Source organism: Aliivibrio friggae (genome assembly GCF_057368515.1).
Map to the genome: position 1 here is coordinate 1,268,770 of NZ_CM170649.1, position 57,671 is coordinate 1,326,440.

Sequence of the window (57,671 nt, forward strand, 5' to 3'; positions counted from 1 at the left end):
CAAACTGGCCGTCTGTTTTATCTAAATGCTTATCCATTACTTCTTATGCCTCATTTGTTCAATTAACATAATAATTATAAAAAATGGCAGCCATTTCTGACTGCCATTTATTTACAAACTTAACTCACTATTCAGCAATCTCTGCTTCTTCTAGTGTTTGTTGAGTTCGGCTTGCTGCTGTATCTTGTCCAAAACCCTTTAGACCCACCACATGAACGTGTTCACGATCTTTAAAGATCTTACGAACCAGTTTATACGTCGTACCTTTCTCTGGGCTGATGTTCTCTGGTGCCGCGATTAATAATTGCATATCCAAACGGTCACACAATTCAAATAACGTCGCGATAGATTTACCATCCAGACGTGCCGCTTCATCCAAGAACAGTAGACGACAAGGCATGATGTCTTTGCTACGAAGGCGACGAGACTCATCCTCCCAACTTTGAATAACCATTAGTAGGATCGCTTGACCCGTACCAATTGCCTCACCTGTTGATAATGCGCCCGACTCTGCTTGTAACCAGCCATCAGATCCACGGTTTACTTCAATGTTTAGCTCTAAGTAGTTACGGTAATCCAGTAACTCTTCACCTAATGTTTGTGGTGAACGTTGACCTACATCGATATGTGGGTTGATACGTTGGAACAGTTTCGCAATTGCTTCTGAGAACGTAAAGCGAGGATTACCAAACAAGTCTTGGTGCTGTGCTTGATGCTCAGACAGACCAGCTAATAATGTCGCGTGCGTTTCTCGGATACCTACGTTTAGACGAACACCCGTAACTTGACCAAAACCAATTTGAGATAGACCTTGGTTTAGCATACGAATACGGTTTTGCTCGCGTTGAATGGTTTTACGAATAATGTTCGCAACACTTTCAGAGCTTAATGCTAAGCGGTTTTCACGAGATGTTAACTCTTCAGTCAGACGACCAAGCTCGGTTTCCATCTCTTCAATTGCTTCAACTGGATCATCAGTATGAATAATATCCTGACGAATACGTTCACGAAGATGTTGATAAACCGCAATGTAGAATAGAACTTTACGCTCAGGCTTGCTTGTGTCTTCAGAGGCACGTAATGAATCACGTAGATCTTCGTTATCAGCGACAGCTAAACGAAGCGCACCTAATGATTTATCCGACATTGAACGCAGTTCTTCAGCACTTAAATACGCCAATTCACGCTTATGTAGACGACGTTCAACATCATTTTCACGAGCTAAACGTAGAACTGAACACCAACCTGCTTTTGCGTTAACCACAAAAGTACGTAGCTCTTTGTACAGTTTTTCAACTTTACGAGATTGCTTAACTAAACCTTTAATCTCAAGCTCGTTTGATGTGATGCCTTTTTCTAGCTCACTCTTACGGCCACGAGAACTGTGTAGACGCTCGTTCAATTCACCTTTACGAACTTCAGCTCGTTCTAGTGCGCTTTGGTCAGCATGAACACCAAACTCTTGCAGTTCACGCTTAAACTCTTGAACCGTTTCTTGTTTTGCTTGATGTGAACTCTTAAGCGACGCCATAACTTGGTTGTATTGGTTTGCTTGAGCTTGTGATTGCTTTTGTTGCTCTTTCGCTTTAGTACGCGCTTGTTCTGCTTGTACTAATTTCGCTTTAAGTTGTTCGTTTAGTTCACTGCTCTTATTAAGTAAGGCAACTGCATCTTCATAACCGAAGTGATGGCGACGCTCTACTAAATCAGAAATAGCAAACAGCTGAGCTTTAATGCTTTGTAGCTGTGTATCAATTTGTTCATGTTCAGCTTTTAGTGCATCAAACTGCTCAGGATCCACTTCTAGAGCACGTTGCAAGCTTTCTAACTCAGTAATGGCTTTACCATTTTGACGTAGGAAACTTTCTGCTTCTGATACTTGCTCAACTTGAACACTGATCTCTTCAAAACGCTCTGTGATGGTTTCATCTTCAAGCACATTGATATGCGGTGCAATTTTAGCTAATTGAGACAGGGCCTCTTTTGACGCTAAAATTTGAGATTTATGTTGCTGCTCAGTCGCGACCAATTCATTTAATTGACGATTCGCTTGTGATAATTGCTCACGTGCTTTCTTCAATTCAACTTCTGGATCGGCATCGAACGCGACTGCTAGGTGTGTTGATACGAAACCATTAAAGCTTTGGTATAGGCGTTGAAGTTTTTGTGAATCAAATGCCGCTTTTGCATGCTCTTCGACCGCAATTTCACGTTCTTCACGTAATGTATCTAAACGTTGCTCACGAGCAGCACGACCAAACAATGGTAACTCAGGGAAACGAGAGTAACGCATTTGGCGATCATTTAGATGAACACAAACAGCATTCTCCATTTCATCGGCATCAAATACGCTATCATCAAACGCGTCAATATCACCTTCAATGATGTAAAGATCATCAGGGCAATCATCAAGATCAACCAATTTATCTTTAATACCAGACAAGTCAGAAACAACGATAGCATGACGAGCTGGACCGTAAAGCGAGCTGAAATACGGTGCATCACTTAACGTAATATCATCGTAAATTTCAGAAAGCAGTACGCCACCTAATGTATCCGCAAGACCTTTAAGGCGAGCATCACCACTACCACCAGGAGCAGCTAAACGTTCAATCTCACCATCTAACTCTTCTTTACGAGCAGCAAGACGATCTTTATTAGTTGAAAGTACACGTTCGTTTTCTAGCGTTTCTTGCATCTTGCTGATAACCATATGGCTATCTTCTAACTCAATACCACATTGGTCATTAAGTTTGTTTAATGCATCGTTTGCTGCAATCCATTTTGGTGCGATCGATTCTAAACGCTGAGTTTCAGAACGAAGTTGCTGTTCTTGACGTTTTAGCTCTGAGCGCTTATCAATGATATTTTCTTGTTGTTCTTGAACGGTTTCAAGCATCTCTTCATGACGAGCTTGTTCTTCTTCAAGTACAATTTCAGAATCCACAGTTATATTAAAACGTTTTGCATATTCAGCCGCTAATTCTTGAGCTTGACGCTGTAAACGCACGGCACGTTCTAAATCTTTGTATTGCGCTTTAAGCTGCTCTGCACGCTCTGCAATATTGCTGAACTGACGAGCTTGTTCAATTAAGGCCTTCGCTTTATCTGACGCTTCGCTGCGCTCAACATGACCTGCAATTGAGGTAACTAATGCCAAGCCACGTTCAAATTGTTGAACCGCTGCAGAAGAAAGATCCAACTTATGTTTAATCGCAAGAAGTGCGGTTGTTTGACGCTCTTCTTTTGCTTTTAATTCAGATTGAAGATCTACCGCATTGTTTTGCGTTAGTTCATCATTTGCTGTTAGCTGTTGTGCTTTTTCAAGAGCTTTAACCGCTTGTTGATATTGAAGCGCACGAGTTTGCTGCATATCCAACGCTTGTTGGTAGTCAGCAAGTTGTGTTTTAAGGCTATCAACTTCTTCTTCAGTTAATTGTGCTTGCTCTTCTGACATCGCAAGTTGTTCAGCGGCTTCTTCCACCACCATAACTTGCTCTTCTAGACGCTCTGTTAGCTCTTCTAGATCTTCAGAGTAGCGTTCAATCTTCTCTTGTTGACGAACGGCTGTCTGCACTAATTGAAGATGATCTGAGGCTGCTTGATAATCTTGCTCAAGACCTGATTCAGAATCAGTCAGCAGCTCTAGTTCACTCTGCATATTGTTCAGTACAGAAGATAAACCGACTAAGCTATTTTGTGCATTCATTAACTCAACGCGGTGCGTTAATGTTTGCTCAAGTTTTTTACGGCGATCATTCGCATGACGCATGTAATCTGAAGCAACATAGTTAGTTGACTCAGTAATTAAATGTTTGAATAAGTCACGATCAGACTGAGTGGTTTTGATCGCTTCTAATGTCATACGGTTTTCACGCAGTGCCGCTTCCATATCTTGGAAGGCTTTCTTAACACCACCATTTTGTGGCAATAAGTAATCACGTAAAGAACGCGTAATTGCACTTGAAATACCACCGTATAAAGATGCTTCAATTAAACGATAGAATTTAGAACGGTCACTTGTATTACGAAGTTTCTTAGGCAGAACACCGTAATCAAACATTTGCGCATGATAATCAGTAACTGAGTTAAACGCTTTGAACTGAACACCTTCGTATTCTGCCGTAATGTCTTTTACTTCATTAATTTGACGAACACGAGCTTGATTATCAGACACCGCCTCGATCATTAAATCGGTTGGTTTCACATGACTTGGAAGACCAACAATAATGAAAGGTTTAATATCTACTTTCTTATCACGGCCAGCAACTTGCTGTAATTTAACCGCAAACAGAACACGTTGATTACGTGAATTTACAACGTCTAGTGCAGCATAACATGCACCCGGCTTTAATTTACCGTGTAGACCTTTATCACGAGACGCTTGTGAGCTACCCGCTTCAGTTGTGTTACGGAAATGCAGTAATGATTGGTCTGGAATTAGTGTTGTGATAAACGCGGCCATCGTGGTCGATTTACCCGCACCGTTACCACCAGAAAGTGTCGTTACTAGATTATCAATATCAAAGGTACGAGCAAAAAAGCCGTTCCAGTTAACCATGGTGAGTGATTGATATTTACCACGTTCAATCATGCTCATGCATCACCTTCCAATTCTAATTCATGCTGCTCTTCAGCTGGCGTATCATCTAACTTTGCAGTTTCATCAAGATCAAAACTTGATTGGCTCGATTCTTCTTGATGAACCACAACCGCTTCACCATCACGGATCAAGCGTAATTGCGCTTCTTTCATATCATCATTAGAGCGAACATCAGCACCAAAACGGAATACCGCTTCACTGATACGGAATTTACCCTGCTCACCTACTTGAATGATCATACCTAGACGCTTTAAACGACGCAGTGAAGTACGAACTTTATCAAACAGCTTTTCTTTATCTAAGTCAGAACCTGATGCACGGTTAGTCACTAACTTCATTAGCTTTTGTTCATCAGCTAACACTAATAGCTCATCAAACAGCTCTTGGTTTGTAAAGATACCTTCGTGAGCCAAACGCTCTGGGCTTAGGTATAAGAAACACAAGACTTTACCAACTAACATGTCTATCTCAGCCAATACACTGCGTGCAATGAAAGAGGTAGAGCGCGGACGTAAGTAAAAGAAACCTTCTGGCGCTTTTACTAATTCAGCATGATAACGCTGATAAAACATACCAAGCTCATGTTCAAACTCACACAATAAACCGTGGTTATCTAAATCTTCGCTGGCAATATGACGGCCAGAACGCAATAAACTGTCTAATGCTGGGAATAATGGATTAGCAATTGCTTTTGCTAACTTCTCAGGTATAAATTCTTCAATATTTGTCAATGACATTTGCTTGTACCTTCGCACCGAATTCGTTAATAGATTGCCAATCAGGTTGAACGGCTTGGAAATCGGCTTCTGAATAACCGAGACGCACGGCTTGATCTACCACGATACGGGCAAGATCAAAGTGCTGAGAATGAGGATAAGTCGTTAGGTAGTTTTTAAGCATTGTACCTAATTCAATCGCTTCACCCGTCGCTTTATGACGTTGAAGCATTTCACTCACTTGTTCTGCTAAGATATCTGTGATTACACTTAACTCTTCATATTCCATTTCATCTGGAACAATACCGGTGACTTCGTCATCTCGTAGAATTAAGGCTTCATCACGCATATCTCGTAATCGTTCTGTATCGGCATACGTTAACAGCCAAGGCGCATCAAAATAGCCTTTAACTGAATCACGCAGACGTTGACTGAACGCACGGTTTTTATCCATATCAATCGCGGTACGGATAAACTTATGTACGTGTCTGTCGTAGCCAATCCACAAATCAATCGCTTGTTGTCCCCAACTTACAATGCGGTCAAGTTTCATTTGCAATGAATACAACAAGGCATCAATAAACTCTAATTCTTCATTACCATAAACAATTTCTTGAATATTGAGTAATTCTGTTTGAAGTTGATCGCCTGCTGCTTGCAATGAATCTTGCAGTTCACGTAAGTTGCCAGAGGTTTCATCAAGCAGCTTTTCACAGCTAGAAATCGCTTCACGCCAATTTTGGTTTAGCAGCTCTGCAATTTCTTCTTTAACTGATTGTTGTTGCTCATCCATTACACGTTGGTTTAGATCGATACGATCAAAGATCTCACCAACTGAGTATTTCAGAACTCCGAATACGTTTTTACGCCAGTGCTTAGCTTCACCACCTTTTTCAGCGGCTTGCGATGCTTTCTGGATCTCTTCTGCAACCATCGTCAACTGAATAGAAAGCTTCAATTTAGAGAATTGACGGTGGCGCACGTAATAATCGGTAATGCCTATCGCTAGTGGTGTTAAACGATAGATGTTCATTCCATCGGTACTTTCACCACTAAAACGGCTAATTAAACGTTGTTTTACTAATTCATTGATTGCATTGTTCGCACGAAAAGCAATGGTGTCATTGGATTGACCAAATAAACCACTGATGATACCAAACGCGTCGTGAAGCTCACCTTCACCCAGCTCATCATCAAATCTTTCATTACTGAGAACAGCAATGGCCAACAAAAATGCCAGACGTTCAGTCGGCAAGTTCAATGAGAAATCGTGCTGTTTTACCCAGCCAACCAGTTCATCAACCGTTTGGTCTGTAACAGCATTAGAAAACTCACTCATTGTGTATCCTTTGTGTACATCATTATTATTTTCTCTTCGCCCATACGTGAATATAACGACCAAGAGAGAGATAAGGTTCTTGACGGCATAACTGCTCTTCTAGTTTTAGCACGTCTTCGATTTGGTAGTCCCCCATGTATTCCATATTACCAATGTAATCATGAAATGAGCGAATACCCGATTTCCCTTCAATTTCATAACCAGCGTCTTCAATCCACTGATAGACATCATGAGGCATTAAGCCTTTTTGCGGTTGTAACTTAAACCGTTTTCTATGTGGCATGCCATCTAAAACATGAGGAATGTTGCCACATATCACATTTTTCAATACTAAACCGTGGTGATTATAAAACATAATCGAAGCATAGCCACCTGGCTTCACTTGCTGCAATAGAATATCTAAGGCTGTTTTTGGATCATCTAACCATTCCATTACTGCATGGAAGAGTAGAATATCAACCTTACCAACTTTATGCTGTTCAATTTCTTGTACAGCTGAATGAATAAATTGATATTGAGCCAATAAACCATTGTCTTGAACCGATTCTTTCGCTAACTTCAACATTTCTGAAGAAATATCACATAACGTCACCAAATGTCCTAATTTGGCCATTTGTTGAGATACCTGACCAATTCCTCCACCGGCATCTAAAATAGAAAGTGGCGCAGAATTTGCTTTAATATCAGCTAAGATAGTTGTTATATCTTGCCATACAATCGTTTGACGGATCTCGCCTTTGTCAGAACCATAAATGTTCTTTGCAAATTTGTGGGCGATGTCGTCGAAATTACGGTCTTTATTCACAGTGGTTAAGTTATGATATTATCTATTGGAAACAAGCATTGTCGCATAAGAGCTCAAGGAAGTAACAGCATGACGCTGTTTTTTGCTCTCAAGTGGTGATTTTTCATTCTATATCATCGGTAATAGTCAAAAAATATGTTTGAGTTAAAGAAGTTTGTATCATCAATGCTCATGCCCCTACCTGGATTACTCCTTATAGGGTTCATCGGTCTATTTATTTTATGGTTTTCTAAAAGGAAAGGATTTGCCTCTTTTTTACTGACACTATCTCTTATTGGGATTTTCTTACTGTCTTTTCAGCCAGTAACTACGCCGTTACTTAAATCTACAGAGCGAATATATCCTTCGTATATCAGCCCTGAAGTACCTGTAGAATATATTCTCGTTCTTGGTAATGGGCATGTTGTTGATGATGAAATATCACCAATTTCTGAATTATCACGCGCCGCCGTTATGCGCTTAACGGAAGGGATCCGTATTTATCGAATGTACCCTGGTGCAAAATTGATTTTGTCAGGCTACAAGGGTGGAACAACCGTTAGCCATGCTCGTATGATGGCACGCGTTGCACTGTCTCTTGGTGTTAATAAATCAGATATTCTATTATTAGAAAGTGCGCAAGATACACATGAAGAAGCAATACAAACATTAAATTCTGTCGGAAATAAAACCTTAGTACTCGTCACATCTGCAAGCCATATGCCTCGAGCTATGGCAGAATTTAAACAGTTAGGTATGAATCCAACACCAGCGCCAACCAATTATTTAGCGCACTCTGAAATTAAGCAGCCATGGGAAAAATACGCCCCTAAAGCTAAATATTTAGAGCAATCTGAACGCTTTTGGTATGAGCAAATGGGCCGCTGGTTTATGCAGTTGAAAGACTTTCTTATTTCAAACGAACGACAAGCACAAGAGACCCCAAAGCTTGAAATTGAAGATGTAATGGAAAAAGTTGATGAGTTAAAGCAATCTCTTCCTTTACCCAACAAAGACAAATAAGCTCTAATAAAAAAGCCCGAATCTACTAAAAAGTGGGTTCGGGCTTTTCAATGTATATAGAGTTAGTTTATTTAAGAATAGCTCTAACTTTTTCTAAATCTTCAGGCGTATCAACCCCTGCTGCAGGTGCTTCTTTAGCTACTGCTACATGGATCTTTTCACCATACCAAAGCACTCGTAATTGTTCTAAACACTCAATTTTTTCAAGTACACTTGGTTGCCAATTAATATACGTATTAATGAAACCTGCACGATACGCATAGATACCAATATGACGAAGTAATGGGTTCGCAGTTAGTGATTCACCTTGTGCAAACGCATCACGATCCCACGGGATCGAAGCTCGACTAAAGTACAGTGCGTACCCTTCAGCATCGGTAACCACTTTTACGGCATTTGGGTTAAAGACATCCTCTTCTTCATCAATCGCTACTGCTAACGTTGCCATTGGTGCAACTGAATCTGCTAAGTTTTGTGCAACTTGCTGAATGATACTAGGTGGGATCAAAGGCTCATCACCTTGAACGTTCACAACAATTTCATCCGCAGTAATACCACATTTTTCAATAACTTCAGCAAGGCGCTCAGTGCCTGATTCATGATTTGAAGAGGTCATGCATACATCACCACCAAACGCTTTCACTACGGCTTCAATACGACTATCATCGGTTGCGATAATAACGCGATCAGCACCCGCTTTTGACGCTTGCTCATAAACCCATTGGATCATTGGTTTACCACAAATATCAGCCAGCGGTTTACCTGGTAAACGAGTTGATTGATAACGCGCAGGGATTATGACTGTGAACGACATGATTCCACCTCTTCCATGGTCATACGACGAGCTTCAGGTTCAATCATTACTGGAATACCTTCTTTGATAGGATATGCCAGACGATCAATTTTACAGATCAGCTCTTGCTTATCTTTATCGTAGTTCAATTTTCCATTACACACAGGACAAGCAACGATTTCAAGAAGACGATAATCCATATTGTTCTTTTACCTCTATAATTTTATTTAATATTTGTTGTGCTTTTTCTGCTGGAAATTCTGCATCAACAGGTAAATACCACCATGACGACTGAGCAAAAGATTGACACTTAACGGCATCTTTCTCTGTCATTATTAGTTGTTCGCCATACTGCATTAAGTTTTGAATTTCTGTTGGTTCAAAGGCTTTATGATCGCCAAAACCTTGAGTGTGTACGACATCAGCCTTAAGCAAACTCAATGTGTCAAAGAAACGAGGTGGATGACCAATACCAGCAAATGCCACCAAGTTTGATAATGAAGTAACCGGACATTTTTCCCCAGTGACTAAATTAATCGCATGGCTTGGAGTCAGTTTCATGGATATTTCATTTTGTTGAGGTTGTTCACCATTACAAATCAAAAAATCAACTGTTGATAATCGCTCGATACCTTCTCTTAATGGGCCTAAAGGGATGTACTGTTCATTACCAAAACGGCGTTTACCATCAATAATGATAAATTCGACATCGCGCTGTAAGGCGTAATGTTGTAAACCGTCATCGGTAATAATGATATCCACACCCTGTGCTTCAAGCATTTTAACAGCTTCACTTCGCACAGGAGCAACCGCAACATCGGCTTTAGTACGCTGCTTAATCAATACCGGCTCATCACCTGAAATGTCGGGAGTTGTCGTTTCAGTTAACAAATAAGGGTAATGTGGGGCTTTACCACCATAACCACGAGAAGCGACACCCACTTTGTAGCCTTGCTGCTGTAATTGCTCTACCAGCCATACCACTACCGGTGTTTTACCATTACCACCAGCGGTAATATTTCCAACCACGATAACAGGAACCGACGAACGATAACTTAGTTTCTTACCCGATTGATAATCCGCTTTACGTTTAGATGCAATCCATTTAAATAGGCAGCTAAGTGGCCAAAGAATCGGCCACAATAACTTTCCTAAAAAATGGTTATCAAACCAAATTTTCTCAACCATTAATCACCAAACTGAATGCGGTGTAACTGTGCATAAGCACCATCATGTGCAATGAGTTCAGCATGGGTTCCACGCTCAACCACTTCCCCTTCGTCGATAACTAAGATCTGATCTGCACTTTCAATGGTTGATAAGCGGTGAGCAATAACTAATACCGTTTTGTCTTTTTGCAGCTCATCTAATGCTGATTGAATCGCTTTTTCTGACTCGGTATCTAGTGCTGATGTAGCTTCATCAAGAATTAATACCGATGCGTTTTGTAATAAAGCACGAGCAATAGCGATACGTTGACGTTGACCACCCGATAAGCTTGCACCGTTTTCACCAATCATGGTATCAAAACCCTGTTCCATCTTATTGATGAAATCTGATGCATAGGCAAGTTCTGCAGCTTTCTCTATTTCTTCGCGACTAAATTTACCCTCTGAAGCATAAGCAATGTTATTTGCTACCGTATCATTAAATAAATGCACATTTTGAGAAACTAACGCAAAGTGTTTACGAAGATTTGGAAGCTTATAATCTTCAATCACATCACCATCTAACGAAATAGAACCAGAATCTACATCATAGAAACGGGTGAACAAATTCGCAATCGTACTTTTACCAGAACCAGAACGACCAACTAATGCCACCGTTTTACCTGTCGGAATATCAAAGCTGACATTACGTAATGCAGGACCTTCCGCTGTTGGGTAAGTAAAGGTGACATTTTCAACTTTAATCTCACCGTCAACTTTATCTTTAGTAATAACACCGTCGTCTTTTTCTTTGTCCATGTCCATTAATTCGAACAAAGTTTGACATGCAGCCATACCACGTTGGAAATCAGACGTTACGCTTGTTAAGCCTTTTAGCGGACGCAATAAACCAAACATAGCAGAGAAAACAACCGTAAATGTACCAGGAGTTAATGTCTCTTTAATTGAATCAACACTTGCTAAATATAAAACGGTAACTAATGCAAAAGAGGCGATCATTTGAATTATTGGATTAGCTAAACCTTGAGCAACCACCATTTTCATGCCTTGCTGACGCATATGATTACTGATGTTATCAAAACGCTCAGATTCAACCTTTTGGCCACCGTAACTAAGTACCACTTTATGGCCTTTTAACATTTGCTCAGAGGTCGCAGTCAATGAACCCATTGCCGTTTGCATGTTTTTACTGATCTTTCTAAAACGCTTAGAAACAAAGCTAATCGCAAAAGCAACAATTGGAGCAACAACAACTAGAACAAGAGATAGCTGCCAGCTGTTCCAAAACATCAGACCAAGTAAACCAATAATACTTGCTGATTCACGCACAATATTTACTAATGCTTTACTGGTTGCAGAAGCGACTTGTTCTGAGTCATACGTAATACGTGACAGCAAACGACCAGTAGATTCTTGGTCGAAATAGCTCACAGGCATATGCATAAAGTGATTGAAGATCTGGCGTCGAATACGCATTACCACGTTACTCGCGACCCAGCTCATGCAATAACCAGAAATAAAGCCACTAAAACCACGAATAAACATCATCGCTAAAATGATAAATGGCATTTTCTTTAAGAAATCAGAATCTGCGCTACCAAAACCTTCATCTAATAATGGTTTCAATAATGAAATCATATAGGTATCACTTAAGGCGTTTATAACTAACGCGACAACAGCAACCCCCAACCCAGCCTTATAGAGAGAGATCAGTGGCCATAAACGTTTAAATGTTGCCCATGTAGATTCGTCTTTTTCAATAGTCATAAGTACTTATTCTTCATATACAATTACCTTTATTCTACTCTGAATTTAGGTTATCGCCAAATAGCTTTCTATACCAGACACTGTGATTGAGCATTGAATAGCCTTTTATGAGTAACTGGCCACCATTACTTGTTATACTAACTTGCCCTAGTTGTGCAGTATCTAACCACTTAATTTCTTTTTCTTCATGTTTTCTAATAATAAGGGGACTAGGTAGATCCCATGGCGAAAAACGTCCGGCAGATACAACTGCAATTTTATTTTTCATTTCCTCTACCCAGCGATCGGTTGAAGAGGAATTAGAACCATGATGTGGTACTAAAAATACATCAACATCCCTAAAGTCATTTTGATTTAATATCAACATCTCTGAGATAGCATCAATATCGCCAGTCAGTAAAAAAGTCCACTGACCTATTTTAGCCTTAACAACACAAGAGTGCGGGTTATACGCTCTACCTACCACTTTTGGTGGCCAAATAGCGGTAAATTCCATTGGGCCGGCTTGCCACTGTTGTCCTTTAATACAAGCGTCACTCCCTTGACCTTCTTCACTTGTTCTTACCCATCGAGGATCGAAATACTTAATTAGATAAGACTTACCTCCGGCATGGTCATTATCAGAGTGACTAATAATCAGTCCATCTATATAACGAACCCCTCGACTGCGTAAAACTGGCTCTATAACACTTTCTGCGATGCTGCCATTGTTCCACTTCATCCCTGTATCATAAACAACGGTATGACCCTGACTGGACAATAAAATCGACAAGCCATGACCTACATCTAAGAAATCCACCTGCCACTCTTTCTGCTGCTTTAAGAGTAATGACCCAACAATGATTAAAACTATCGGCTGGACAAAGAAATTCATAGGAAGAAACAGCCGAAGCATGACAAACACAATCACACAAATAATAATCAAGTTAACGCTCTTCGACAGCACTAGCCATGTTTGATCCGATTTTTCAGCCATCCACCAGACAGGGGCGATAGAAAAGTCAGCTAAAAACCAAAGCGCATTAACCACTTCACTGTTAATCGGCTCAAGCACTACCGCTAATAGACTTAAGGGGACAGTCGTAATACTAACCCAAGGTACTGATATTAAATTTATTAGTGGTGATAGATAGCTAATCCCTGTAAAAAAGTACCCTTGTACTGGTGCTAATAAGACAAAAAGCCCAAACTGCACAACAATAATTTGACTCCATTTTCTGATAACACTATTACGGTGAATTTGAATGAATATTTGATAAAAATGAAGCGATAAAAAAACCACACAGACCGCACTAAATGAAAGCCAGAAACTCATGGATAATGACGAGAAAGGATTGATGATAAGACAGAGGACTACACACCATAATAATATGAGATGCTTTGGCCAGAAACATCGAAAGATTAATAAGAAGGAAACTAAGAAACACGCAATTAACGCTCTTATTGTAGGTAATGAGAAATCAGCGAGCCAAGCGTAGAAAACAGCAAATAAACACCCACCAATAACCGGGAGCCAAAGGTGCCTATCTTTTGTATAAATGACGCGAATTAATTTACCAACCCACCAGCCAATCGCAAAAACAAAGCCAATATGTAGCCCTGAAATCGCCATTAAATGAGCCAGTCCTGAATTACGCAATACTCGCCATTCGCTAGCTTCAATATCCCCTTTATAACCAAAGGTTAATGCCAATAGTAGAGATTGAAACTCTTTATCTTGTGTTTGGTTATAAACACTATCAAACCATTGATTTCTTATCGATGGGCTATCTTCTAACAAGAGTGCATGGATTATCTTGCCATAAGAATGAATACCTTTAGCTAAAGCATAATCTTCAAGCTTATAACCAACTTCATTATGCCGCCCTATTGGAGGCCGCAGTTTTACATCAAACTCCCATATCTGCCCTTGCTTAAAAAGAACTGAATCACTTTCATTTATAAGGTTTTTCTTATAATCACGAAGAGATACCCGTATTAATGGCGATTGAATAAACGTAACAGGTACTGTGTTAATCTCACGAACTTGAACTAAAATTGAGGATGTTGTTTCTTTAAATGCAATTAGACTTTGAATTTCACCTTTGATGGTAATATTATGGCCTTGACTATAAAGCCCTTCATTTATGCTTTGATAGTATGTTATGTGTGAGGACGCAATGATTAAGCCTAGCAGGATGCCTTGTATTAATTTAACTTGATCAAACCTTAAAGTGACCACATAGCCAAGGATACACAAGAAAAATACAAACGAAGGCAGGTTTGTTGGCCAATAGGCTGATGATAAAAGAATAAGAATTACGACTGCAATCTTTAACCGCATGTCATTAAAAAGAAGCATTAACTTATGCCAAGAAAATTCATAAAACGTTTTTTACCAAACCATGAAACCATTAAGCGCCAAAAAGCATTAAAGATATTTGGTAACGTCTTGTATAACCCTAATTTATGGAGTTTAAATCGCCGATCCGCTGCGGGTGCTTTTGCTGTGGGTTTATTTATGGCTTTTGTTCCTCTACCTAGTCAAATGATTATGGCTGCAGGTCTTGCGATCCTCTGTAGCGTAAATCTACCATTATCGATTGCATTAGTTTGGATAAGTAATCCTGTTACCATGCCTGTTTTATTTTATGGTGCCTACAAAATTGGGGCTTGGGTAATGTCTACCCCTGCGCAACACTTTCATTTTGAGCTGTCTTGGGATTTTATCACCTCACAAATGTCGACGATTGGGCCCCCTTTTCTTTTAGGCTGTGCGATTTGTGCGATTGTTTCTGCCCTGATCGGCTACTTTGGTATTCGTGCTCTCTGGCGTTATTCCGTCGTTCGTAGCTGGAAAAAAAGAACATTACGATTAAAACTACCTAACTCAAACTAATTTACTCTTTTCTATTCCCTTCTTTCTATAACTGGCAGTAAAACTTTGCTGCCAGTTCACAAAACTTCATCCGCACACAAACAGTATGATAGCTTTAATGTAGTATATTCGTATGTATCTTATTTTTTGAACCGTTTTATTTTCAATTGTCATGAGATACGAATAATACTAATAAAAATCACAACACATTATTTGCAGCTGCTCGAGGAAGATGACATGAATGAATTAACTGAATGCCCAGAATGTCTTTCGGATGAATTACTCATTTCAGACAATGAGAATACAGTGATCTGTTCAGATTGTGGAGTCATTAAAAAAGATGGAATGTGGCTTATTGCTCAAGAGCCTAAAATTGAAATTACCGCTTAATAACCGGCATAAAAAAGCCCATACAAAAGTATGGGCTAATATTTTATTATGTTGTCGCTGTCATTTATTCGAAAATAATTAAGCAAAAACTTCTTGTAGTTGAGGAACGATTTGTTTCTTACGGCTAAGCACACCATCTAGCCAAACACGGCCATTCTCTGTTGCTTTACCATAAGCTTTTTCTGTTAGTTCTGCATTATCACTGATAACTAATAGCTCAGAGCCTTCTTTCATGATGTCTGTCAGAAGTAAAATCATAGTGTGACGATTACCTTCAGCTTTCATTGCTGCGATATCCGCTTCTAATTCTTCTTTGATACCATCAAATACAGATAAGTCGATAACTTCAAGTTGACCGATACCAACTAGCTCGCCATTCATGTTAAAGTCTTTAAAATCACGCATAACAAGATCACGAATTGCTGTGCCTTCTACTGCTGATTTAACTCTAAACATATCCATACCTAACTCTTTAAAGTCTTCAACACCAGCGATCTCTGCTAGTGCTTCAACACACTTAATATCAGCAGTTGTACATGTTGGTGATTTGAAGATTACTGTATCACTTAAAATGGCACATAGCATGATACCAGCAATATTTTTTGGGATCTCTACATTGTAAAAATCATACATCATCTTGATAACTGTATTACTACAACCAACAGGACGGATCCAACATTCAAGTGGTGTTGATGTTGTTAAATCACCTAGTTTATGGTGATCAACAATACCTACAATCGTTGCTTCTGCAATATCGTCAGGTGCTTGAGTCATTTCAGAGTGGTCTACGATGTAAACTTCTTCACCAGCATAGCTCATTTTAAGCTCAGGAGCTTCGAACCCAAATTTCTCAAGGATGAATGCGGTTTCAGGAGATACTTCACCTAAGCGAGCAGGAATAGCTGCTTCACCAATTTGATTTTTTAAGTAAGCAAGTGCGATTGCACCACAAATTGAATCTGAATCTGGGATCTTATGGCCCACTACATACATTGACATTGTATTACTCTCCTTTAAATATGGCGCTATTCTAACAAATTGAGGCGATTTGAAAACAGAAAGTATCAATAGAATATAAACTATCGATTATATGAATAGGCATAACTCTATAAACAGAAAAAGGCTCATACCTTTCGGTATGAGCCTTTCACTTGTGTTCTTATCTTTTTAAGAAAAATAAAAACGAATTTAAAGCCTGGCGATGTCCTACTCTCACATGGGGAAACCCCACACTACCATCGGCGCTATTACGTTTCACTTCTGAGTTCGGCATGGGATCAGGTGGGTCCATAACGCTATGGTCGCCAAGCAAATTTTGTCTATATCTCCCACTTACTATAAAGCTTCAAGGGAAATATAATAATCTGGAAAGCTGTTTCTCTATAAAAGAGTATTCTTAATCACATTCAATATTGTGTCTTGGTTAACGAATCCGTTAAAACCCCTTGGGTGTTGTATGGTTAAGCCTCACGGGCAATTAGTACAGGTTAGCTCAATGCCTCGCAGCACTTACACACCCTGCCTATCAACGTCGTAGTCTTCAACAACCCTTTAGGATACTTAAAGTATCAGGGATGACTCATCTCAAGGCTCGCTTCACGCTTAGATGCTTTCAGCGTTTATCGATCCCGAACTTAGCTACCGGGCAATGCTACTGGCGTAACAACCCGAACACCAGAGGTTCGTCCACTCCGGTCCTCTCGTACTAGGAGCAGCCCCTTTCAATCATCCAACGCCCACGGCAGATAGGGACCGAACTGTCTCACGACGTTCTAAACCCAGCTCGCGTACCACTTTAAATGGCGAACAGCCATACCCTTGGGACCGACTTCAGCCCCAGGATGTGATGAGCCGACATCGAGGTGCCAAACACCGCCGTCGATATGAACTCTTGGGCGGTATCAGCCTGTTATCCCCGGAGTACCTTTTATCCGTTGAGCGATGGCCCTTCCATTCAGAACCACCGGATCACTATGACCTGCTTTCGCACCTGCTCGAATTGTCATTCTCGCAGTCAAGCGGGCTTATGCCATTGCACTAACCACACGATGTCCAACCGTGTTTAGCCCACCTTCGTGCTCCTCCGTTACTCTTTGGGAGGAGACCGCCCCAGTCAAACTACCCACCAGGCACTGTCCGCAATCCCGATAAGGGACCAACGTTAGAACATCAAGCATACAAGGGTGGTATTTCAAGATTGCCTCCACCAATACTAGCGTACTGGTTTCAAAGGCTCCCACCTATCCTACACATGTAGGGTCAATGTTCAGTGCCAAGCTGTAGTAAAGGTTCACGGGGTCTTTCCGTCTAGCCGCGGGTACACTGCATCTTCACAGCGATTTCAATTTCACTGAGTCTCGGGTGGAGACAGCGTGGCCATCATTACGCCATTCGTGCAGGTCGGAACTTACCCGACAAGGAATTTCGCTACCTTAGGACCGTTATAGTTACGGCCGCCGTTTACTTGGGCTTCGATCAAGAGCTTCGACCGAAGTCTAACCCCATCAATTAACCTTCAAGCACCGGGCAGGCGTCACACCGTATACGTCATCTTACGATTTAGCACAGTGCTATGTTTTTAATAAACAGTTGCAGCCACCTGGTATCTGCGACTCCCGGCAGCTTAGAGAGCAAGTCTCATCACCGCTAGGAGCGTACCTTCTCCCGAAGTTACGGTACCATTTTGCCTAGTTCCTTCACCCGAGTTCTCTCAAGCGCCTTAGTATTCTCTACTCGACCACCTGTGTCGGTTTGGGGTACGATTCCTTATAATCTGAAGCTTAGAGGCTTTTCCTGGAAGTATGGCATCAATAGCTTCACACCCGTAGGTGCTCGACATCGTGTCTCAGCCTAACAAGAGTCCGGATTTACCTAAACTCTTAGCCTACGCACTTGAACTTGGACGACCGTCGCCAAGCCTACCTAGCCTTCTCCGTCCCCCCATCGCAATTATAAGAAGTACGGGAATATTAACCCGTTTCCCATCGACTACGCTTTTCAGCCTCGCCTTAGGGGTCGACTTACCCTGCCCCGATTAACGTTGGACAGGAACCCTTGGTCTTCCGGCGAGGGGGTTTTTCACCCCCTTTATCGTTACTCATGTCAGCATTCGCACTTCTGATACCTCCAGCAGCCCTTACAGACCACCTTCAACGGCTTACAGAACGCTCCCCTACCCAGCACAATAAATTGCACTGCCGCAGCTTCGGTGTATAGCTTAGCCCCGTTACATCTTCCGCGCAGGCCGACTCGACCAGTGAGCTATTACGCTTTCTTTAAATGATGGCTGCTTCTAAGCCAACATCCTGGCTGTCTGAGCCTTCCCACATCGTTTCCCACTTAGCTATAACTTTGGGACCTTAGCTGGCGGTCTGGGTTGTTTCCCTCTCCACGACGGACGTTAGCACCCGCCGTGTGTCTCCCGGATAGTACTTACTGGTATTCGGAGTTTGCAAAGGGTTGGTAAGTCGGGATGACCCCCTAGCCTTAACAGTGCTCTACCCCCAGTAGTATTCGTCCGAGGCTCTACCTAAATAGATTTCGGGGAGAACCAGCTATCTCCAAGTTTGATTGGCCTTTCACCCCTAGCCACAAGTCATCCGCTAATTTTTCAACATTAGTCGGTTCGGTCCTCCAGTTGATGTTACTCAACCTTCAACCTGCCCATGGCTAGATCACTTGGTTTCGGGTCTATATCCAGAGACTGAACGCCCAGTTAAGACTCGGTTTCCCTACGGCTCCCCTAAACGGTTAACCTTGCCACTGAATATAAGTCGCTGACCCATTATACAAAAGGTACGCAGTCACATAACAAGTATGCTCCTACTGCTTGTACGTACACGGTTTCAGGTTCTATTTCACTCCCCTCACAGGGGTTCTTTTCGCCTTTCCCTCACGGTACTGGTTCACTATCGGTCAGTCAGTAGTATTTAGCCTTGGAGGATGGTCCCCCCATATTCAGACAGGATATCACGTGTCCCGCCTTACTCGTTTTCACTGATGATGAGATGTCGGTTACAGGGCTATCACCTTGTATCGCGGCACTTTCCAGAGCCTTCACCTGTCTCATTAAAAGCTTAAGGGCTAACCCAATTTCGCTCGCCGCTACTTTCGGGATCTCGGTTGATTTCTCTTCCTCGGGGTACTTAGATGTTTCAGTTCTCCCGGTTTGCCTCGCTGCGCTATGTATTCACGCAGCGATACTAGCTTATGCTAGTGGGTTTCCCCATTCAGAAATCGTAGACTCAAATGGTTTTTACTACCTAATCTACGCTTATCGCAAGTTAATACGTCTTTCATCGCCTCTGACTGCCAAGGCATCCACCGTGTACGCTTAGTCACTTAACCATACAACCCCAAGAGGTTTCGTATGGACCATTTGCTTTCACTTTTTGAAAGTGAAGACAAAACAGCAACCAAGGTTGAACTCGTCGCTATCTCTGTATAAAAGATAGGGAGTTCTGGTTTTTCGCCGGATTCGCTCTTTACCTCTACTTAAAAAGTAGAAATAAAATAATACCAAGAACACTTGAATGTGTTTTTAATTTGCTTATCTAAGATAAACAAAAGATATTAAGAACTTTTAAATTTTGATTTATCTAACTCGTAAGTTAGCTAAATCAGTCAGCTTTCCAAATTGTTAAAGAGCTATATAAAATCATCAACATTGTTAATGATAAAATACTTCTTAAGCATTTTCAGACACAAAAAATCCGAACCTAGGTCAATTTCTTGAACTGGTTTGGAATCCTTCCAAAAATATTTAAAGAGTATATCCATATGAAATGGTGGGCGATACCGGGCTCGAACCAGTGACCCCCTCCTTGTAAGGGAGGTGCTCTCCCAACTGAGCTAATCGCCCACATAATATTTCAATTTACTTCTGACTCTATCAGAAATAAACCCATTCTCTGTGGAAAGAATGGTGGGTCGTGCAGGATTCGAACCTGCGACCAATTGATTAAAAGTCAACTGCTCTACCAACTGAGCTAACGACCCTAAGTGGTATCCCGTAGGGGAGTCGAACCCCTGTTACCGCCGTGAAAGGGCGGTGTCCTAGGCCTCTAGACGAACGGGACACTATGAAGGTGTCGGGCACCTTCAAATCTCTTTATTTTTTCAACCTTCGCAATCTGTGTGAACACTCATAAATCGTAATCTATCGTTTAAGGAGGTGATCCAGCCCCAGGTTCCCCTAGGGCTACCTTGTTACGACTTCACCCCAGTCATGAACCACAAAGTGGTGAGCGTCCTCCCGAAGGTTAAACTACCCACTTCTTTTGCAGCCCACTCCCATGGTGTGACGGGCGGTGTGTACAAGGCCCGGGAACGTATTCACCGTGACATTCTGATTCACGATTACTAGCGATTCCGACTTCACGGAGTCGAGTTGCAGACTCCGATCCGGACTACGACGCACTTTTTGGGATTCGCTCACTATCGCTAGCTTGCAGCCCTCTGTATGCGCCATTGTAGCACGTGTGTAGCCCTACTCGTAAGGGCCATGATGACTTGACGTCGTCCCCACCTTCCTCCGGTTTATCACCGGCAGTCTCCCTGGAGTTCCCACCATTACGTGCTGGCAAACAAGGATAAGGGTTACGCTCGTTGCGGGACTTAACCCAACATTTCACAACACGAGCTGACGACAGCCATGCAGCACCTGTCTCACAGTTCCCGAAGGCATAAGTCCATCTCTGGTCTCTTCTGTGGATGTCAAGAGTAGGTAAGGTTCTTCGCGTTGCATCGAATTAAACCACATGCTCCACCGCTTGTGCGGGCCCCCGTCAATTCATTTGAGTTTTAATCTTGCGACCGTACTCCCCAGGCGGTCTACTTAACGCGTTAGCTCCGAAAGCCACGGCTCAAGGCCACAACCTCCAAGTAGACATCGTTTACGGCGTGGACTACCAGGGTATCTAATCCTGTTTGCTCCCCACGCTTTCGCATCTGAGTGTCAGTGCCTGTCCAGGGGGCCGCCTTCGCCACTGGTATTCCTTCAGATCTCTACGCATTTCACCGCTACACCTGAAATTCTACCCCCCTCTACAGCACTCTAGTTCACCAGTTTCAAATGCGGTTCCGAGGTTGAGCCCCGGGCTTTCACATCTGACTTAATGAACCACCTGCATGCGCTTTACGCCCAGTAATTCCGATTAACGCTCGCACCCTCCGTATTACCGCGGCTGCTGGCACGGAGTTAGCCGGTGCTTCTTCTGTCGCTAACGTCAAGATGTGCAGCTATTAACTACACACCCTTCCTCACGACTGAAAGTACTTTACAACCCGAAGGCCTTCTTCATACACGCGGCATGGCTGCATCAGGCTTTCGCCCATTGTGCAATATTCCCCACTGCTGCCTCCCGTAGGAGTCTGGACCGTGTCTCAGTTCCAGTGTGGCTGATCATCCTCTCAGACCAGCTAGAGATCGTCGCCTTGGTGAGCTCTTACCCCACCAACTAGCTAATCTCACCTGGGCTAATCTTGACGCGAGAGGTCCGAAGATCCCCCTCTTTGGTCCGAAGACATTATGCGGTATTAGCTATCGTTTCCAATAGTTATCCCCCACATCAAGGCATATTCCCAGGCATTACTCACCCGTCCGCCGCTCGTCAGCAAATTAGCAAGCTAATTTCTGTTACCGCTCGACTTGCATGTGTTAGGCCTGCCGCCAGCGTTCAATCTGAGCCATGATCAAACTCTTCAATTAAAGTTTTTAACTCAATGATTAATACTGATTTCTTACATAAATAAATTTGTGTAGTCACTCAGTTCATTGATAGTTGCTCACTTATAAATAAGTTAAGCTATTTTGACTATCAATCCATAAGTGTCCACACAGATTGCTAAGGTCTAATTATTAAAGAGCTCAAAACTTAGCTTTCGCCATGTTTTGCGTGAAGTGTCATTTAAATTACTAAAAGTAAGCTGCAAGCAACTTTTGAAAACTCGGTTCGCGTCAATGTTTCACTTCTTGTTATCACCGCTAGCCCTTACTAATAAAGGTTTGCTGTGATAACGGAAGCGAAGTATAGAGATTTAATGATGAGTTGCAAGCCCTTTTTAAACATAAAAAAACCAACCGCTCAAAAAACAAACAAATAGAAAGTAAAATGCTCAACCCTGAACTAATTTTAGGCCTCCCACTCCTTTTTCATCCTTTTAATTACATTTTCAGGGACATTATGAGTGCTTTTAAATTTTCCCTTGCACACATCTATCTCTAATACAGCATCATACTTTTGAGCAATTTTTCTGTATGCATCCATTTCCCACTGCTTTACAAAAGTATTAGCGACGACAACACTTCTACCATTATATAAGTGGAATTCACATTGTAACTGACACCATTGATGAGCAGAGCTTAAAAGAGTACCATCAAAACAGTAAGCCCCCTCTTCATTCACAAAAAACTGATCCGCTTCAAGATGTATCAGATCCAAACTTTGTGCCAAGGTCGATTTACCACTTCCCGGCAAGCCTCTCAATAATCGTAACTCTAGCTTCTTCATCATTTACTCTGCTCTTTCATTAAATTCTCTTTTACAAATTCAGTAAAAACTTTTAAACGAGAAGGCATATATTTATTCTGAGCGTATTGCATAGCGATAACACCATGATAATTTCCTTTTATTTGCCAATCAGAAAGAATGGGAACAACTTCGTTATTATCTAACGCCTCTTTAATAACAAAATCAGGAAAAATCCCAATACCAAAACCATCCTTCACTCCATTCAATCTCATTTGCGAATGATTGACAGCATAACGACCAGTCACGGCAATAACATGGCTTTCTTCCGCTTTTACAAATTCCCAAATATGATCTGTTGTCGTTTCACCTAAATAAAGACAGTCATGATGAGTAAGATCATGTGGATTGGTTGGCAATCCTCTCTCTTCTATATAAGAAGGACTAGCACATAAGCTTAGATTGACCTTTCCTATTTCTTTCATGATCAATCCTTCTGTTGGTTTATCGGTTAAACGAAAAACCACATCAATCCCTTGAGCTATCATATCGATATCACCATCCGATGCTCTTAGCTTTAATTGAATTTTAGGATACTTAATCAAAAATGGAGTAATTAATGGTTGAAGTACAATCGTTAAAAATGCTTTTGGGGCTGCAACCGTCAAACTTCCAGACGGAACAATATGCTCTGAGCTCGAAATATCAATCGCCTGCTGTGCCGCTTCAACCATAATGACAGATTGTTGGTATATTTTTTTACCAGACTCCGTGATCAGCAGACTACGCGTTGTTCGCTCAAACAACTTAACAGAGAGTGCATTTTCCAAACGAGTAATAAGCTTACTCAACGCTGACGGAGTTACACCCAGCTTTTTAGCCGCCGCCGTAAAGCTGCCTTCATTTACGACTATAATAAAAGTCGCTAAGTCGGGTAATAGATTAATAAGTTTATTTGTGACCATGATTCACTAATGCTTTTCCTTTTTTAGGGATAATAGTCGCAATCACTTTCAATTAGAATCTATTTATCATAACTACAAGAAGGAAAGATAATGTCTTCTGCATTCTACACTCAGATCCAAAATCAAATTGAAGAAGTAAAGAGCGAAGGTTTATACAAATCTGAACGTATTATTACTTCAGCTCAAAAAGCATCTGTTTCTATATCTACTGGTCAAGAAGTATTAAACTTCTGTGCAAACAATTACTTAGGTTTGGCTAACCACCCTGCTCTTATTGAAGCAGCAAAAAATGGTATGGATGAGCACGGCTTTGGTATGGCTTCTGTACGTTTTATCTGTGGTACTCAAGACTCACATAAAGTACTAGAAGAAAAACTATCTACTTTCTTAGGTAAAGAAGACACGATCCTTTACACATCATGTTTTGATGCAAACGCGGGTTTATTCGAAACTATTTTAGGTAAAGAAGATGCCATCATCTCTGATGCCCTAAACCATGCATCAATCATTGATGGTGTTCGCCTTTGTAAAGCAATGCGTTTCCGTTACGCAAACAACGACATGGCTGAGTTAGAAGAACAGCTAATTGCAGCAAAAGAAGCTGGCGCTCGTCATACACTTATCGTTACTGATGGTGTGTTCTCAATGGACGGCGTAGTTGCAAATCTTCCCGCTATCTGTGATTTAGCTGATAAGTACGAAGCACTGGTTATGGTTGATGACTCTCACGCTGTTGGCTTTATGGGCGAAAACGGTGCTGGTACTCATGAGCATCATGACGTTATTGACCGCATCGATATCATTACTGGTACGCTAGGTAAAGCAATGGGTGGCGCATCAGGCGGTTATACTTCAGGCAAAAAAGAAGTGATTGATTGGTTACGTCAACGTTCTCGTCCGTACCTATTCTCGAACTCTGTTGCTCCTGCGATTGTTTCTGCCTCTATTCGTGTTCTTGATTTACTGGCTGAGTCAGGTGATTTACGTACAAGCCTATGGGAAAACTCTACTCATTTCCGTACTCGTATGGAAGCTGCTGGTTTCACAATGGGTGGTGCTGACCACGCTATCATCCCAATTATGCTAGGTGATGCAAAACTAGCTGCTGAATTCGCAGAGCGTGCGTTAGAAAAAGGCATCTATGTTGTTGCTTTCTCTTTCCCAGTCGTTCCTAAAGGCCAAGCTCGTATTCGTACACAAATGTCTGCTGCTCATTCTCGTGAGCAACTAGATCGCGCAATTGATGCCTTTATCGCTGTAGGTAAAGACATGGAGATCATCAAATAATGAAAATTAAAGCACTTTCAAAACTAAAACCTGAAGAAGGTATTTGGATGACCGAGGTTGAAAAACCTGAAATGGGTCATAACGATATTCTTATCCGTATTAAGAAAACCGCAATTTGTGGTACTGATGTACATATCTACAATTGGGATGAGTGGTCACAAAAAACCATTCCTGTTCCTATGGTTGTAGGTCACGAATACGTGGGTGAAGTGGTTGGTATTGGCCAAGAAGTTCGCGGTTTTGAGATTGGCGACCGTGTTTCTGGCGAAGGTCACATCACTTGTGGTCACTGTCGTAACTGTCGTGGCGGCCGAACTCACCTTTGTCGTAATACGACAGGTGTAGGTGTTAACCGTACAGGTGCATTCTCGGAGTTCTTAGTTATTCCTGCTTTCAATGCATTTAAGATCCCAGCAGGTATTTCTGATGATCTAGCATCAATCTTCGACCCATTTGGTAATGCAGTTCACACTGCCCTATCATTTGATTTAGTAGGTGAAGACGTCCTTATCACTGGTGCTGGTCCAATTGGTATCATGGCAGCAGCGGTTGCTAAGCACGTAGGTGCTCGTCACGTTGTAATTACTGATGTAAACGAATACCGCTTGGATCTTGCTAAAAAGATGGGCGTTACTCGTGCAGTAAACGTAATGAACGAAAAACTTGAAGACGTAATGTCTGATCTTGGTATGACAGAAGGCTTTGATGTTGGTTTAGAAATGTCTGGCGTTCCATCGGCATTCAACAGCATGCTAACTAACATGAACCATGGTGGTAAAATATCTCTATTAGGTATTCCACCATCTGACATGACTGTAGACTGGACTCAAGTGATCTTCAAAGGCTTGGTTATTAAAGGTATCTACGGTCGTGAGATGTTTGAAACTTGGTATAAGATGGCAAGCTTGATCCAATCAGGTCTAGATCTAACACCAATAATCACTCACCACTACAAAATTGATGACTTCCAAGCAGGCTTCGACATGATGCGCTCTGGTATGTCTGGAAAAGTTATTCTAGATTGGGAATAATCATTCTCATTTAAAATGAACTATAATAAGGCTAAACTTCGGTTTGGCCTTTTTTATATTTCCTATTTAAGAAGATAATATGCACGAATCAGACATCAATGGTTATCATGTTCACGTTTATTTCGATCAAACAAGTATCGGTTTTGCCGTTAGTTTAACAGAGCAGCTGCATGAGAAATTTGGATACCAATTAGGAAACGTGAATCAAAAACCTGTCGGACCTCATCCAGTTTGGAGTCGACAAGTTTCTTTCAAGCATCATGATTATGATGAAGTAATGGTATGGCTAGAAGAAAATAGAAATCAATTATCGGTGTTAGTCCATCCGTTAACTGAAGATGAATATCTTGATCATACTAGCTCTGCGGTGTGGTTAGGTTTACCACTAGAGCTAGATCTTAGTATATTCACCAATAAAGAATAACAACAACTGGCTTCTCTTAATTATCTGATAAATAAGAGAAGTCATTTACTTTGCTTTATAAATTGAAAATTCCTTTGTCAATTTATACTCAGACCATTCTTTCTCGCCCATAGCTTCAAGATAGGCTTGTTTTGCTGCAATAAATGCGTTTTTATCACTCATTGTCTTCGTTGAAAATATTTTAAATTTATAGCTGCTTCGCGGTGTTTGTCCAATAATCCCTTTATAGATGGTTTCATCTTCTGTCACCTTAACAACGACCCCAATAACACCAGATGTGGGATGAGCAGCTTTGAAATACTTACCTTTTGCGGATTCAGCTTTACGCTCATTTTTATAATTTGCCCAATTATAATTGGCTTTCATCAACGCGACTTTTCTCAATACATGTGTAGGATGAGTACAAGCTTTAAATTTGTTCAATTCTATCTTCGAACCTGTCTTAACAAATTCTTTTTTTACAACAAAATGAGATTTATCATCCGCTTCAATCATTAATATTTGCTTTGGTTTTCTTCTAAATTCAAACCAAGTCTCTTTAAACTCAGCCATGCAACCATCCATTGCCTTTTGAATTAATTGGTCACAAATTTCACGCATTTCAAATTTAGATAATGGGGTTGTCGTTAATGTTTTACTTGGTCTAAACGTTTTGATGTCTGCATCTTTCGTTTTTAAGTAAGTATCTAGTACCTCACCAATTGCGTTTAATTCAGCAAGGAACGCACCAAGATCATCAAAATTAACGTTATATAAACTACGAGAAAAGTTATGAGAACGATAGCAAGATTTACTTTCATGGCGCTCAAAATGACTATTCACATAAGGAGTGCCATTAACCATTGATAACTTTAGCTGAATGTTTGGGTGTAACCCTTGGTAAGCTGACTTGGCAGTAAAGGTTTTTGTTTTTCGTGCTGCATCTGCTGTTTCATATTCATCTTGCTCAACCAATTCAGCAATAGACCACGCCGCTTCAATTATTGCTTCTGAACGAGCATCAACATCACTCTCTTCATTTTCAAAATCAGCGTAATAAGCTTTACTGTAATAAGGTTGACCTTTACGAGCAAAACGTACTTGTGCAAATTCCATTCTACGGCGCTTAGTCGATTGACCATCATTCCAATTAATACCAATTGGTATCCAATATTCAGTGCCTGCTATATCAACCAGTTTTACTCGTAACAATAAATTTTCTTCGATGTAAGTTTTTTTTCCACGTACGATCAAAAAAGTACTGTAATCAAGTCGTGGAGATAAGGGATGATACATAGTAAAGCCTCTGAGCACATTGGAATAAACAAATAACAGGCATAAAATAGGTTGGGATAAAGCGCTTTTTATTTTATTGTTATCTGCTGATGATTATATCACCGTTTTAATTATTAATTCAATTCTCTTATAACAATATAAAAAAAGGCATAAAAATGATCTTATGCCTTTCTCTAATTTTATTTAAGAAGCGAATTTAGAGCGAATGATAGTATAAATGCCATCACTACTTTCTGACTCAACAGGAGAGCCCATCAATAACTCAATCGCTTCACTAACATGCTGAACAGGCCAAATCGTAAATGACCCTTTTTCTATTGCTTGAGTCACTTCACTGTTTAACATTAGATTTTGAATATTAGAATGAGGAATTATCACCCCTTGATGTGCTTTTAAGCCTTTAATTTTACATACTTGATAAAAACCTTCAATTTTTTCATTTACGCCACCAATAGGCTGCGCTTCACCAAATTGATTCATCGACCCTGTTATTGCAATATCTTGACGTATTGGTTTTTCAGAAAAAGCGGAAATAATAGAGCAGAACTCAGCCATTGATGCGCTGTCTCCATCAACCCCTCCATAAGACTGCTCAAATGCCAAGCATGTCTTTAATGGAATTCTTTTTTCACTTCCAAATAACGAAGATAAGTAAGCACTAAGAATAAACACTCCTTTTGAGTGGATACTGCCTCCAAGCTCTACTTTTCTTTCAATATCAAATACCTCCCCCTTACCAAACGAAGTGGTTGCGGTAATTCTATTTGGCATTCCAAATTGGTGATTTGATGTAGATAAAACAGACAGTGCGTTGACTTGGCCAACAACCCCACCTTCTGTCTCCATTAAGGTTGTACCATTAACAAAGCTTTGCATTACTCCATCTTGAACTCGATTAACTCGATGCTCTTTATTCGCTAATGCTTGTTCTACGTGTTTTAAGCGGATCATATTTGACTTAGCCGCTCTTGCTATGTAGTTAGTTTCTTTTAATAAATTGGAAATATCCGCAGAATGTAAAGAGAGTCGATTTTGATCCCCAGTCTGACGGGAGCTGTATTCTATAATTCGTTCTATCGCTTTTTTATCACATTGCAGCATTTTACCATCATGTACAATACTCGAAATAAATTGTGCATAATGAAATTCTGAAGCCTCAGTTCTTGGCATGTCGTCTTCAAAATCAGCAGTGACTTTAAAAAGCTCACTAAATTCTGAGTCATAATGTTGAAGTAATTGATAAGTTTGATAGTCTCCAAATAAGATTATTTTTACATTTAGCGGAATAGGCTCTGGCTCTAAAGACACGGTTCCTGATAGCGTCACTTCCCTTTCAAGAGAACTTAGGTTTAGGTTTTGAGAGCGTAATGCTCTCTTTAATCCATCCCAAACATACGGTCTTTCAAGCACTTTAACCGCATCCATGAGTAACACTCCGCCATTCGCCTTATGAAGACTACCAGCACGAATTAATGAATAATCTGTAAATACGGTTCCTTTAAATGTCGCGTTTTCTATGTATCCGAATAAATTGTGATAACTCGGGCTTTCTTCGACAATTAGCGGGAACTGCTCATCTTTTTGACTAACAAGTAGATTAATTTGATATCTACGAGGTAACCTTTTCTCTAAAGAAGCATATGCCAATTCAGCGTCTTCATTACCCTCTTGGAGGAATACATCAAAGTTTTCTAAGATGTCTTTTTCCATATCTTTAAGGTGTTGAGAAATGATTTTTGAATCACTGTATTTAGTTTTAATTACTTCAAAATTCACCGTTAATACTTGAGAAACAATTTCTTCATTTAACTTTTCAATCTTATCGGAATATTTATCTTCCCATTCTGTCAATTGACGAACAAGACTTCGTAATTTAATTTCTAATTCATCAATAATTGACTCAAGTTGACGCTGCTCTTGTCTATCTAATGCATCAAATGTTTCTTCGCTATGTAGCTCTTCACCATTCATTGCTATAAATTGATAATCACCTTGAGTCGTAACCGCCAGGCTAATACCTTTACTTTTCGCTTCTTTCGTTAATGAACCCAATAATGATTCTTGTTTATCAGCTAATTGATTTTTAAGCGTACCTGTTCTGGTGTAATACAGCTCATTATCAAATGCTAATGGAATAGCCTTCACCAGTTTCAGAGTGATCTTTTCAATTTCTTTTTTGAAATTCAGCCCCGTTCCTACCGGTAATTTTAGTACTTTGGGTGCTCGAGTATCATCAAAGTTGGTGACATAGCACCAATCACAAACACCATTGCCTGCAGGGTTATGGCGCTTAAGATAACGCAGAACCATGGTTCTCTTACCAAGCCCATTCTGACCAACGGCATAGATATTATAACCACGGTCAGGAATAGACATAGCAAATTCAACCGCTTGTTGCGCTCTGTCTTGTCCTACAATTTCATCAATGGGAGTTATATATTTAGTTGATTTACATGTACTTTCATCTAGGTTTGCTGAACGATAAACTTGCTTATGCGTGAGAGGTAAAGTAGACATAAGGCGACCTCTTATTTTGTTATAATTCCCATCAGTATAGATTGAAAAAAATAACAATTAAGTGACCTAGAGTTAAATATTTGAAAAATTTACGGTTTTTACAAAGGGAAATGGTTGACTTATAAGCAGATAAAGAAATGGCGTAGCCACTTACATGATCACGCCATTCAAAGAAACTTTGGGTAATTAACGCTTCACAGCTGCCGTTGGAGCGTAGAATGTTTGGCCGGTTTTCGTCTCAAACTTTACAAAACCTTTATTCGTAAAGGTTTTAACTACCTTACCTTTACGCTTGTAGTCCAGCTTTTTACAATCTGAAGGAAGCTTTGCCTTACCATTATCTTTACGATTCAAAAAGATTTTCATCGATTTCTGGTTGTCACAAATAACGCGATTCTTTTCAATCATTGGTGCGGCAGATATATTAGCTGAAAACAACAGCAGAGAAAGAGAAAGTAAGATTTTTTTCATGGACGCTCCTTAGTATGAAATACAATCATACCACATAAACAGGCACGCGTACCGATAAGGGCATATCTAGATTATCGTGATCCCCGTTAATATTATTAAATAGTTATTAGATAACAACAAAAATAAATGGCTTTTTTATGCATGCTTACGTTGCTAGCTCTTTCTGGTATTCAGAGCCGTTCAGCTCAACAAGCTAACCTAATTCAGAATATTCAGTAGCTAATTGAATAACAATATCACAAGATACTGTTGCTGTTGTCCAAGGCCAGAAACAAAAAAACCAGCACGAATGCTGGTTTTTTTATTACTGAGAACTTAACGATATAGACCAAGGTCTTTTTGTAAGTGCTCTGATAATTCAGAAGTATAATGAGTTGACATCGTTTGGTCTTTACCAAATAAAACATCAACTAAATGAGCAATCAATCCTTTGATACTTACTGAATAGGCCTTCTTTTCCAAAGAAGAAGTAGCGATGTTGTTAATGTTCATTGCTGCTTGTGCCATGATTGCCTCACTTGAAATTCATAAAATGTTTTTGATAAGAGGATAATAAAACTAAATTCACACCTCAAAAAATGACTTTTTCTCCAAACTAATATTAGATTTTCTAATGTAAATATTACATTACAATTCAGTCAGTCAAGATGAATTTTTAGGCAATAGTAGCAATCTTCATTGAATAAAAAAGCACCGCAAAATTAAATTAACATCATTTTTGTGCATGAATTTTTTCAAAAGAACAAAACAATAACAAAATAGAAACAAAGGCAGTCAGGATAAGTTTATTTATGGTAAAAAAACTCCCTAACTAAGTAGGGAGTTCATTTATTATGAAAATTGAACGAAGTAAGCAATTACTGCCCAAGCAGAAAGCCAACTGGCTACTAAGAACTTATCAGACCAATCATTATCCATCATTTACCTATTTATACTCACAGCACGTATTATTCATAGAAACCTCTCTCACAAAATTTCTTATTCCATAAAATAGTTAGCAAAGCTTATGCCATCTATACGACTGCTTTTTCATTTCTGTGATATTTATTCAAACACTCTGTCGGTTTTGCTAGATCTGGATAATGAGATAGATAATCAATCATACAATCTGCCATTGAATAAGACGTCGTGATCACCTCTTCTTCTCTATGCAGAAGAGGCGCATATCCTTCTTTACCCTTAATGGTATAAGCTGTTGATGTACCATAGTATATTTGTTCATCAAGAACACTTAACCATCCTACTTTAGGGTTATAAATACTAAATTCAGTAATGCGAGAACCGCTTGGTTTACTGGCATCATAGCGATAACGCAGCTGAGATACGTAAGGAAAGCTGCCTGAGCCACTACCAATCACCCCATTATCTGTTGCATTATCAATTGCGCCTTCTATTGCCGCTTTTAAGTATTGTCCTTTAATACTATAAATGACAATGGGGATCGCGAAAGGCAATACTTTTCCGGCAATATCAGCATAAGTGATCTCCCCTTGATTTAACCCCGCGCGCACACCCCCTGCGTTATGCATTGCAAACTGGACTCGATTATCTATTTGATGAGCTTTTGAATAAAATGACTCGACAACCCAAGGCGCGATATCACTTTGTCCTTGTTCATCAGGAATACGACGATGACTTAAATCAGTGGTGCAATGTCCAATAATCTGTTGTGATAAACGTTCAACTTCTTCTCGATACTTATCGATGAGCAATGCTTCAATCTTTGGGTCTTTATCACAAAAGGTAGTATGTTTAAAGTCGGCTAAAGTCTTGGTGATTTTTGATAATTGTTCGGCTTCAACTTGATGACTGCACGCCTTATCCGTATACGCAACATCATCAATCAATAAGCTATTTTGCCCATTAAATCCAATTAACTTTCCGTCATTAGAATAAGTTAAATCACAATAGCCCAAGGCAAGTGCATGACAGCCAGCTTGCACAATGTGAGTTCCATTAACTCTTTCACCGTAATTTGCTCGCTCTTCCAAACCAATCTCAGTAAAGTCACCTTGCAACACATGACTATGACCACCAATGATCAAATCAATCCCAGAAACAGATTGAGCTAATTGTTTGTCCGCTTCATAACCAAGATGACTCACAATAATAACGTTATCGATACCTTTAGCTGCTAAGTACTGCATCGTTGATTTTGCTGTCTCAATCGCATTTTTAAAGGGAGTGTCAGGATCAGGGCTAGCTAACACTTCCATTTGATCTATCGTTAAACCAAAAATAGCAACGTCAATATTACCGACGTGTTTAATCATGTACTTAGCGATCTGGCGATCCGTATCAAAATCTAAGATCCGTTCTTGATATTTTAACCCATGACCTTTTGACTGATCTTCATGACTTAAATCCCAGTTACCCATTAATATCGGAAATTGAGTCGATGCAATAAACTCACTAACGAGATCATTACCAAGATCAAACTCGTGATTTCCGAGTACCATGCCATCAAGAGGTAATTGGTTAAGCAATTCAGCGTTCGCTTTGCCCTTATACAAAGAAAAATATAGGGTACCTTGAAAACAATCACCCGCGTGAAACAGAGAAACAGCTCCCCCTTTTTGCTTATGCGCTTCTGAGAGAAGCGAAATTTGGTGAGATAAGCGTGAAAAACCACCACATTTGATATAAAACTTATCTAATCCACGGCAATTCAGTGCGATTACTGATTCATCAAAATAAGAATGCGTGTCATTAATGTGCATGACTCTTAATATATTGCTCTTTTGATTTTCCATTTCTTTTCCTTTTTAGAGCAAACAAATATAACAAACTAACTAGGTGGTCACTATACCTGTATACAATGACCTAAAAATCAACATTATTACTTATAAAAAATTCAGTAAGTTACCGTCAGTATAATTAATAATTGTGACTCCCATAATGCTTTACTTGATTTAGTTGCTATATAGTTATTTATAACCCGTCTCTGATGAGGAATCATTATGCTCTTAGAACGAATTGAAGTCTCAGGATTTAGAGGTATTAAACGCTTATCCCTTTCATTTGAACAATTAACCACCTTAATTGGTGAAAACACGTGGGGAAAATCATCTTTACTTGATGCCTTATCCATTGCATTGCCTGTTTCAGGAGAGCTTCACCAATTCACGTTAAAAGACTTTCATCAAGATCATTCTATCTCGTACACTCAAGATCAACATATCCAAATAATCATCAGTTGGAAGACCACAGAAAAGAATGAACACCGAGCTGGACGATACAGAAAACTGTCTAGTCTTTGGCAACCAGATGCGTCTAATCATTGCCAACGGATCTATTATCGTATTAGTGCGACAAATAATAACGACAAAATCACCTCTTCAAGTACCTTTCTAGATAATGAAGGTAATGTTCTTCGATACCATAAAATTGAAAAATTAGTCACTGAATTAATCCACCTTCACCCAGTGATCCGCATCCGTGATTCTCGTCGATTAAGCCAAGAGGATGCGATTCCTCCTCTTTCCAATGATCGTATAGAACGAAGAATAAATAATACTTGTCGCCGTTTGATAAGCGCACCAGGTCAAGTTAATCGAGGGGAAATAAAAAGCGCCCTTCGCTCTATGCAATCACTAGTTGAGCATTATTTTGCCTTTCGGAATCACAAAAAGCACACACCACATCGCATTCATGATGATCTCTTTTTTGGACAAAAAACAGAAGGTGTTTCCTTATCCCAATTTATTAATCAAGATAATACAAAACAGACAAAACTCTTGCTACTTGGCCTATTAAATACTTATTTGCGTGCAAAAGGCCCTAACACGCTAAAAAAATCAGCAAGACCGCTGATGATTATTGAAGATCCAGAAGGCCGATTACACCCAACACAACTTATTCAAGCATGGTCTTTACTTAATCATATACCCATGCAAAAGATCCTCACCACCAACAGTAGCGAGTTATTAAGTGCCGTTCCATTATGCTCAATTCGCCGCTTAGTGAGAGAATCAGACTCCACTTCTAGCTATTCCGTCTCACCAACCTGTTTATCAAGAGATGATTTACGTCGCATCACTTTTCATATCCGCTTTCAACGAACGAACGCTTTATTTGCGCGATGTTGGTTATTAGTAGAAGGTGAAACAGAAGTTTGGTTATTCAATGAAATGGCTCGAATGCTAGGATATAACCTTGCCGCAGAAGGCGTACAAATTATTGAATTTGCTCAATCAGGATTAAAATCATTAATTAAAATAGCCAAAGCGCTGCATATTGAATGGCACGTTGTGACAGATGGGGACCCCGCGGGTAAGAAATACGCATTTGCGGTGAAAAGTCAGTTAGATCATGAGCACGAACGCCATAGATTGACCGAATTACCTCATAAAGACATTGAGCACTACCTTTATCATCATGGGTTTGAAGATCTATTCAGAGAACTTGCGAATATACCAAAAGATCAACATGTTCCCCCAAAGAAAATAATAATTAAAGCATTAAAGAAATATGCAAAGCCAGATTTAGCGTTAGCTATCGTGCAGCACAGTGAAGAACAAGGTATTGATAGCATTCCACTATTATTACGTTGGACGCTAAAACGAACCGTCACCATGGCAAAAGGTCAGGGTAACTAATGTGATAACTACTTCTACAAAAAAAACGCCAGTCATTTTGAAGTGACTGGCGTTATTATTATTCTAACAACTTATTTATTTCGACGAGCAGTAACAGCCTCAGCTAATTGACGAAGTACAGTTTCAGTATCATCCCAACCAATACATGCATCGGTGATTGATTGGCCATAAGTCTCTGCTTTACCACAAACCAAATCTTGACGGCCTTCTACAAGGTGACTCTCAATCATCACACCAAATACAGCTTCTTCACCGCCCGCAATCTGACCAGAAACATCATCAGAAACAATCATCTGGCGCTTAAAGTCTTTTGAGCTATTAGCATGACTAAAATCAATCATCACTTTTTCAGGTAAACCTGAAGCAGCTAATTGCTCTTTAACTGGCTTAACATGAGCGGCACTGTAGTTTGGCTCTTTACCACCACGAAGGATAATATGGCAATCAGGGTTACCTGCAGTTTCAATAATTGCAGAGTGGCCATATTTAGTTACTGATAAGAAATGGTGAGAAGAACCCGCCGAGCGGATTGCATCAGTGGCAATTTTAATGTTGCCATCAGTACCATTCTTAAAACCAACAGGACAAGAAAGACCTGAAGATAGCTCACGGTGAACTTGTGACTCAGTTGTACGTGCTCCGATAGCACCCCAGCTGATTAAGTCACCCATGTATTGTGGAGTGATCATATCTAGGAATTCACCAGCAGTTGGTAAACCCATATCAGTAAGATCAAGCAGCAACTTACGTCCCATACGAAGACCATCATTTAACTTAAATGAATCATCCATGTACGGGTCATTGATTAACCCTTTCCAACCTACTGTTGTACGTGGTTTTTCAAAATAGACACGCATAACTACTTCAAGGCGATCCCCTAACTCATCACGTAATGTTTTAAGTTTGGCACCATATTCTAAAGCGGCTTCAGTATCATGAATTGAACACGGGCCAATAATAACAAGAAGGCGATCATCGTCACCTTGTAAAATATTATGGATAGCTTCACGAGATTGAAATACAGTTTTCGCCGCAATCTCAGTCGCTGGAAATTTTTCTAAAACAGCAACAGGCGGTAATAGTTCTTTTACTTTATTAATTCGTACATCATCAGTTTGATACATTACTTCTCTTCCATCTATTTATGCAGTTTATTGTTTATATACTGCATCTTTATTCTCCATACTGTTAACGTAACGTGTCTTTAACTGTTGTGCAATGGTTAATTTAATATAAATTACTTCTCACTAGATTTTTCACATAAAGCAGACATAACCCTATATTTTGATTAAAAATAAACCGCTCCATTAAGAATCACTTCTTTAGCTTTATGAATATGTTACAGTAAGTTTAGTTCTCGAATGCTAGGATGAATTGTGACTAATAAAAATACAAATAAAGCCAATATCATTGATTTTAAATCCGTGGATAAATACTACGGACAATTTCATGCATTAAAAAACATTAACCTTTCGATCAATGAAGGGGAAAAAGTCGTTATCTGTGGGCCTTCTGGCTCAGGGAAATCCACTCTTATTCGCTGCATCAATGCCTTAGAGTCTATTCAAGGTGGGACTCTTTCTCTCTTTGAACAACCACTCTCATCAAAGCAATTAATGAATGGCAAAGTCGGTATGGTGTTTCAACACTTTAATTTATTCCCGCACTTAACCGTATTAGAAAACCTAACTCTGGCACCAATTAAAACATTAAAATTATCAAAAAAGGCGGCTATTGAACGAGCTTTAACGTATTTAGAACGAGTGAATATCGCAGAACAAGCCGATAAGTACCCTTCTCAACTGTCTGGCGGACAGCAACAACGAGTTGCCATTGCTCGCTCTCTTTGTATGGAACCTCAAGTCCTTCTATTTGATGAGCCTACATCCGCACTTGATCCTGAAATGATCAGTGAAGTGCTAGATGTAATGTCTGTTCTCGCTAAAGATGGCATGACTATGGTGTGCGTGACGCATGAAATGGGGTTTGCTAAAAAAGTCGCCGATCGTGTGGTATTTATGGATGAAGGAGAAATCCTTGAAATTGCGAAACCTGAGCAGTTCTTTGATAACCCACAACACCAACGTACTCAACAATTTTTAAACCAAATCTTAAGTTACTAATATGAATCGTTTAAAAACAATTTTAGCCCCTGTGTTATCTGCTCTATTGCAAATATCACTATTGGCGGTTGCGCTCTATTGGATTTTAAACAGCGGTGCACAAGCCATGAATTATCAATGGCAGTGGGATCGTGTGCCTGAGTTCATTTTCTTCTATGAAGATGGCGAATGGTTCCCGGCTGAATTAATGGAAGGACTCGTCGTCACCTTACAAATTTCAGCCATTAGTGCCATTGCCACTCTAGCCATTGCACTGATCACTGCATTATTGCGCCTTTCAGACTCAATAATCGGTCGTAGTATTGCCACCTTATACATTGAGCTTATCCGTAATACGCCTTTATTAGTGCAAATTTACCTGCTTTATTTTGTCTTTGGTCCATTTTTAGGTTTGGACAGATTCACAACAGCCGTTCTTGCTTTAGCCCTATTCCAAGGCGCCTATACCGCTGAAATTTTACGATCAGGCCTAATCAATTTACCAAAAGGACAATTCGAAGCTTGTAAAACATTAGGATTATCTTCGTTCAACAGCTATCGCTATATAGTATTACCCCAAGTGGTAAGAAAAACCTTACCCTCATTAACCAATGAATTAGTTTCTTTAGTCAAAAATTCTTCTATAGTCAGTGTGATGGCTATTTTTGATTTAACTACTGAAGGACGAAATATCGTCTCTGATACGGCAATGCCTTTTGAAATTTGGTTCACTGTCGCAGCTATTTATCTGGTCATCACTTTAAGTCTTTCCGGGCTATCCGCTTGGTTAGAGCATCGCATGCATAATGCATATTAATGGAGAACCCCTCGCATGAAGCAACTACTCGCATCATTACTCAGCTTGAGTTTACTTTTTAGTGGCTCAGTATTTTCTGCTACCTCATCAGACAGCACACCTAATCTCGATAAAATAAAAGAGAGAGGAACACTAAAAGTAGGTTTAAGTACTTTTGTTCCTTGGGCTATGCGAGATAAACAAGGTGAGCTAATTGGCTTTGAAGTTGATGTAGCAAAACGTTTAGCGAAAGATTCAGGATTAAAAATTGAATTCATTCCTACCGCTTGGGATGGCATTATCCCTTCACTTATCTCTGGTAAGTTTGATGTCATCATTGGTGGCTTAACGGTGACTGACGATCGCTCAAAAAGCGTATTATTTACCGTTCCTTATTCGCATTCTGGCGTTCAAGTTGCAGCCAACAAACAGCTAACAGAAGGCTTTACTCGAGAGCAGTTTAATTCTCGTCGTGTAAAATTTGCCGCTCGTCGTGGTTCAATCACGGTTGCGGCGGTTAAAGAACATTTCCCTAAAGCCAAAGTGCTTCAGTTTGATGATGATGCTCAAGCGTTCCAAGAAGTATTAAATGGCAATGCTCATGCAGTAGCCGCATCAACACCAAAGCCTGAATTTGATAGTATTAAGCATGCTGATGTCTTATATTTGCCTTTTAAAGAGCGGTTATCACAAGGTAATGAAGCCTTTGCGGTTCGCCTTGGTGAAGAAGATAAAAAAGCTTACTTTGATGCCTGGATCCAAGCTCGAACAGCTGATGGTTGGCTAAAAGAGCGTTACGATTACTGGTTTACTAGCCTAGATTGGCAAACACAAACAGCGAACTAATTACCATGCAGCAAAGAGTTTCTTTAAAACTTAATCGATTAGATTGGATATTACTGACCATTGTCGCAAGCCTTATATTTTGGTTATACACGAAGGAAAGTGGCAGCCTTGTGTATCACTGGCAATGGTCTCGTGCGTTAGAGCTGCTATTTACCTCTAAAGCAGACGGTTCACTGCCCTATTTCTTTGATGGGGTATTTTCAACATTACGATTAACGTTTTGGGGAATGCTCTTTGCAGTTTTGTTCGGAATTCTTCTTGGCTTAGGTCGTCGTTCAAGTATTGCTATTTTTCGAGCATTGTCTAATAGCTATATTCAGCTTATTCGCAACATTCCACCGTTAGTATTTATTTTCATTTTCTATTTCTTTATTGCAAACCAATTAGTGCCACTATTTGGCTTGGAGTCTCTACTTAGAGAACACAATGGCAGTATTAATGCGCTTCAATCATTCTTATTTGGCTCTGCCAATTTATGGGAAAACTTAGTTGCGGGTGTCCTTTGTATCGGTATGATCTCTGCTGCCTATATTGGAGAAGTCGTTCGTTCTGGCTTGGATGCGATACCTAAAGGTCAACATGAGGCGGCAAAAAGTTTAGGCTTATCCACTTGGCATCGTTATCGTTATATTATTGCTCCGCAAGTATTTAAAGTGATTATTCCTTCTCTTGCTGGTCAATGTATCTCTTTAGTTAAAGATTCATCCATTATTTCATTGATTTCTATTCAAGAGTTAACGTTTGTTGGAACTGAAATCGCTAATTCAAGCGGTATGATTTTTGAGGTATGGATAGTGGTCGCGTTTTGCTACTTTATCCTTTGCTTTGCTTTATCTCGTCTTTTTTCTTATTGGGAAAGAGACAAAGCTATTGGTCATTAAAGCCGTTATCGTATTAAAAATAGTAAAGATAAATAGAAAGCTCAGAGTTACCCCTGAGCTTCATTATCAATTTAATTGATACTTATACTAAGTTAGATAAGCATTTCTTTTACACTGTAAATCTATTCATGATTTTTTCTTGGCTTTCAACTAATGACACTTGCTCTCTTATCGCTACACCCGCACCTTGCGCAGCTTCATGAACTTGTATCGACAAATCTTTAATATTCACTGTTTTACCATTAATCTCTTCAGCTACATGACTTTGCTCTTCTGCTGCTGAGGCAATATGAATATTCATATCATTAATTTGTTGAATTGTTTCCCTGATTTGAGCTAATGCATCCGCTGTTTGTTGGGCTTTATCTACGGTTAATTCTGCTCGTTGTTGACTACACGACATTGAGGCCGATACTTTCGATGCCCCAGACTGAAGTTGGTCAATCATGGTCGCAATTTCTGTTGTGGATTGCTGAGTGCGCTGCGCTAACGTTCTTACTTCATCTGCAACAACTGCAAAACCACGCCCCGCTTCACCTGCACGCGCTGACTCAATTGCCGCGTTCAAGGCTAATAAGTTGGTTTGTTCTGCGATATCATTGATAACACGTAAAATAGTTCCAATTCCATCTGTTGCTTTTTCTAATGACTCAACTTCTGCTACTGCTTGATTTATATTATTAGACAATTCAGTCACTTCATTTGTTGATTGAATTACGACTGTCATACCGTTCTCTGTTGCATTATCCGCTTGTTTCGCAAATTCAGCCGCTTGTTGAACATTATTTGCTACATCTACTGATGTTGCAGCCATTTCATTCATTGCGGTAGCTAGTTGCTCCAACTCCATCATTTGCGTATTCATTGCATTAACTGAGCCCTGTGCACCTGATGAAATCTGCTGTGTACCACTTAGTAATTGGTTGCTTAATTCTTTTGTTTCAGTGACTTGATTCTGTAAGTTTTCAATAAATTGATTAAAACCACGAGCTAACGGCGCAAACTCTGGATCAATTTTAGTATCTAAACGTTGTGTTAAATCGGCTTCGCCTGAAGCGACATTGTTAATCGCTTCATTTAACACTTGAACAGGTCGGATCAAACGTGAAATAAACATGAGCATAATAGTAATGGCAATAATAACGGCAATCAGAGAATAGATAATAGAAGTTGTCCGCAATTGATTTATGTTATTAAAAATTTTCTCTTGATCAATAACCACACCAACAGACCACGCTTGCCCTTCAATGGCAGTAAAGTCGATATTATAAGGCTTACCTTCTAATTCTATCGATTGTACGCCAGCGCTTAGTTGAACATTAGGTAAAAATTCACTGAATGATTTACCGTTAAATTGGCTGTTAGGGTGTGCGATTACCGTTCCATCTTGATCAACAATAAACAAGTAGCCTGCATCAAATAAATCAACTTGATTAACTAAAGTCGCCAAGCTGTCTAAACTTAAATCAAAGAAAATCGCACCATTAAAACGGCCATTTTCTTTTACTTCAGTACCAATAGAAACTAGGATTTGTCCTGTTGCCGCATCTTCATAAGGGGCTGTGATAATCGTTTGTCGCTGTTGTTTAGCGGCTTTATACCAGCTACGAGTTCTAGGATCATAGTTCGCAGGGTTCCAAGAAGGATCGTTACTAATAAAATCGCGCCCATCTTCAAAGCCAATACCTGCTAAAATAAACGCTTCTTTAATTTGTGGTTGCTTTAATATTTCCTTGATAGAAGCAGTCGTTGGATTCGCTTCGATCATAGCTGTCGCATACTCAGCTAAATTAGTTTTCCCTGCTAATTCTGCGCTCACGGTATTACGAACACCATCAACAACTTCAGTAATACTTGATTCAACCTGATGTTCTACTTCTTGCTTCATTTTTAAATATTGAACAAGACTTAAAATTGATAACGTACACACCATAATAAGTGAAAACGCCGCAATTATTTTATGTCGAAACTTCATAGATACTTCCCTATACACAGCAATAAAGCATTACAATAAAGAGATAATCTAATACTTTCTATCTACTAATAAAATAAACAATAACAATTCTGCAACAGGCGTCTCATTTGTAAAAATATCAAAAAAAGCAGCCTCATTATAAATAAGACTGCTTAGTATTTAAATTCAACTGGTTAGGTTGATATTTAGTATTAAATCAATACGCTAGTTAATTTTTTGAATCTCTTCTAATTTCTTAGTATTTACCGTAAAAACTCTAAAGATAAAAATAGTATTCATCATAGAGAGCACAACTTCAGTAATCGAGAAAACGAATGACAACACTGGGGATTGTAGGCCTAACAAACCTAAACCGTACTCTAACGCCCACATTAAACCTGTCGTAAAGCCAAAGATGATCACAAGGCCTTTAAACAGGATCCAATAATTATCTTTCGTATCATTCCAACCTAACTTTATGGCATCCATTGTATTCTCTCTATAAAGAACACAATAAATTTCAGTGAATGAAAAACGAGCCATCAAATATAAACCAGGCAAAATTAAAGCAATAAAACCAGTTAATACGGCGAGGCCTAAAATGATATTCATTAATACAAACGAAAACCACGTTTTGGCCGGGATCTGATACAACTGACTGAATGGAACACGACGGCCATCAAAAGAATAAGCGATATAGTAAAGAATCGCCCCTTTATAGAAAGGATAGATAGTCAGAATAAACAGCATATAAAGTAAGAATTTACCTGAACCGTCTTCTTCATTAAAACTCAGTGCTATCCCATTCGTAATCAGTGCAAACGGTAAAACCAGAATACAGAAAGCAACTAAATGCTTCTTGAAGTAATTGAAGCTGTCCATCAATAAAACTGATAAGGCTGGCATCTCTTTTTCCCTAAATATATGTATAAATTATAGTTATCTATATATGAGAATAGCAAATAACAAACAAAGTAAGAAGCCGATTTTATCAGAGACCCTAACGAATTATATGATGGTCTTTAATCATTCGGATCCCTTCACGACGTATACAACTACTAATTGGGTTTTGATCCATACTAGAACGCCAGATAAACGAGAGTGTACGTTCCATATTTAGCTCTGGTACATTCAAGGCAACTAACTCACCTCGTTCAATATATTTCACGACATCTAAATACGGTAAACAGCTTAAATATTGCCCATTCGCGACTAATGTTCGCAGTACAGGCACGTATTCATACTCCCGCCACACATCTAAATCGGGGATTTTGTCATGAATAGCACTATCAAAAATGGTTCTCGTACCCGCCCCATGCTCACGTAATACCCATTTAGCTTGCTCTAATTGAGCCAAACTGACCTTTTCATGCTTAGCAAAAGGATGGTGAGCTGCGGCAACGATAATTAAATGATCGGTACAAAAAACCTCTTGATGAATTCGACTGTCATCACAGCGACCTTCAATAATACCCAATTCATATTTGTAATCTAACACGCCATTGATGATCCCTGAGGTATTTTTTACCCCTAAAGAGATTCGAATTTCTGGAAAATCATTATCAATATTACTGATAAGGTTTGGAACCAAATGTTCCGCTGCCGTTTGGCTCGCCCCCAGAGACAGTTCACCACTGATTAGGTGCTGATCATAAAAGCCTAACTCTATCTGTTGTGCATCATGGATAAGCTTTTTAGCTTTAGGTCGAAGCCATACTCCCCAGTGGGTTAGCGCCATTCGCTTACCATTTCGTTCAAACAGAGAACGCCCTAGCATTTTTTCTAATTGAGACAAGGACATACTGGTTGCTGATTGAGTTAATGACAACATTTCAGCAGCTTGGCTAACACTCCCTGTTGTTGCTACTGCATCAAAAACGGCCAACTGCTTTAATGAATAACGCATAACTATCTCTTTTATAAGAATTTATTTTAAAGTAATCATACCATCTCAACGCCATCAAGAAAACTGATATAGAACTTAAAAATAATCAATTTTACCTACCTTTAATTTCAACATAATCTAAATGGGTTCAAGCAGAACAGGAATGAACACACAGCTTGAGCTTATACCAATCAAAGTAAGTAAGTGTTCAGAAATAGCGCAGGAAAAATGCTTGAGAACAAGACGAAATGTTTCGATAAGTAGTTATTCTACAATCAAAAATTTCAACGCAGTTATCAAACATTTTAACCAGCTAGGATGAGCAGTTATTTACTACGATTGGTATTACCACTAACCAATAACTTAAGGAGGACAAATGAGCGCTAACCTCAGTCCAAATACTTCTGGACAATTTAATCCCAGTGAAATGATGGACCAAGCGGCTTATTACGCCCTTGCTAAATCAAAGAAGCCAACAAGCATGGTAATTGGCTTGGCTATTATGGCTGGTGTTTTCATCGGTATTGCTTTCATTTTCTATATCACTGTAACAACAGGTAATACACAAACAGGCTGGGGAATTAGCCGTTTTGCTGGCGGTTTAGCGTTTAGTTTAGGTCTAATTCTGGTAGTCATTGGAGGTGGTGAGTTATTTACAAGCTCTGTACTTTCAGCTATTGCCGTTGCAAATAAGCAAATCAGTTTTGGAAAAATGCTTGGTATATGGGGAAAGGTTTATATCGGTAACTTTATCGGTGCCACTCTATTACTTGCACTGGTTGTTTCTGCGGGAATGTACCAAAACGATGGCGGTCAATGGGGATTAAATGCCCTAAATATTGCCCAACATAAACTGCATCACCAACCATTAGAAGCCTTTGCTTTAGGTATTTTATGTAACTTGTTGGTCTGTTTAGCTGTTTGGCTAACCTTCTGCTCTACCAACATGCTAACCAAAGCAATTATGGTAATTCTTCCTGTTGCTATGTTTGTTAGCAGTGGCTTTGAGCACTGTGTTGCCAATATGTTTATGGTTCCACTAGGTATTGCTATTCAACAACTAGCCCCACCTGAGTTTTGGCTGTCTGTTGGTGCATCACCTGAACAATACGCTGATTTAAATATTATGAACTTTATTACTGCCAACCTTATTCCTGTGACATTAGGGAACATTGTCGGCGGAGCAGGACTGGTTGGTCTAGGTTACTGGGCAATCTTCAGTCGTCCACAACTTAACGCTGTACCTGATTCACAAATTACACCTCTTTTTACCGATTCAGACATTAAGGAAATCACTGATATGAACGCAAACAAAACAGTAAATCAATTCATGGATATTAACACTTACGTACTTCGCCCTGAAATGCCTGTTGAAATTGCATTAGACAACCTATTAGATCGCCATCTTTCTGGTGCCATTGTTATCAATAGTCATAATGAAGTGGTTGGTTTCTTCTCTGAGCATGACGTTTTAGTTGAATTATGGTGTGAAGATTACCTACCAGAGAAAGAGCGTACCGTAGCTGATTTAATGAAAACTGACATTACGAGTATTTCACCTAAAGATACCCTACTTCAATTAGCTGAGTTCTACGCTATTGATAAGCCAACACTATACCCAACAACCGATATGGGCTATGCAACTAGCTACAGTACATTATCTGTCAATGATCGTGCTCGTGATATGCGAATTGCTAAACCACGTATCTTACCAGTTATCGAAGACAATAAATTTGTTGGTATAGTTACTCGTGGAGATGTTGTTAGCCAATTACGTTCAATCTACGGTGAGCGTATGGAAGTGGTAAAAACTGAAGAAACAGATGCTATTGTTGCGTAACTTTAAAATATAAATATAACAACACAGTTGGTAAAAAAGGGGCTTCTAAAATAGAAGCCCCTTTATGTATCTAAAATTTAAAATCGTTATTATTTTCTGCTTTCTAAATAATGATCTTGCAGAATATACATACGCTTAACATCACAATACTGACCATTTACAAAAATTTCTTTAACTAAATGCCCCTCTTCTACAAAACCACAAGTTTCATACAAGTGAATTGCTTTATCATTATTAACCGCCACATGAAGATACACTTTATGAAGGTTTAAAATAGTAAATGCATAGTTTAGTGCTTTATTAATTAAACTTCTTGCATAACCACAGCCCTGAAAGTCTGGCGCTATGATGATCTGAAATTCAGCATTACGGTGAATTGAGTTGATCTCTACTAGTTCAACTAATCCTATAGATTGCTGCTCTTCGTTTTCAGCAATAAAACGGCGCTCATTACTGTCATGTATATGCTTGCGAAACAAATCTTCCAGCTCATAGTACGACTCATACGGCTCTTCAAACCAGTAAGACATAATAGAGCGGTTATTGTTTAATTGATGAATGAAGCGAAGATCAGTTTGCTCAAGAGCACGTAATCGAATTTGATTATCCATTTTGTTTTCCATTAACAAAAATAAGTACTTTTTCAGCAGCTCTGCTGATTTCGAGAAAATACCATTGTTTTAGAAAAACGAGAACAACTATTTTGTATTTTTAAATACCAGACCAATGTAACTAATAGGATAACCTATGTATTACTGGGATTGATATTACTTACACTTAATTTACAGGCATAAAAAAACCGAGCTACTTGAGCTCGGTTTTTATTATCAATAATCTATTGATTAGTCTTCGTTACGAGGTGTGCGTGGAGCACGGCTTGCGCCTGGAGCACGCTCGCCACGGTGACTGCCACGGTGATCGCCACCTTTGTTGCGGTCAAAACGACGTTCGCCACCACGGTTACCTTCACGGTTTCCGCCTTCACGATTACCACGGTAACCACCACGGCCGTTACCATTACCGTTACCACCACGATTTTCATCACGGCCAGCACCACCGCCAGTACGAGGACGACGTTCAATTGTTAGGTCTACACCTTCAACAACAACTGCCTTCACTTCGTTTTGACGAATACGTAGTTGCTTAAGCTTACTTGCAACGTCTGGAGACATTTTCTTAGGTAACTGTACGTATGTGTGACCTGGAGCAAGTTTGATTGCACCGATAGCACCTTTAGTGAAACCAAGTTCGTTAGCTAGAGCACCTACGATGTCTTTAACTTGAACGCCTTGCTCACGACCTACTTCTAGTTGGTACGTATCGAAATCAGCGTTGTTGTATTGACGACGCTCACCACGTTCTGGACGGTCACGACGGTCACCACGCTCTGGGCGGTCACCACGATCACTACGCTCTGGACGACGTTTAGCACGTTCCATCGCTGCGATCATTGGGTCTGGACCTTTATAGAATAAAGGACGCTTACCTTGTTGACGCTTAAGAAGCATTGCTGCAATTGTTGCTGCATCAACTTCTAGAGTCTCTTGAAGCTTAGTGATTAAGTCAGCAAATGCTTCTAGTGCAACGAATTCTTTGTCTGCTGCTAATTCAGCACCAAGAACCGCTAGACGAGCTTCTGCAACTTGATCGCGATGTGGAAGTTCAATCTCTTCCATTGTAGATTTAGTTACACGCTCAATCGTACGTAGCATACGGATTTGGTTTGTGCGAACTAATAGAATCGCTTTACCTTTACGTCCAGCACGACCAGTACGGCCGATACGGTGGATGTAAGACTCAACATCAAATGGGATGTCGTAGTTGAATACGTGAGTAATACGTGGAACATCAAGACCACGTGCTACAACGTCAGTTGCAACTAGGATATCGATAACACCTGTTTTGATGTGATCAACAGTACGTTCACGTAGAGACTGAGGAATATCACCGTGAAGAGCAGCAGCTTTAAAGCCACGTGCGCTTAACCAATCAGCTAGACGCTCTGTATCTTGACGAGTACGAACGAATACGATAGATGCATCAGTTTCTTCAGTTTCAAGAAGACGAGACATTGCTTCGTCTTTTTCTACGCCTTTAACGATCCAGAAGTTTTGAGCAACTTTGTCAACAGTGTGGTTAGTACCAGCAACATCAACACGAGCAGGATTACGTAGGTAACGGTCAACAATTGTTTTAACCATTGGAGGCATAGTTGCTGAGAATAGGATACGTTGAGCTGTATCTGGTGCTTTTTCAAGAATCCAAGTTACATCATCAACAAAACCCATTTTTAGCATTTCATCAGCTTCATCAAGGATGAACGTATGAACTTCGCTTAGGTTTAAACGGTCACGGTTAAGTAAATCTTTAACACGGCCAGGAGTACCAACGATGATATGAGCACCGCGGCTTAGAGCACGCATTTGATCAACGATAGAAGCACCACCGTAGATCTCTAAAACTTTAAGACCCTTGATGTTACGACCAAGGTTCTTAACTTCAGCAGCAACCTGAATAGCAAGTTCACGCGTTGGAGCCATGATGATTGCTTGTGGGTTATGTTGCTTAAGGTTAATTTTGTTTAAAAGAGGCAAAGAGAAAGCAGCTGTTTTACCAGTACCTGTTTGAGCTTTACCAAGTGCATCACGACCAGCTAACAAAAGAGGAATAGACTCAGCTTGAATTGGCGTAGGTGCGATAAAGCCCATTTCGTCAAGTGCAGATAAGATAGTTTCGTCTAAAGCCAGTTGGCGGAATTCAGTAATAGTTTCTGACATTGGGATCCCAATAATTAACATATAAAAACGGTCCCATTTGCTCAGCAAGTTCCATACACACACACAAGCACTCGGGACAGGACGGTTTATCAACTTCATTTAAAATATAGAAGATGATTAACTCAGGGCGCGGATAATGCCTTAATACGTCAAGAATTACCAGAAAAAATTGAGCAACTTCACAAATTTAACTCAATTTTCTTTGTTTAGGCAGTTTTTTGTACGTTAAACATCCTTTTTTTAAAATTTAATCCGTCTTTTCTAGTAATCAATTAAGGGCAATAGTAAAGTTAGCGCGTTATTTCTCTATTATATGTATGAAGGCTTATGTTTCAAGATAACCCACTACTCGCTCAACTAAAGCAGCAGATACAAGAAAAACTCCCTAAAAAAGAAGGGACAGTAAAAGCAACCGATCGCGGTTTTGGCTTTTTAGAGTCCGATGATAAAAAGAAAAGTATCTTTATTCCACCAGCACAAATGAAGAAAGTAATGCATGGTGACAAAGTAGTGGCATTGATCCGCACTGAAAACGATAAAGAGCAAGCCGAACCAGATCAACTAGTTGAGCAATCAATTACACGATTTATCGGCCGCATTCAAATGTTCAAAAAACGTCTTCAAGTCATGCCCGATCACCCTAGCCTAAAAAATGCTATCAAAGCGAAAGCTCGTAAAGGCGTCAATCCAGAAACTTTACAAGAAGGTGACTGGGTTGTAGCAGAGCTTACGCAACACCCTTTAAAAGGCGATCAAAGCTTCTTATGCGAAGTCACTCATAAAATCACCGACAGCGACGACAAAATCGCACCATGGTGGGTAACGCTTGCGCAAAACGATTTACCAAACTCAGAGCCTGAAGGCATCGACAACTGGGAAATCAAAGATGATGCTGATCTAGTACGTATCGACATGACAGAAACACCATTTGTAACTATTGATGGTGAATCGACTAAAGATATGGATGATGCGTTATACATTAAAAAGCAAGCTGACGGTTCTTTTGAGCTAACGATTGCAATTGCAGATCCTACGGCCTACATCACTCCAGATGACAGCATGGATCAAGTCGCGCGTAAACGTGGCTATACTATCTATTTACCAGGTCGCAATATTCCAATGCTACCTCGTGATTTAAGTGACCAATTATGCTCACTTATCGAAAACGAAGAACGTCCTGCAATTTGTTGTACAGTAAAAGTAGCTGCGAATGGCACGATTGATGAAGAATCTATCAATTTCTTTGCAGCAACGATGAAATCTCACGCACGTTTAGCTTACGACAATGTGTCTGATTTCTTAGAAACTGGTTCGTGTGATAAGTGGCAGCCAACAGAAACAATCGCTCAAGTGGTTACGGAGCTGCACGAATTTGCACAAGCACGTACCTTATGGCGTCAAACTCATGCCGTGATCTTCCCAGATCGCCCTGATTATCGTTTTGAACTAGATGAAGACAATGACGTTGTAGCCATTCATGCTGATATGCGCCGCTGTGCAAACAAGCTGGTTGAAGAAGCAATGGTAACGGCAAATATCTGTGCTGGTAAAACGCTGCGTAATACCTTTGATATGGGTGTGTTTAACTCTCATGCCGGTATTAAGTCAGATAAATTAAAAGACGTGGCTGAAATTGTAAATCAATTAGATGGCGCTGCATTCACAGAAGAGCATATAGCAACGCTAGAAGGCTTTAGCGAACTGCGTCGTCTTCTTGGAACTCAACCTACGTCATACCTTGATGCTCGTATCCGTAAATTCCAAACGTACAGTGAAACAGGCAACGTACCATTACCGCACTACGCAATGGGTTTAGATATTTACGCAACATGGACATCTCCTATCCGTAAATACAGCGATATGATTAACCATCGTATGCTCAAAGCGCACATCTTAGGTAAAGAACCAGTACAACGCCCTGATGATATCGTTGGTGAAGAGCTTGCACTAAGTCGTCGCTACCACCGTATGGCAGAAAGAAATGTAAGTGATTGGCTATATTGCCGTACTCTTGCTTCAAATGTTGAGCAAGGTACCGAGTTTACCGCAGAGATCTTTGATATTAACCGTGCAGGTATGCGTGTACGCTTAATTGAAAATGGGGCTGCAGCCTTCATTCCGGGTTCACTCATTGTCGATAACAAAGAGCGTATTGAATGCAGTGCCGAGCAAGGTTCAATCTCTATTGATAAGCATGAAACCTTCAAGCTTGGTGACCGCCTGACTGTTGTTCTTGCTGAAGTGAAAGAAGATACTCGTAATATGGTTGCGAAACCAGTACAAGCCTTCCCTGCTCCAGAAGCGCCTCTTGCTGAACAAGTAGAGCCTGAACACACAGAAAAAACGGATGCATAAGTAAGTATCCCACTAAAAAGCCTGTACCGTATTAGCGGCACAGGCTTATTTTATTCTAAATTAATCTTCCCTGAAAAAGGGATCTCTTCATCCTCTAATTCAAATCGATCTTTTGGTGCATATACGACAATATCTTCAAAATCATCATTACGTACTCTTCGATCATTCGCGACCATTTTTTCCGCATTTTCTACCGCAGCAGCAACCATTTCATTATATTGCATTAATTTTTTTTGAGATGTTGCCGCTAACATATCTAAGCTATAGCGAATGTACAATGTAGGAAGCTGATTTAAACTAATACACGTCATATCAGTAATTTGGTCTTGGCTGTATACCTGGTGAAAATCTAACTCAAAAAAACGTTTTTCTACCAGAACTTCCATGTAATTGTGAATGTTTGATTCCATATAGATAGGTGCCTTATTGTTATTTAATGCATTAAGTCACAGTGCAAGCATATGAATAGAGTTATGTTATTGATAGAATAACGTCTTGTCCTATCAATTCAGTGACAAACTCTTTCTTTTTTAGATTAATTAGGGTTAGCTATAAACCAATGTCATTTAACCTTTTGAGTCATCCATTATTTAAACTGCTATTGCCTATTATCATCGTTGTTTCCGTGATAACAGGTATGGATGGAATTATCCAATTATCCTCTGAAAATCAAGGATTCTCATACATATTACCCTACATCGTACTGTCGATTGTATTGCTTTTAAGCCAACCTTTCAACCAAGGTCGTGTTGGCATGATCGCAATTACCATGGCGATTGCTTATTGGATTATCCAAGAACGTCTTCAAGTTCCCTTATCTTCAGGTACTACACGTATTGAATTTACCTTAACCGCCTTTTTATTACCTATCTCAATGATGGCGACATTTATCTTTCCTGAGCGTCGTATATTTTCTAAATATGGTGCAGGTTATCTAGGTATTCTTCTTTTTATGTTTTTTTGGTGTTGGATCATCGTCTCACATTTTGCCGATAACGACATGACTGAAATTTGGGAAACCTACCTACTTAATATTCCAGAAGTATCACCATTACCGATTGTCATTGTTCTTTACAGTTTAGTCATGTGTGGGCTTTCTGCCATTTTTGTTCTTACACGTAATAACAATACCGATTTAGCATCTTATACCTGCTTACTGTACTCATCATTAACGTTTGCTTTGTTTAGCATTGATTTTATATCAAGTACTATGTTTTCAATCGCCGGTTTGCTTCTTTTGCTGTACATCATTTCAGCCAGCCACGAACTCGCATTTATCGATCAATTAACGGGGATTCCTGGGCGCCGAGCACTAGAATCTGAAATGAAGCATCTTGGTCGCCGTTACACAATTGCAATGCTTGATGTCGACCATTTCAAAAAGTTTAACGATACTTACGGTCATGATACGGGTGATGATGTGCTTAAATTGGTCGCAAGTATCATGGCACAAACCGGCGGTAACGCGAAAGTGTACCGTTATGGTGGTGAGGAATTTACCGTCTTATTCAAAGGTAAAACGGCTGAGCAGAGTCTTGAATATCTAGAAGAATTACGTGAAGACATTGCGGATTATGATTTAATTATCAGAGATAACACAACACGACCTAAAGACGCAAAAGAAGGACAAGCAAAACGCGGTAAGGTAAACAAAACAAAAGTCGTTAATGTTACCATCAGTATCGGGGTTGCAGATAATTCTGAATTCAATAAGCCTCAAGAAGTCATTAAGGCTTCAGATGTTGCCTTATATCGAGCTAAAGATGGTGGTCGTAACTGCGTCAGCCTCTAAGTTTATAAGATTTAAAAAACCGACATCTCATTTATGTCGGTTTTTTTATATCAAAATAACAACTCTCTTGCATATCAACGACAGCAATGCGACACTCAAGTTACTAATAGATATATATTTTGTTAAATTTCCAATAAACAAGGATACGTTTATGTTTTTAGATTATTTTGCTCTTGGATTACTAGTTTTTGTTGCTCTCGTTATTTTTTACGGAATTATTGTTATTCATGACATTCCTTATGAGATAGCACATAAACGAGACCATCCTCATTCAGATGCAATACACATTGCTGGCTGGGTCAGTTTATTTACGCTTCATGTGCTATGGCCATTCTTATGGATTTGGGCAACGTTATGGCGTGAAGATCGTGGTTGGGGCTTCCATAAAATTGAAAATAACCAATTAGAACTTCAAACTCGCGTTAACCATCTTAACGATCAAGTTGAGCTTTTAACTGAAAAACTGTCACAACTAGAAGTGAATCAAGCTAAAGCATCACCTAGTCAAACATCTCAAGAGGAGCAAATATAATGGATTTATTGCTTATTCTTACTTACACCGCATTGTGTATTGCTATCTTCAAAATATTTAAGATCCCATTAAACAAATGGACAGTACCTACCGCAGGCTTAGGTGGCGTTGTACTTGTTGGTACACTCGTTTTATTAATGAACTACAACCACCCTTTCACTCAATTTGGTGGTCAGTTTTATGTAACCACACCTATTGTTCCAAGTGTTAAAGGTAAGGTAATTGAAGTTAATGTTGTACCTAACCAGCCTGTTGCTGCAGGTGATGTATTATTTAAGATTGATGACATCCCATTTCAAGCAGAAGTTATTCGTAAACAAGCCGCACTAAGTGAAGCAGAACAAGCCGCTTTACAATTAGAGTCTATCTATAAATCAGCGCAAGCTAATACTATTAAAGCTATCGCAGAAAAAGATAAAGCGTATCGTGAATTTAAACGTTACGAAAAAGGCTATAAAAAAGGTGCCTTTACCGCCCAACAATTGGATACAAGAAAGCAGACTTATAAAGCGACTGAAGCAACAGTGGAATCCGTTCAAGCTCAAGAGCAACAAGCGAAATTGGCTTTAGAATCTGAGATAAATGGAGAGAATACAACCGTTGCTCGTATGCGTGCAGAGTTAGAACAGGCACAGTTTAATCTAGATGAAACCATTGTTAGAGCACCTACAGATGGCTATGTAACACAAATGGCACTTCGACCAGGTATGATGGCAGTTCCTCTTCCTTTACGTCCTGTAATGACTTTTGTTCATACAGAAGATCAATACTTTGTCGGTGCATTTCGTCAAAACTCTTTGCAACGTTTACAAAAAGGCTTTAAAGCTGAATTTTTATTCCGAGCAATCCCAGGTCGAGTATTTGAAGGTGAAGTGGTCGAAGTTATTCCTGCTATTGGTGAAGGTCAAATTCAAGCTTCTGGCGCTTTATTAGGGACCAATGCTATCCGAACTAACGGTAGAGCTTTAGTTAAATTAAAGTTGACTGATGATGTTTCTGAATTTCATTTACCAGCAGGTTCTAATGCAGAAATATCTGTTTACTCTGATAGCTTTGAACATGTTTCCATCATGAGAAAAGTACTAATCCGTATGAAATCTTGGCAAAACTATCTATACCTTGACCATTAATTAATCGTATAGAACAAAAGTGCCTTAAGCTTATGTTTTAAGGCACTTTTATTTATATCAACCTCGATACAAATATATTTTATTAAAATCTTAAGTCTGATACTATTCGTTACGAAAAAGCTGTTACAAGAATGTTGCAGCCGTTTGACGGACTCCAATGGGAGCTGTTACGAATATTATGTGAGGACACATGAATACTACCGATAAGTACAGTATTGACAGTACTGATTATGAAGTTGGACAAGACAATATTCAAAAATGGGGTTTTGATATACATAACCAAGTTTTTGGTATTAGTGCTGGTGCTATAATTTTATTTCTTACTGTGCTTCTAATTATGGATCCAGCAGAAGCCAAATCCCTTCTTGACGGCATAAAGTTACAAATCATCGATAATTTTGATGGTTTATTTATGTGGTCTAGCAACATTTTCCTTGTTTTCTGCTTAGGGTTAATCGTATCGCCTTTCGGTAAAATTCGAATTGGTGGCGATAATGCAAAACCTGAACACTCTACAATCTCATGGATGGCAATGCTGTTTGCTGCTGGTATGGGTATTGGTTTAATGTTCTATGGTGTCGCTGAGCCTCTTGCTTACTTCACTGACTGGTATGGTACACCTCTAGATGTTGAACCATTTACCGAAGAAGCTAAAAAGCTGGCTCTGGGCGGAACCATGTATCACTGGGGTATTCACCCTTGGGCAATATACGGTTTAGTGGCTTTATCATTAGCTTTCTTTACCTATAACAAGGGCTTACCGCTATCTATGCGTTCTGTTTTCTATCCTATTTTAGGTGATAGAACATGGGGTTGGTTTGGTCATATTATTGATATCATGACGGTACTTGCTACGCTATTTGGTCTTGCTACCTCTCTTGGTCTTGGTGCTCAACAAGCAGCAGGCGGCATCAATCATGTATTTGGTACCGATGGTGGCGTTAATATGCAAATAGGCGTGATCATTTTCGTTACTATGCTTGCAATGATCTCTGTTATTCGCGGTATCGATGGTGGTGTAAAACTACTAAGTAACGTAAACATGCTAGTTGCTGTTGCTTTATTGTTCTTCATTATTTTCATTGGTTTCTCTGATGTAATGAGCACATTACCATTAACGGTAACGGGATATATTGAGAATATTATTCCTCTAAGTAACCCACACGACCGTGAAGATGAAACTTGGATGCACGGTTGGACAGTATTCTACTGGGCTTGGTGGATTTCCTGGTCACCATTCGTAGGTATGTTCATTGCTCGTGTTTCTAAAGGTCGTACTGTTCGTCAGTTCTTAATCTCTGTAATGATTATTCCAACATTAGCAACTGCATTATGGATGTCTGCGTTTGGTGGTATTGCGATTGAACAAGTGAAGAACAAAGTTGGTGAGCTTGGTGCTAATGGCTTAGAAGACATTACGATGGCACTGTTTAACATGTATGATGCACTGCCAATGAGTACAGCACTGTCTGTTATTTCTATCGTACTTATCATGGTGTTCTTTGTAACGTCATCAGATTCAGGATCATTGGTTATCGACAGTATCACTGCTGGTGGTAAAGTCGACGCTCCTGTTCCTCAGCGTATATTCTGGGCAACCGTTCAAGGTTCTATTGCTGCAGTATTACTATGGGTTGGTGGTACAGAAGCAATGCAAGCACTACAAGCTGGTACGGTTTCTACCGCTCTACCGTTTACGTTTATTCTACTAATGATGTGCGTTAGTTTAATTAAAGGCTTCAGTACTGAAAAGTTTGGTTCTGTGCCAAAAACAGGTAAAGCAAAAGTGTAATTCGTAATTCGTAATTCGTAAAACATTAAAAAAGCCTCGAATAATACTTTATTTATAAAGTTCCTATTCGAGGCTTTTTATTGTCTGAAAATTAGTTACTTATTTTTTATATGCTAACTCTTTATCATCATGATCTTTCGCAAAATCTGCAATTTGTTGGAAATCATTTGGAGTCCAAAAAGGCTTACTTTTTAATGATTCAGGCAATGCCGAAAAAGCGATGTCATTTTTGTTTGGCATTAACTTAAAAGTCACTAAGGCTTCATGCTTCGTTGATACACTTTCTTCTACACCATTCTCAATTCCATTAGGCTTAAGCTCTGTTCCTAAATGGTACTCTCTATGAATCACGACCCACTTATTTGGTAAGCGTTTAGAGCTATCCCACCACACGCCATCCATTTTCTTGATCTGTGCTTTTGACTCTTCTTTCGTTCCAACACCTAACTCAATAAACTTAGCTTCTATTGCTTTAGTCATCGCCTTAGAAAAGTCTTTCTTATTTAGTTGTGGGTTAGCAGCAATAACATCACTCGCAAGTAATGCTCCTAACATGTTTGAATACAGATCTTCTGGTGAAAAAGCAGAAGCATACTCTTTAAAGCCGCCAACTGATTCCATTCCAAACCATTGTGCAATCTCATGCCACTGAGCAAATCGATAAGCAGTTAAGGCTGCCAATTCAATACTGATTTTCTGACGCTCAACTTCTGAGTAAACTTCAGAGCTAACATGTAATTGAACAACACGCTCTTTAAGCTCAGGTGACAGCGTAACTTGGTATTCAGTCCCTAGGTGAGCATAAAACTCTCCGTAGAGATAATAAGTAAAGTCGGCAGTATCTCGAATATGGGCAGAATCTAAAAAACCGCCATTCTCTGAATAGAAAATACCGTTACTTTCATCGCCAAATCCCATCAAGCTACTGGCAACACTTTGACTGCCATCATTATATATATGGTCACCAAGATCATCGATATTCAAGACATTTTCAACGGAAACAAAAGGAACAGGGATCCCCCCTACTTCTGTTTGTAGATTCGTACCAAAAGCACAACATGGTCTTACACCTACCGGAGCATCAGCAAGGGTAGAAAAAGATATACCACATAAAATACCACTCAATACGATGGAAGCTATTTTACTCTTCATATAAATATCCTCTAAAACGCTTCATTAATTTGAAAATAAACGGCTTGGCTGTCTTTACCAAACCCATAATCTAGCCTCACATTTACTCTAGGTTTGAAAGCAAAACGGTATCCAATCCCATAAGTTGGCAGCCATTGACTATCAAGTAACTCTTGGTAACTGTCAGCAACATTGCCACCACCGACCCATGCAACCATTCCATGCCGTTGATTAAATTGGTGGCGAAGCTCTACTTGAGAAGACAATTGGCTATTATCTCGATACTGCCCTGAGTAATAGCCTCTCATTCTTTTGTCACTGCCTAACGCTGACAGCGCAAACCAAGGAATATCACCTTGCACGTCTTGTGCATAGACTTC

General features: G+C 39.7%; 44 protein-coding genes, 3 tRNA genes and 3 rRNA genes (2 of these 50 only partly in view). 17 read left to right on the forward strand and 33 right to left on the reverse strand.

What is annotated here, in order from left to right; translation table 11 throughout:
• The 5 genes from AC2INI_RS19170 to cmoM form a co-directional block, all read right to left on the reverse strand.
• Positions 1-37: the 5' end (the start) of a DNA-J related domain-containing protein gene (locus AC2INI_RS19170; RefSeq protein WP_486306054.1), read on the reverse strand. It extends 578 nt beyond the left edge of the window; 37 of the gene's 615 nt are visible here — the first part of the coding sequence; its start codon is at positions 35-37; its stop codon lies beyond the left edge, outside the window.
• 90 nt (positions 38-127) lie between these two features.
• Positions 128-4,600, reverse strand: coding sequence for a chromosome partition protein MukB (gene mukB, locus AC2INI_RS19175; protein WP_486306055.1), 4,473 nt, complete (start codon positions 4,598-4,600; stop codon positions 128-130).
• Complete coding sequence (gene mukE, locus AC2INI_RS19180) at positions 4,597-5,340, reverse strand: chromosome partition protein MukE (RefSeq protein WP_486306056.1); 744 nt, start codon at positions 5,338-5,340, stop codon at positions 4,597-4,599. The genes mukB and mukE overlap by 4 nt, the downstream gene beginning before the upstream one ends.
• Positions 5,321-6,658 (reverse strand): chromosome partition protein MukF, encoded by a 1,338-nt coding sequence (gene mukF / locus AC2INI_RS19185; protein ID WP_060993850.1) that lies wholly within the window; start codon positions 6,656-6,658, stop codon positions 5,321-5,323. The genes mukE and mukF overlap by 20 nt, the downstream gene beginning before the upstream one ends.
• Before the next feature lie 25 nt (positions 6,659-6,683).
• Entirely contained in the window at positions 6,684-7,463 is a 780-nt protein-coding gene (gene cmoM, locus AC2INI_RS19190; RefSeq protein WP_486306057.1) for a tRNA uridine 5-oxyacetic acid(34) methyltransferase CmoM, read from the reverse strand.
• 135 nt (positions 7,464-7,598) lie between these two features.
• Between cmoM and elyC the strand changes: the two genes are divergently transcribed.
• On the forward strand, positions 7,599-8,465 hold the full coding sequence (gene elyC, locus AC2INI_RS19195; protein ID WP_486306058.1) for an envelope biogenesis factor ElyC: 867 nt from the start codon (positions 7,599-7,601) through the stop codon (positions 8,463-8,465).
• A 67-nt stretch (positions 8,466-8,532) separates the two neighbouring features.
• Here the strand turns inward: elyC and kdsB are convergent, their stop codons facing one another.
• From kdsB to AC2INI_RS19220, 5 genes are read right to left on the reverse strand one after another with little or no spacing between them, the layout of a single operon-like run.
• Positions 8,533-9,279, reverse strand: a complete 747-nt coding sequence (kdsB, locus tag AC2INI_RS19200) for a 3-deoxy-manno-octulosonate cytidylyltransferase (protein WP_486306059.1) — start codon at positions 9,277-9,279, stop codon at positions 8,533-8,535.
• On the reverse strand, positions 9,261-9,458 hold the full coding sequence (locus AC2INI_RS19205) for a Trm112 family protein (RefSeq protein ID WP_122033499.1): 198 nt from the start codon (positions 9,456-9,458) through the stop codon (positions 9,261-9,263). Before AC2INI_RS19205 ends, kdsB begins: the two co-directional genes overlap by 19 nt.
• A complete protein-coding gene (gene lpxK / locus AC2INI_RS19210) occupies positions 9,439-10,446 on the reverse strand; it encodes a tetraacyldisaccharide 4'-kinase (protein ID WP_486306060.1) in 1,008 nt (335 codons plus the stop codon). Before lpxK ends, AC2INI_RS19205 begins: the two co-directional genes overlap by 20 nt.
• On the reverse strand, positions 10,446-12,194 hold the full coding sequence (gene msbA / locus AC2INI_RS19215; RefSeq protein WP_486306061.1) for a lipid A ABC transporter ATP-binding protein/permease MsbA: 1,749 nt from the start codon (positions 12,192-12,194) through the stop codon (positions 10,446-10,448). Before msbA ends, lpxK begins: the two co-directional genes overlap by 1 nt.
• Positions 12,195-12,228: 34 nt before the next feature.
• Positions 12,229-14,535 (reverse strand): DNA internalization-related competence protein ComEC/Rec2, encoded by a 2,307-nt coding sequence (locus AC2INI_RS19220; protein ID WP_486306062.1) that lies wholly within the window; start codon positions 14,533-14,535, stop codon positions 12,229-12,231.
• A 6-nt stretch (positions 14,536-14,541) separates the two neighbouring features.
• On the opposite strand from AC2INI_RS19220, the gene AC2INI_RS19225 reads away from it, so the two are divergent.
• Both AC2INI_RS19225 and AC2INI_RS19230 read left to right on the forward strand, forming a co-directional pair.
• On the forward strand, positions 14,542-15,072 hold the full coding sequence (locus AC2INI_RS19225) for a DUF2062 domain-containing protein (RefSeq protein ID WP_486306063.1): 531 nt from the start codon (positions 14,542-14,544) through the stop codon (positions 15,070-15,072).
• A 216-nt stretch (positions 15,073-15,288) separates the two neighbouring features.
• Entirely contained in the window at positions 15,289-15,441 is a 153-nt protein-coding gene (locus tag AC2INI_RS19230) for a nonsense-mediated mRNA decay protein NMD3 family protein (RefSeq protein WP_486306064.1), read from the forward strand.
• Positions 15,442-15,519: 78 nt separating this feature from the next.
• Here the strand turns inward: AC2INI_RS19230 and AC2INI_RS19235 are convergent, their stop codons facing one another.
• The 9 genes from AC2INI_RS19235 to AC2INI_RS19275 form a co-directional block, all read right to left on the reverse strand.
• Positions 15,520-16,440, reverse strand: coding sequence for a manganese-dependent inorganic pyrophosphatase (locus AC2INI_RS19235; protein ID WP_122033493.1), 921 nt, complete (start codon positions 16,438-16,440; stop codon positions 15,520-15,522).
• 194 nt (positions 16,441-16,634) lie between these two features.
• A 5S ribosomal RNA gene (gene rrf, locus AC2INI_RS19240) occupies positions 16,635-16,750 on the reverse strand.
• A gap of 147 nt (positions 16,751-16,897) precedes the next feature.
• Positions 16,898-19,788: ribosomal RNA gene (locus AC2INI_RS19245) — 23S ribosomal RNA — on the reverse strand.
• A 438-nt stretch (positions 19,789-20,226) separates the two neighbouring features.
• Positions 20,227-20,302, reverse strand: a tRNA-Val gene (locus tag AC2INI_RS19250).
• A 61-nt stretch (positions 20,303-20,363) separates the two neighbouring features.
• A tRNA-Lys gene (locus tag AC2INI_RS19255) sits at positions 20,364-20,439 on the reverse strand.
• A 4-nt stretch (positions 20,440-20,443) separates the two neighbouring features.
• Positions 20,444-20,519, reverse strand: a tRNA-Glu gene (locus tag AC2INI_RS19260).
• An 88-nt stretch (positions 20,520-20,607) separates the two neighbouring features.
• Positions 20,608-22,150: ribosomal RNA gene (locus AC2INI_RS19265) — 16S ribosomal RNA — on the reverse strand.
• Together the 16S, 23S and 5S rRNA genes with 3 tRNA genes alongside form the textbook arrangement of a ribosomal RNA operon.
• Positions 22,151-22,574: 424 nt before the next feature.
• Positions 22,575-22,952: an AAA family ATPase gene (locus AC2INI_RS19270; RefSeq protein ID WP_486306471.1), complete on the reverse strand. Its 378-nt coding sequence runs from the start codon at positions 22,950-22,952 to the stop codon at positions 22,575-22,577.
• On the reverse strand, positions 22,952-23,875 hold the full coding sequence (locus AC2INI_RS19275; RefSeq protein ID WP_486306065.1) for a LysR family transcriptional regulator: 924 nt from the start codon (positions 23,873-23,875) through the stop codon (positions 22,952-22,954). Before AC2INI_RS19275 ends, AC2INI_RS19270 begins: the two co-directional genes overlap by 1 nt.
• A 90-nt stretch (positions 23,876-23,965) precedes the next feature.
• Between AC2INI_RS19275 and AC2INI_RS19280 the strand changes: the two genes are divergently transcribed.
• The 3 genes from AC2INI_RS19280 to AC2INI_RS19290 all read left to right on the forward strand — a co-directional run bounded on the left by AC2INI_RS19280 (position 23,966) and on the right by AC2INI_RS19290 (position 26,617).
• Positions 23,966-25,162: a glycine C-acetyltransferase gene (locus AC2INI_RS19280; protein ID WP_486306066.1), complete on the forward strand. Its 1,197-nt coding sequence runs from the start codon at positions 23,966-23,968 to the stop codon at positions 25,160-25,162.
• Positions 25,162-26,193 (forward strand): L-threonine 3-dehydrogenase, encoded by a 1,032-nt coding sequence (tdh, locus tag AC2INI_RS19285; protein ID WP_486306067.1) that lies wholly within the window; start codon positions 25,162-25,164, stop codon positions 26,191-26,193. Before AC2INI_RS19280 ends, tdh begins: the two co-directional genes overlap by 1 nt.
• 79 nt (positions 26,194-26,272) lie before the next feature.
• Positions 26,273-26,617, forward strand: coding sequence for a DOPA 4,5-dioxygenase family protein (locus AC2INI_RS19290; RefSeq protein ID WP_486306068.1), 345 nt, complete (start codon positions 26,273-26,275; stop codon positions 26,615-26,617).
• A 45-nt stretch (positions 26,618-26,662) separates the two neighbouring features.
• Here AC2INI_RS19290 and AC2INI_RS19295 read toward each other — a convergent pair whose 3' ends face one another.
• The 5 genes from AC2INI_RS19295 to AC2INI_RS19315 all read right to left on the reverse strand — a co-directional run bounded on the left by AC2INI_RS19295 (position 26,663) and on the right by AC2INI_RS19315 (position 33,633).
• On the reverse strand, positions 26,663-27,892 hold the full coding sequence (locus AC2INI_RS19295; RefSeq protein ID WP_486306069.1) for a hypothetical protein: 1,230 nt from the start codon (positions 27,890-27,892) through the stop codon (positions 26,663-26,665).
• Between the two features lie 183 nt (positions 27,893-28,075).
• Entirely contained in the window at positions 28,076-30,409 is a 2,334-nt protein-coding gene (locus AC2INI_RS19300) for a Lon protease family protein (protein WP_486306070.1), read from the reverse strand.
• 186 nt (positions 30,410-30,595) lie between these two features.
• Positions 30,596-30,880 carry a hypothetical protein gene (locus AC2INI_RS19305; protein ID WP_486306071.1) on the reverse strand — a complete coding sequence of 95 codons (285 nt, stop codon included), beginning with the start codon at positions 30,878-30,880 and terminating at the stop codon, positions 30,596-30,598.
• Positions 30,881-31,195: 315 nt separating this feature from the next.
• Complete coding sequence (locus AC2INI_RS19310) at positions 31,196-31,387, reverse strand: hypothetical protein (RefSeq protein ID WP_122031958.1); 192 nt, start codon at positions 31,385-31,387, stop codon at positions 31,196-31,198.
• 506 nt (positions 31,388-31,893) lie between these two features.
• Entirely contained in the window at positions 31,894-33,633 is a 1,740-nt protein-coding gene (locus tag AC2INI_RS19315; protein ID WP_486306072.1) for a bifunctional metallophosphatase/5'-nucleotidase, read from the reverse strand.
• A 207-nt stretch (positions 33,634-33,840) separates the two neighbouring features.
• Here AC2INI_RS19315 and AC2INI_RS19320 point away from each other — a divergent pair, with 207 nt between their 5' ends.
• Entirely contained in the window at positions 33,841-35,478 is a 1,638-nt protein-coding gene (locus AC2INI_RS19320; protein ID WP_486306073.1) for an ATP-dependent endonuclease, read from the forward strand.
• Between the two features lie 71 nt (positions 35,479-35,549).
• Here AC2INI_RS19320 and aroG read toward each other — a convergent pair whose 3' ends face one another.
• Entirely contained in the window at positions 35,550-36,602 is a 1,053-nt protein-coding gene (aroG, locus tag AC2INI_RS19325; protein ID WP_486306074.1) for a 3-deoxy-7-phosphoheptulonate synthase AroG, read from the reverse strand.
• Between the two features lie 252 nt (positions 36,603-36,854).
• Between aroG and AC2INI_RS19330 the strand changes: the two genes are divergently transcribed.
• Genes AC2INI_RS19330 through AC2INI_RS19345 form a run of 4 tightly spaced genes read left to right on the forward strand, consistent with a single transcriptional unit; the run spans position 36,855 to position 40,103 of the window.
• Complete coding sequence (locus AC2INI_RS19330) at positions 36,855-37,601, forward strand: amino acid ABC transporter ATP-binding protein (protein ID WP_122031962.1); 747 nt, start codon at positions 36,855-36,857, stop codon at positions 37,599-37,601.
• 1 nt (position 37,602) lies between these two features.
• Positions 37,603-38,397: an amino acid ABC transporter permease gene (locus AC2INI_RS19335; RefSeq protein ID WP_486306075.1), complete on the forward strand. Its 795-nt coding sequence runs from the start codon at positions 37,603-37,605 to the stop codon at positions 38,395-38,397.
• Between the two features lie 15 nt (positions 38,398-38,412).
• Positions 38,413-39,222: a transporter substrate-binding domain-containing protein gene (locus tag AC2INI_RS19340; RefSeq protein WP_486306076.1), complete on the forward strand. Its 810-nt coding sequence runs from the start codon at positions 38,413-38,415 to the stop codon at positions 39,220-39,222.
• Positions 39,223-39,227: 5 nt separating this feature from the next.
• Positions 39,228-40,103, forward strand: coding sequence for an amino acid ABC transporter permease (locus tag AC2INI_RS19345; protein WP_122032804.1), 876 nt, complete (start codon positions 39,228-39,230; stop codon positions 40,101-40,103).
• A 109-nt stretch (positions 40,104-40,212) separates the two neighbouring features.
• Here AC2INI_RS19345 and AC2INI_RS19350 read toward each other — a convergent pair whose 3' ends face one another.
• From AC2INI_RS19350 to AC2INI_RS19360, 3 genes are all read right to left on the reverse strand, one after another.
• Positions 40,213-42,078, reverse strand: a complete 1,866-nt coding sequence (locus tag AC2INI_RS19350; protein WP_486306077.1) for a methyl-accepting chemotaxis protein — start codon at positions 42,076-42,078, stop codon at positions 40,213-40,215.
• 204 nt (positions 42,079-42,282) lie between these two features.
• Positions 42,283-42,963, reverse strand: a complete 681-nt coding sequence (locus AC2INI_RS19355; protein WP_122031966.1) for a hypothetical protein — start codon at positions 42,961-42,963, stop codon at positions 42,283-42,285.
• A gap of 94 nt (positions 42,964-43,057) precedes the next feature.
• On the reverse strand, positions 43,058-43,963 hold the full coding sequence (locus tag AC2INI_RS19360) for a LysR substrate-binding domain-containing protein (protein WP_122031967.1): 906 nt from the start codon (positions 43,961-43,963) through the stop codon (positions 43,058-43,060).
• A gap of 355 nt (positions 43,964-44,318) precedes the next feature.
• Between AC2INI_RS19360 and focA the strand changes: the two genes are divergently transcribed.
• The gene (gene focA, locus AC2INI_RS19365) at positions 44,319-45,782 is read left to right on the forward strand and encodes a formate transporter FocA (protein WP_122031968.1); all 1,464 of its coding nucleotides are present in this window, start codon (positions 44,319-44,321) and stop codon (positions 45,780-45,782) included.
• A gap of 89 nt (positions 45,783-45,871) precedes the next feature.
• Here focA and speG read toward each other — a convergent pair whose 3' ends face one another.
• Both speG and AC2INI_RS19375 read right to left on the reverse strand, forming a co-directional pair.
• Complete coding sequence (speG, locus tag AC2INI_RS19370) at positions 45,872-46,393, reverse strand: spermidine N1-acetyltransferase (RefSeq protein ID WP_162922404.1); 522 nt, start codon at positions 46,391-46,393, stop codon at positions 45,872-45,874.
• 231 nt (positions 46,394-46,624) lie between these two features.
• Positions 46,625-48,559, reverse strand: coding sequence for a DEAD/DEAH box helicase (locus tag AC2INI_RS19375; protein ID WP_486306078.1), 1,935 nt, complete (start codon positions 48,557-48,559; stop codon positions 46,625-46,627).
• Between the two features lie 327 nt (positions 48,560-48,886).
• Here AC2INI_RS19375 and AC2INI_RS19380 point away from each other — a divergent pair, with 327 nt between their 5' ends.
• The gene (locus AC2INI_RS19380) at positions 48,887-50,914 is read left to right on the forward strand and encodes an exoribonuclease II (protein ID WP_486306079.1); all 2,028 of its coding nucleotides are present in this window, start codon (positions 48,887-48,889) and stop codon (positions 50,912-50,914) included.
• A gap of 50 nt (positions 50,915-50,964) precedes the next feature.
• Here the strand turns inward: AC2INI_RS19380 and AC2INI_RS19385 are convergent, their stop codons facing one another.
• Positions 50,965-51,324, reverse strand: a complete 360-nt coding sequence (locus tag AC2INI_RS19385) for a late competence development ComFB family protein (RefSeq protein ID WP_486306080.1) — start codon at positions 51,322-51,324, stop codon at positions 50,965-50,967.
• A 149-nt stretch (positions 51,325-51,473) separates the two neighbouring features.
• On the opposite strand from AC2INI_RS19385, the gene AC2INI_RS19390 reads away from it, so the two are divergent.
• The 4 genes from AC2INI_RS19390 to AC2INI_RS19405 all read left to right on the forward strand — a co-directional run bounded on the left by AC2INI_RS19390 (position 51,474) and on the right by AC2INI_RS19405 (position 56,160).
• Positions 51,474-52,706 (forward strand): GGDEF domain-containing protein, encoded by a 1,233-nt coding sequence (locus AC2INI_RS19390; RefSeq protein WP_486306081.1) that lies wholly within the window; start codon positions 51,474-51,476, stop codon positions 52,704-52,706.
• A 151-nt stretch (positions 52,707-52,857) separates the two neighbouring features.
• Entirely contained in the window at positions 52,858-53,238 is a 381-nt protein-coding gene (locus AC2INI_RS19395; RefSeq protein WP_122031973.1) for a DUF3302 domain-containing protein, read from the forward strand.
• Entirely contained in the window at positions 53,238-54,368 is a 1,131-nt protein-coding gene (locus tag AC2INI_RS19400) for an HlyD family secretion protein (protein ID WP_122031974.1), read from the forward strand. Before AC2INI_RS19395 ends, AC2INI_RS19400 begins: the two co-directional genes overlap by 1 nt.
• Positions 54,369-54,558: 190 nt before the next feature.
• Positions 54,559-56,160: a BCCT family transporter gene (locus tag AC2INI_RS19405; RefSeq protein WP_486306082.1), complete on the forward strand. Its 1,602-nt coding sequence runs from the start codon at positions 54,559-54,561 to the stop codon at positions 56,158-56,160.
• A gap of 99 nt (positions 56,161-56,259) precedes the next feature.
• Here AC2INI_RS19405 and AC2INI_RS19410 read toward each other — a convergent pair whose 3' ends face one another.
• Both AC2INI_RS19410 and AC2INI_RS19415 read right to left on the reverse strand, forming a co-directional pair.
• Positions 56,260-57,312, reverse strand: a complete 1,053-nt coding sequence (locus tag AC2INI_RS19410; protein WP_486306083.1) for a DUF4056 domain-containing protein — start codon at positions 57,310-57,312, stop codon at positions 56,260-56,262.
• An 11-nt stretch (positions 57,313-57,323) separates the two neighbouring features.
• Positions 57,324-57,671, reverse strand: partial view of a BamA/TamA family outer membrane protein gene (locus AC2INI_RS19415; RefSeq protein ID WP_486306084.1) — the 3' portion only. The gene runs 777 nt beyond the window's last position; only the last 348 of its 1,125 coding nucleotides appear in the window; its start codon lies off the right edge, out of view; it ends in the stop codon at positions 57,324-57,326.

Excerpts from the sequence above, each read along its gene's own strand:
- AC2INI_RS19380 (WP_486306079.1), top strand. The coding sequence starts at position 48,887 with ATGTTTCAAGATAACCCACTACTCGCTCAACTAAAGCAGCAGATACAA.
- mukE (WP_486306056.1), bottom strand. The coding sequence starts at position 5,340 with ATGTCATTGACAAATATTGAAGAATTTATACCTGAGAAGTTAGCAAAA.
- mukB (WP_486306055.1), bottom strand. The coding sequence starts at position 4,600 with ATGAGCATGATTGAACGTGGTAAATATCAATCACTCACCATGGTTAAC.
- AC2INI_RS19310 (WP_122031958.1), bottom strand. The coding sequence starts at position 31,387 with ATGGCACAAGCAGCAATGAACATTAACAACATCGCTACTTCTTCTTTG.
- AC2INI_RS19375 (WP_486306078.1), bottom strand. The coding sequence starts at position 48,559 with ATGTCAGAAACTATTACTGAATTCCGCCAACTGGCTTTAGACGAAACT.
- AC2INI_RS19225 (WP_486306063.1), top strand. The coding sequence starts at position 14,542 with ATGCCAAGAAAATTCATAAAACGTTTTTTACCAAACCATGAAACCATT.
- aroG (WP_486306074.1), bottom strand. The coding sequence starts at position 36,602 with ATGTATCAAACTGATGATGTACGAATTAATAAAGTAAAAGAACTATTA.
- AC2INI_RS19340 (WP_486306076.1), top strand. The coding sequence starts at position 38,413 with ATGAAGCAACTACTCGCATCATTACTCAGCTTGAGTTTACTTTTTAGT.
- AC2INI_RS19290 (WP_486306068.1), top strand. The coding sequence starts at position 26,273 with ATGCACGAATCAGACATCAATGGTTATCATGTTCACGTTTATTTCGAT.
- msbA (WP_486306061.1), bottom strand. The coding sequence starts at position 12,194 with ATGACTATTGAAAAAGACGAATCTACATGGGCAACATTTAAACGTTTA.
- mukF (WP_060993850.1), bottom strand. The coding sequence starts at position 6,658 with ATGAGTGAGTTTTCTAATGCTGTTACAGACCAAACGGTTGATGAACTG.
- AC2INI_RS19355 (WP_122031966.1), bottom strand. The coding sequence starts at position 42,963 with ATGCCAGCCTTATCAGTTTTATTGATGGACAGCTTCAATTACTTCAAG.
- AC2INI_RS19305 (WP_486306071.1), bottom strand. The coding sequence starts at position 30,880 with ATGAAAAAAATCTTACTTTCTCTTTCTCTGCTGTTGTTTTCAGCTAAT.
- AC2INI_RS19350 (WP_486306077.1), bottom strand. The coding sequence starts at position 42,078 with ATGAAGTTTCGACATAAAATAATTGCGGCGTTTTCACTTATTATGGTG.
- elyC (WP_486306058.1), top strand. The coding sequence starts at position 7,599 with ATGTTTGAGTTAAAGAAGTTTGTATCATCAATGCTCATGCCCCTACCT.
- lpxK (WP_486306060.1), bottom strand. The coding sequence starts at position 10,446 with ATGGTTGAGAAAATTTGGTTTGATAACCATTTTTTAGGAAAGTTATTG.
- AC2INI_RS19400 (WP_122031974.1), top strand. The coding sequence starts at position 53,238 with ATGGATTTATTGCTTATTCTTACTTACACCGCATTGTGTATTGCTATC.
- AC2INI_RS19275 (WP_486306065.1), bottom strand. The coding sequence starts at position 23,875 with ATGGTCACAAATAAACTTATTAATCTATTACCCGACTTAGCGACTTTT.
- AC2INI_RS19280 (WP_486306066.1), top strand. The coding sequence starts at position 23,966 with ATGTCTTCTGCATTCTACACTCAGATCCAAAATCAAATTGAAGAAGTA.
- AC2INI_RS19220 (WP_486306062.1), bottom strand. The coding sequence starts at position 14,535 with ATGCTTCTTTTTAATGACATGCGGTTAAAGATTGCAGTCGTAATTCTT.
- AC2INI_RS19360 (WP_122031967.1), bottom strand. The coding sequence starts at position 43,963 with ATGCGTTATTCATTAAAGCAGTTGGCCGTTTTTGATGCAGTAGCAACA.
- AC2INI_RS19235 (WP_122033493.1), bottom strand. The coding sequence starts at position 16,440 with ATGTCAATGTATGTAGTGGGCCATAAGATCCCAGATTCAGATTCAATT.
- AC2INI_RS19345 (WP_122032804.1), top strand. The coding sequence starts at position 39,228 with ATGCAGCAAAGAGTTTCTTTAAAACTTAATCGATTAGATTGGATATTA.
- AC2INI_RS19335 (WP_486306075.1), top strand. The coding sequence starts at position 37,603 with ATGAATCGTTTAAAAACAATTTTAGCCCCTGTGTTATCTGCTCTATTG.
- tdh (WP_486306067.1), top strand. The coding sequence starts at position 25,162 with ATGAAAATTAAAGCACTTTCAAAACTAAAACCTGAAGAAGGTATTTGG.
- AC2INI_RS19385 (WP_486306080.1), bottom strand. The coding sequence starts at position 51,324 with ATGGAATCAAACATTCACAATTACATGGAAGTTCTGGTAGAAAAACGT.
- speG (WP_162922404.1), bottom strand. The coding sequence starts at position 46,393 with ATGGATAATCAAATTCGATTACGTGCTCTTGAGCAAACTGATCTTCGC.
- AC2INI_RS19395 (WP_122031973.1), top strand. The coding sequence starts at position 52,858 with ATGTTTTTAGATTATTTTGCTCTTGGATTACTAGTTTTTGTTGCTCTC.
- AC2INI_RS19230 (WP_486306064.1), top strand. The coding sequence starts at position 15,289 with ATGAATGAATTAACTGAATGCCCAGAATGTCTTTCGGATGAATTACTC.
- focA (WP_122031968.1), top strand. The coding sequence starts at position 44,319 with ATGAGCGCTAACCTCAGTCCAAATACTTCTGGACAATTTAATCCCAGT.
- AC2INI_RS19295 (WP_486306069.1), bottom strand. The coding sequence starts at position 27,892 with ATGTATCATCCCTTATCTCCACGACTTGATTACAGTACTTTTTTGATC.
- AC2INI_RS19270 (WP_486306471.1), bottom strand. The coding sequence starts at position 22,952 with ATGAAGAAGCTAGAGTTACGATTATTGAGAGGCTTGCCGGGAAGTGGT.
- AC2INI_RS19205 (WP_122033499.1), bottom strand. The coding sequence starts at position 9,458 with ATGGATTATCGTCTTCTTGAAATCGTTGCTTGTCCTGTGTGTAATGGA.
- AC2INI_RS19405 (WP_486306082.1), top strand. The coding sequence starts at position 54,559 with ATGAATACTACCGATAAGTACAGTATTGACAGTACTGATTATGAAGTT.
- AC2INI_RS19410 (WP_486306083.1), bottom strand. The coding sequence starts at position 57,312 with ATGAAGAGTAAAATAGCTTCCATCGTATTGAGTGGTATTTTATGTGGT.
- AC2INI_RS19390 (WP_486306081.1), top strand. The coding sequence starts at position 51,474 with ATGTCATTTAACCTTTTGAGTCATCCATTATTTAAACTGCTATTGCCT.
- kdsB (WP_486306059.1), bottom strand. The coding sequence starts at position 9,279 with ATGTCGTTCACAGTCATAATCCCTGCGCGTTATCAATCAACTCGTTTA.
- AC2INI_RS19320 (WP_486306073.1), top strand. The coding sequence starts at position 33,841 with ATGCTCTTAGAACGAATTGAAGTCTCAGGATTTAGAGGTATTAAACGC.
- AC2INI_RS19315 (WP_486306072.1), bottom strand. The coding sequence starts at position 33,633 with ATGGAAAATCAAAAGAGCAATATATTAAGAGTCATGCACATTAATGAC.
- AC2INI_RS19300 (WP_486306070.1), bottom strand. The coding sequence starts at position 30,409 with ATGTCTACTTTACCTCTCACGCATAAGCAAGTTTATCGTTCAGCAAAC.